The sequence below is a fragment of the Brasilonema sp. UFV-L1 genome (genome assembly GCF_012912105.1).
GTDB lineage: Bacteria > Cyanobacteriota > Cyanobacteriia > Cyanobacteriales > Nostocaceae > Brasilonema.
In genome coordinates this window covers 1-57671 of sequence record NZ_QMEA01000044.1, presented here as the reverse complement: position 1 = coordinate 57671, position 57671 = coordinate 1, and the positions used below count along the sequence as shown (strand labels likewise).

56 protein-coding genes (1 of these 56 running past the window's edge) are annotated in these 57671 nt (G+C 42.3%); 30 read left to right on the top strand and 26 right to left on the bottom strand.

Features of this window, described 5'->3' with window-relative positions:
* On the bottom strand, positions 1-208 hold the 5' portion of the coding sequence (locus tag DP117_RS14665; RefSeq protein WP_169219040.1) for a DUF3038 domain-containing protein. The gene continues 419 nt to the left of window position 1, outside the view; 208 of the gene's 627 nt are visible here — the first part of the coding sequence; it begins with the start codon at positions 206-208; the stop codon falls past the left edge of the window.
* 388 nt (positions 209-596) lie between these two features.
* Between DP117_RS14665 and DP117_RS14660 the strand changes: the two genes are divergently transcribed.
* The 3 genes from DP117_RS14660 (at position 597) to DP117_RS14650 (ending at position 2594) form a co-directional block, all read left to right on the top strand.
* A complete protein-coding gene (locus DP117_RS14660) occupies positions 597-1115 on the top strand; it encodes an adenine phosphoribosyltransferase (RefSeq protein WP_169219032.1) in 519 nt (172 codons plus the stop codon).
* Between the two features lie 66 nt (positions 1116-1181).
* Positions 1182-2228: an ABC transporter permease gene (locus DP117_RS14655; protein ID WP_169219031.1), complete on the top strand. Its 1047-nt coding sequence runs from the start codon at positions 1182-1184 to the stop codon at positions 2226-2228.
* Between the two features lie 84 nt (positions 2229-2312).
* Positions 2313-2594, top strand: coding sequence for a hypothetical protein (locus tag DP117_RS14650; RefSeq protein WP_169219039.1), 282 nt, complete (start codon positions 2313-2315; stop codon positions 2592-2594).
* A gap of 80 nt (positions 2595-2674) precedes the next feature.
* Here the strand turns inward: DP117_RS14650 and purF are convergent, their stop codons facing one another.
* The 3 genes from purF to apcD all read right to left on the bottom strand — a co-directional run bounded on the left by purF (position 2675) and on the right by apcD (position 8847).
* A complete protein-coding gene (purF, locus tag DP117_RS14645) occupies positions 2675-4174 on the bottom strand; it encodes an amidophosphoribosyltransferase (protein WP_169219030.1) in 1500 nt (499 codons plus the stop codon).
* A 167-nt stretch (positions 4175-4341) separates the two neighbouring features.
* A complete protein-coding gene (gene purL / locus DP117_RS14640) occupies positions 4342-6705 on the bottom strand; it encodes a phosphoribosylformylglycinamidine synthase subunit PurL (RefSeq protein WP_169219029.1) in 2364 nt (787 codons plus the stop codon).
* A 1656-nt stretch (positions 6706-8361) separates the two neighbouring features.
* The gene (gene apcD, locus DP117_RS14635; RefSeq protein ID WP_169219028.1) at positions 8362-8847 is read right to left on the bottom strand and encodes an allophycocyanin subunit alpha-B; all 486 of its coding nucleotides are present in this window, start codon (positions 8845-8847) and stop codon (positions 8362-8364) included.
* Between the two features lie 253 nt (positions 8848-9100).
* On the opposite strand from apcD, the gene rlmD reads away from it, so the two are divergent.
* Together rlmD and DP117_RS14625 are read left to right on the top strand one after the other, a co-directional pair.
* A complete protein-coding gene (gene rlmD / locus DP117_RS14630) occupies positions 9101-10486 on the top strand; it encodes a 23S rRNA (uracil(1939)-C(5))-methyltransferase RlmD (RefSeq protein WP_169219027.1) in 1386 nt (461 codons plus the stop codon).
* A gap of 405 nt (positions 10487-10891) precedes the next feature.
* Positions 10892-11347 carry an anti-sigma regulatory factor gene (locus DP117_RS14625; protein WP_169219026.1) on the top strand — a complete coding sequence of 152 codons (456 nt, stop codon included), beginning with the start codon at positions 10892-10894 and terminating at the stop codon, positions 11345-11347.
* Positions 11348-11508: 161 nt separating this feature from the next.
* Here DP117_RS14625 and DP117_RS14620 read toward each other — a convergent pair whose 3' ends face one another.
* Entirely contained in the window at positions 11509-11793 is a 285-nt protein-coding gene (locus tag DP117_RS14620; RefSeq protein ID WP_169219025.1) for a DUF6439 family protein, read from the bottom strand.
* 139 nt (positions 11794-11932) lie between these two features.
* Between DP117_RS14620 and DP117_RS14615 the strand changes: the two genes are divergently transcribed.
* Complete coding sequence (locus tag DP117_RS14615; protein ID WP_169219038.1) at positions 11933-12298, top strand: hypothetical protein; 366 nt, start codon at positions 11933-11935, stop codon at positions 12296-12298.
* Between the two features lies 1 nt (position 12299).
* Positions 12300-13691, top strand: coding sequence for an asparagine--tRNA ligase (gene asnS / locus DP117_RS14610; protein ID WP_169219024.1), 1392 nt, complete (start codon positions 12300-12302; stop codon positions 13689-13691).
* A 71-nt stretch (positions 13692-13762) separates the two neighbouring features.
* On the opposite strand, the gene DP117_RS14605 is transcribed toward asnS, so the two are convergent.
* The 3 genes from DP117_RS14605 to DP117_RS14595 all read right to left on the bottom strand — a co-directional run bounded on the left by DP117_RS14605 (position 13763) and on the right by DP117_RS14595 (position 16417).
* Positions 13763-14353, bottom strand: a complete 591-nt coding sequence (locus DP117_RS14605) for an HD domain-containing protein (protein WP_169219023.1) — start codon at positions 14351-14353, stop codon at positions 13763-13765.
* 200 nt (positions 14354-14553) lie between these two features.
* Entirely contained in the window at positions 14554-15057 is a 504-nt protein-coding gene (locus DP117_RS14600; RefSeq protein WP_169219022.1) for a GNAT family N-acetyltransferase, read from the bottom strand.
* Between the two features lie 31 nt (positions 15058-15088).
* Positions 15089-16417 (bottom strand): Na+/H+ antiporter NhaC family protein, encoded by a 1329-nt coding sequence (locus DP117_RS14595; protein WP_169219021.1) that lies wholly within the window; start codon positions 16415-16417, stop codon positions 15089-15091.
* A 173-nt stretch (positions 16418-16590) separates the two neighbouring features.
* On the opposite strand from DP117_RS14595, the gene DP117_RS14590 reads away from it, so the two are divergent.
* The gene (locus DP117_RS14590) at positions 16591-17460 is read left to right on the top strand and encodes a LysR family transcriptional regulator (protein ID WP_169219020.1); all 870 of its coding nucleotides are present in this window, start codon (positions 16591-16593) and stop codon (positions 17458-17460) included.
* 516 nt (positions 17461-17976) lie between these two features.
* The gene (locus tag DP117_RS14585; protein WP_169219019.1) at positions 17977-18285 is read left to right on the top strand and encodes an NIL domain-containing protein; all 309 of its coding nucleotides are present in this window, start codon (positions 17977-17979) and stop codon (positions 18283-18285) included.
* Positions 18286-18926: 641 nt separating this feature from the next.
* On the opposite strand, the gene DP117_RS14580 is transcribed toward DP117_RS14585, so the two are convergent.
* The gene (locus tag DP117_RS14580) at positions 18927-19574 is read right to left on the bottom strand and encodes a response regulator transcription factor (protein WP_169219018.1); all 648 of its coding nucleotides are present in this window, start codon (positions 19572-19574) and stop codon (positions 18927-18929) included.
* A gap of 355 nt (positions 19575-19929) precedes the next feature.
* Positions 19930-20409, bottom strand: coding sequence for a ferredoxin (locus tag DP117_RS14575; RefSeq protein ID WP_211176111.1), 480 nt, complete (start codon positions 20407-20409; stop codon positions 19930-19932).
* Positions 20410-20656: 247 nt separating this feature from the next.
* On the opposite strand from DP117_RS14575, the gene groES reads away from it, so the two are divergent.
* The 3 genes from groES to DP117_RS14560 all read left to right on the top strand — a co-directional run bounded on the left by groES (position 20657) and on the right by DP117_RS14560 (position 23814).
* Positions 20657-20968, top strand: coding sequence for a co-chaperone GroES (groES, locus tag DP117_RS14570; RefSeq protein WP_169219017.1), 312 nt, complete (start codon positions 20657-20659; stop codon positions 20966-20968).
* Positions 20969-21078: 110 nt separating this feature from the next.
* Entirely contained in the window at positions 21079-22719 is a 1641-nt protein-coding gene (gene groL / locus DP117_RS14565; RefSeq protein WP_169219016.1) for a chaperonin GroEL, read from the top strand.
* Positions 22720-22998: 279 nt separating this feature from the next.
* Positions 22999-23814 carry a carbonic anhydrase gene (locus DP117_RS14560; RefSeq protein ID WP_169219015.1) on the top strand — a complete coding sequence of 272 codons (816 nt, stop codon included), beginning with the start codon at positions 22999-23001 and terminating at the stop codon, positions 23812-23814.
* A 140-nt stretch (positions 23815-23954) separates the two neighbouring features.
* Here DP117_RS14560 and DP117_RS14555 read toward each other — a convergent pair whose 3' ends face one another.
* Entirely contained in the window at positions 23955-25283 is a 1329-nt protein-coding gene (locus DP117_RS14555; protein WP_169219014.1) for a hypothetical protein, read from the bottom strand.
* Positions 25284-25451: 168 nt separating this feature from the next.
* Between DP117_RS14555 and DP117_RS14550 the strand changes: the two genes are divergently transcribed.
* The 3 genes from DP117_RS14550 (at position 25452) to DP117_RS14540 (ending at position 28408) form a co-directional block, all read left to right on the top strand.
* Positions 25452-26771: a 3-isopropylmalate dehydratase large subunit gene (locus DP117_RS14550; RefSeq protein ID WP_169219013.1), complete on the top strand. Its 1320-nt coding sequence runs from the start codon at positions 25452-25454 to the stop codon at positions 26769-26771.
* A 415-nt stretch (positions 26772-27186) separates the two neighbouring features.
* Complete coding sequence (locus DP117_RS14545) at positions 27187-27672, top strand: gluconokinase (RefSeq protein WP_169219012.1); 486 nt, start codon at positions 27187-27189, stop codon at positions 27670-27672.
* A gap of 367 nt (positions 27673-28039) precedes the next feature.
* A complete protein-coding gene (locus DP117_RS14540) occupies positions 28040-28408 on the top strand; it encodes a hypothetical protein (protein WP_169219011.1) in 369 nt (122 codons plus the stop codon).
* Positions 28409-28680: 272 nt separating this feature from the next.
* On the opposite strand, the gene DP117_RS14535 is transcribed toward DP117_RS14540, so the two are convergent.
* The 4 genes from DP117_RS14535 to DP117_RS14520 all read right to left on the bottom strand — a co-directional run bounded on the left by DP117_RS14535 (position 28681) and on the right by DP117_RS14520 (position 33260).
* Positions 28681-30300, bottom strand: coding sequence for a gamma-glutamyltransferase family protein (locus tag DP117_RS14535; RefSeq protein WP_169219010.1), 1620 nt, complete (start codon positions 30298-30300; stop codon positions 28681-28683).
* 128 nt (positions 30301-30428) lie between these two features.
* Positions 30429-30797: a GFA family protein gene (locus DP117_RS14530; RefSeq protein ID WP_248277667.1), complete on the bottom strand. Its 369-nt coding sequence runs from the start codon at positions 30795-30797 to the stop codon at positions 30429-30431.
* Positions 30798-31282: 485 nt separating this feature from the next.
* Entirely contained in the window at positions 31283-32182 is a 900-nt protein-coding gene (locus DP117_RS14525; protein WP_169219008.1) for an AraC family transcriptional regulator, read from the bottom strand.
* Between the two features lie 100 nt (positions 32183-32282).
* Positions 32283-33260: a carbohydrate kinase gene (locus tag DP117_RS14520; RefSeq protein ID WP_169219007.1), complete on the bottom strand. Its 978-nt coding sequence runs from the start codon at positions 33258-33260 to the stop codon at positions 32283-32285.
* 446 nt (positions 33261-33706) lie between these two features.
* On the opposite strand from DP117_RS14520, the gene DP117_RS14515 reads away from it, so the two are divergent.
* The 3 genes from DP117_RS14515 (at position 33707) to DP117_RS14505 (ending at position 35397) form a co-directional block, all read left to right on the top strand.
* On the top strand, positions 33707-33976 hold the full coding sequence (locus DP117_RS14515) for a helix-turn-helix transcriptional regulator (protein ID WP_169219006.1): 270 nt from the start codon (positions 33707-33709) through the stop codon (positions 33974-33976).
* A 180-nt stretch (positions 33977-34156) separates the two neighbouring features.
* Positions 34157-34414 (top strand): hypothetical protein, encoded by a 258-nt coding sequence (locus DP117_RS14510; RefSeq protein ID WP_169219005.1) that lies wholly within the window; start codon positions 34157-34159, stop codon positions 34412-34414.
* A 320-nt stretch (positions 34415-34734) separates the two neighbouring features.
* Entirely contained in the window at positions 34735-35397 is a 663-nt protein-coding gene (locus tag DP117_RS14505) for a DUF6391 domain-containing protein (RefSeq protein WP_169219004.1), read from the top strand.
* 348 nt (positions 35398-35745) lie between these two features.
* Here DP117_RS14505 and DP117_RS14500 read toward each other — a convergent pair whose 3' ends face one another.
* On the bottom strand, positions 35746-35928 hold the full coding sequence (locus DP117_RS14500; RefSeq protein ID WP_169219003.1) for a hypothetical protein: 183 nt from the start codon (positions 35926-35928) through the stop codon (positions 35746-35748).
* Positions 35929-36458: 530 nt separating this feature from the next.
* Between DP117_RS14500 and thrC the strand changes: the two genes are divergently transcribed.
* Positions 36459-37550, top strand: a complete 1092-nt coding sequence (gene thrC / locus DP117_RS14495) for a threonine synthase (protein ID WP_169219002.1) — start codon at positions 36459-36461, stop codon at positions 37548-37550.
* Between the two features lie 118 nt (positions 37551-37668).
* On the opposite strand, the gene DP117_RS14490 is transcribed toward thrC, so the two are convergent.
* Positions 37669-38121: a hypothetical protein gene (locus DP117_RS14490; protein ID WP_169219001.1), complete on the bottom strand. Its 453-nt coding sequence runs from the start codon at positions 38119-38121 to the stop codon at positions 37669-37671.
* 486 nt (positions 38122-38607) lie between these two features.
* Between DP117_RS14490 and DP117_RS14485 the strand changes: the two genes are divergently transcribed.
* Both DP117_RS14485 and DP117_RS14480 read left to right on the top strand, forming a co-directional pair.
* A complete protein-coding gene (locus tag DP117_RS14485) occupies positions 38608-39135 on the top strand; it encodes a DUF4112 domain-containing protein (protein ID WP_169219000.1) in 528 nt (175 codons plus the stop codon).
* A 282-nt stretch (positions 39136-39417) separates the two neighbouring features.
* On the top strand, positions 39418-40353 hold the full coding sequence (locus DP117_RS14480) for an alpha/beta hydrolase (protein ID WP_169219037.1): 936 nt from the start codon (positions 39418-39420) through the stop codon (positions 40351-40353).
* Positions 40354-40475: 122 nt separating this feature from the next.
* On the opposite strand, the gene tnpA is transcribed toward DP117_RS14480, so the two are convergent.
* Complete coding sequence (tnpA, locus tag DP117_RS14475) at positions 40476-40877, bottom strand: IS200/IS605 family transposase (RefSeq protein WP_169219036.1); 402 nt, start codon at positions 40875-40877, stop codon at positions 40476-40478.
* Positions 40878-41086: 209 nt separating this feature from the next.
* On the opposite strand from tnpA, the gene DP117_RS14470 reads away from it, so the two are divergent.
* Both DP117_RS14470 and DP117_RS14465 read left to right on the top strand, forming a co-directional pair.
* Positions 41087-42445, top strand: a complete 1359-nt coding sequence (locus DP117_RS14470; protein ID WP_169218999.1) for an RNA-guided endonuclease TnpB family protein — start codon at positions 41087-41089, stop codon at positions 42443-42445.
* A gap of 503 nt (positions 42446-42948) precedes the next feature.
* Complete coding sequence (locus DP117_RS14465) at positions 42949-43344, top strand: hypothetical protein (RefSeq protein WP_169218998.1); 396 nt, start codon at positions 42949-42951, stop codon at positions 43342-43344.
* Between the two features lie 75 nt (positions 43345-43419).
* On the opposite strand, the gene DP117_RS14460 is transcribed toward DP117_RS14465, so the two are convergent.
* A complete protein-coding gene (locus DP117_RS14460; RefSeq protein ID WP_169218997.1) occupies positions 43420-43566 on the bottom strand; it encodes a hypothetical protein in 147 nt (48 codons plus the stop codon).
* Entirely contained in the window at positions 43559-43768 is a 210-nt protein-coding gene (locus DP117_RS14455) for an element excision factor XisI family protein (protein ID WP_169218996.1), read from the bottom strand. The genes DP117_RS14460 and DP117_RS14455 overlap by 8 nt, the downstream gene beginning before the upstream one ends.
* A 406-nt stretch (positions 43769-44174) precedes the next feature.
* Between DP117_RS14455 and DP117_RS14450 the strand changes: the two genes are divergently transcribed.
* On the top strand, positions 44175-44423 hold the full coding sequence (locus DP117_RS14450; RefSeq protein ID WP_169218995.1) for a hypothetical protein: 249 nt from the start codon (positions 44175-44177) through the stop codon (positions 44421-44423).
* Positions 44424-44654: 231 nt separating this feature from the next.
* Positions 44655-44822 carry a hypothetical protein gene (locus DP117_RS14445; RefSeq protein ID WP_169218994.1) on the top strand — a complete coding sequence of 56 codons (168 nt, stop codon included), beginning with the start codon at positions 44655-44657 and terminating at the stop codon, positions 44820-44822.
* 1033 nt (positions 44823-45855) lie between these two features.
* Here DP117_RS14445 and DP117_RS14440 read toward each other — a convergent pair.
* The 3 genes from DP117_RS14440 to DP117_RS14430 are packed head-to-tail and all read right to left on the bottom strand — an operon-like array spanning position 45856 to position 47999.
* Positions 45856-46626, bottom strand: coding sequence for an SDR family oxidoreductase (locus DP117_RS14440; RefSeq protein ID WP_169218993.1), 771 nt, complete (start codon positions 46624-46626; stop codon positions 45856-45858).
* 24 nt (positions 46627-46650) lie between these two features.
* On the bottom strand, positions 46651-47517 hold the full coding sequence (locus tag DP117_RS14435) for a polyphosphate kinase 2 family protein (protein WP_169218992.1): 867 nt from the start codon (positions 47515-47517) through the stop codon (positions 46651-46653).
* Entirely contained in the window at positions 47514-47999 is a 486-nt protein-coding gene (locus DP117_RS14430; RefSeq protein WP_169218991.1) for a hypothetical protein, read from the bottom strand. The genes DP117_RS14435 and DP117_RS14430 overlap by 4 nt, the downstream gene beginning before the upstream one ends.
* Before the next feature lie 292 nt (positions 48000-48291).
* On the opposite strand from DP117_RS14430, the gene DP117_RS14425 reads away from it, so the two are divergent.
* Entirely contained in the window at positions 48292-48696 is a 405-nt protein-coding gene (locus DP117_RS14425) for a fasciclin domain-containing protein (RefSeq protein ID WP_169218990.1), read from the top strand.
* 313 nt (positions 48697-49009) lie between these two features.
* Here DP117_RS14425 and DP117_RS14420 read toward each other — a convergent pair whose 3' ends face one another.
* Together DP117_RS14420 and sipA are read right to left on the bottom strand one after the other, a co-directional pair.
* Complete coding sequence (locus tag DP117_RS14420; protein WP_169218989.1) at positions 49010-49567, bottom strand: peroxiredoxin; 558 nt, start codon at positions 49565-49567, stop codon at positions 49010-49012.
* A 36-nt stretch (positions 49568-49603) separates the two neighbouring features.
* Positions 49604-49867: a regulatory protein SipA gene (sipA, locus tag DP117_RS14415; protein WP_169218988.1), complete on the bottom strand. Its 264-nt coding sequence runs from the start codon at positions 49865-49867 to the stop codon at positions 49604-49606.
* A gap of 380 nt (positions 49868-50247) precedes the next feature.
* Here sipA and DP117_RS36225 point away from each other — a divergent pair, with 380 nt between their 5' ends.
* The 3 genes from DP117_RS36225 (at position 50248) to DP117_RS14405 (ending at position 53120) form a co-directional block, all read left to right on the top strand.
* On the top strand, positions 50248-50958 hold the full coding sequence (locus DP117_RS36225; protein WP_248277664.1) for a tetratricopeptide repeat protein: 711 nt from the start codon (positions 50248-50250) through the stop codon (positions 50956-50958).
* On the top strand, positions 50951-52036 hold the full coding sequence (locus tag DP117_RS14410; RefSeq protein ID WP_348983000.1) for a CHAT domain-containing protein: 1086 nt from the start codon (positions 50951-50953) through the stop codon (positions 52034-52036). The genes DP117_RS36225 and DP117_RS14410 overlap by 8 nt, the downstream gene beginning before the upstream one ends.
* A gap of 295 nt (positions 52037-52331) precedes the next feature.
* Positions 52332-53120 carry a DUF928 domain-containing protein gene (locus DP117_RS14405; protein ID WP_169218987.1) on the top strand — a complete coding sequence of 263 codons (789 nt, stop codon included), beginning with the start codon at positions 52332-52334 and terminating at the stop codon, positions 53118-53120.
* Positions 53121-53149: 29 nt separating this feature from the next.
* Here the strand turns inward: DP117_RS14405 and DP117_RS14400 are convergent, their stop codons facing one another.
* Entirely contained in the window at positions 53150-56320 is a 3171-nt protein-coding gene (locus DP117_RS14400; RefSeq protein ID WP_169218986.1) for a filamentous hemagglutinin N-terminal domain-containing protein, read from the bottom strand.
* A 546-nt stretch (positions 56321-56866) separates the two neighbouring features.
* Between DP117_RS14400 and DP117_RS14395 the strand changes: the two genes are divergently transcribed.
* The gene (locus tag DP117_RS14395; protein ID WP_248277663.1) at positions 56867-57556 is read left to right on the top strand and encodes a CHAT domain-containing protein; all 690 of its coding nucleotides are present in this window, start codon (positions 56867-56869) and stop codon (positions 57554-57556) included.
* Positions 57557-57671: the final 115 nt, after the last annotated feature.

Here is a 57671-nt window from a genome sequence, read left to right as displayed (position 1 = left end):
AATCCAACTCTTCAGCAAATGTCAAAATTGCTGAAGAGCCATTGAGCTCTAACGCTTCAATTGCCAGTAAAATCAGATCTATTTGCAACCGAGCTCTACGGGGACATCCCTGTCCCTCAACCGCCGGTTCAGGTAAAGAATCCAGAATCATCGGCACAGACTGGGGGGTTGGACTGTTGATTGGCGTGATACTAGCAGAGACATTCATTATAGATACCATTAGCGGCTGCAACTTGCCTTAGTAAAACTAATTTAAAATAGACAACGAGTCAAAAAGTAAGACTGATAACATGATTGGCATGTCTGCCTGATATATACATTACTTACTCTTTTGACACAAAGGTTTCCGCACGACTTTTCATCAAAATTTCCAAAGCTTAAATTCTCTTGCCTGAATTGTTAACATCATGACATCCCTAGCTTGGTGTAGATTCTAATAATCGTCAATGGATAATGTTTATTGAGGTGTTATACCAAGCGTATGACATTTTAGTGTACGATTTTTCCGGTATGTGCCTCCTGTTTAACCGAGATTTTACAATCGGGTGATAGTGGTTGTCGCTTGTACTGCTGAACTAAAACTTTTTCTCTATTTTATGGATTTGAAGTCTCTTATTCGTGATATTCCAGATTTTCCTAAGCCAGGAATTCTATTTCGCGATATCACCACGCTGCTGCGCGATCCAGATGGACTGCGCTACGCGATTGACCTGTTTGCGCAAAAGGTAAAAGATACTGGACTAAGTCCAGAATACGTGGTGGGAATAGAATCACGGGGCTTTATTGTTGGCGCACCACTTGCTTATCAATTAGGGGCTGGTTTTGTTCCTGTCCGTAAACCTGGTAAGTTACCAGCAGCAGTTCACTCAATTGAGTACGCACTGGAGTACGGTACTGACTGCCTAGAAATCCACCAAGACGCTTTGCATCCGCTTAGCCGAGTTTTGATTGTAGACGATTTGATCGCAACCGGTGGAACTGCAGCAGCAACAGCAAAATTAGTCCAAAAGATTGGCTGCAAACTTGAGGGTTTTGGGTTTATCATCGAGCTACAGGATTTACATGGACGAAAACATCTGCCAGATGTGCCCATCGTTACGCTTGTAGAATACTAGTCAATGGTCCTTTGTCCACAGCAAATGACTCTTGACTAACAACTCTTGACTCATGACTCTTGATTAATGACTACTACACGAATTTCCTTGGATGCAGGTCGTGATTGGCTTTTGAAGTTAGTCACGAGCGAGAGTTTTATTTACGTCATGAAGCGGCTATTGCAGGCGCTATTGACTTTGTTTTTAGCGTCGGCTTTGTCGTTTTTCATTATTCAACTTGCTCCAGGGGATTATGTAGATACGCTACGGCAAAATCCAAAGATTTCCCCAGAAAGAATTGAGGAACTCAGACGACAATTTGGTCTGGATAAATCTTGGCCAGAGCAATTTGGACGTTGGCTCATGCGAATTGTCACACAAGGGGATTTTGGTACAAGCTTTGTTTACCAGCGGTCAGTGGCGTCACTGTTGTGGGAACGGGTACCTGCGACTTTGCTGTTGGCTGTATCTTCTTTGATTGTAACGTGGGCGATCGCCATCCCTTTGGGTATAGTCGCAGCTGTGAAGCAAAATCAGTGGGCAGACCGGATTTTGCAGGTGATTAGCTATGCTGGACAAGGGTTTCCCAGTTTCATCACGGCTTTATTGCTGCTGATTTTTGCCCAAAACGCTTCGCCCATTTTTCCAGTGGGTGATATGACCAGCATTAATCACACCGAACTCAACTGGTTTGGTAGATTTCTCGATATTAGCTGGCATATGATTTTACCAACCATTGCTTTAAGTATCACAAGCTTCGCTGGGTTACAGCGTATCACTCGTGGTGAGTTATTGGATGTGCTGCGTCAAGATTATATCCAAACAGCTCGTGCTAAAGGATTGTCAGAGAACCGCGTTATCTATGTTCATGCTCTGCGCAATGCAATAAATCCTTTGATTACTTTATTAGGTTTTGAGTTAGCAAGTTTATTAAGTGGCGCGTTTATTGCTGAATATTTCTTTAACTGGCCTGGTTTAGGAAGATTAACTTTACAAGCGGTGCAAGCTCAAGACTTATATTTGGTGATGGCAAGCTTGGTTATGAGCGCTGTGTTGCTTAGTGTTGGTAATTTAATAGCGGACTTGTTACTCAAGGCGACTGATCCTCGCATTCGCTTAGAAAATCTGAATTAACTTGTTTTAAATGCAAAGGATGGTACACTCATATCGACTATCCTTTGTCATTTGTCATTTGTACCAAACTAATGACTAATGGCTATGTTTTCCGAAGTTTATTATCTAGTACGGTCAAAAGCTGACGGCCGTTATCTTGCAGCTCTTGCTAACCCCAAAACTAATGGTTATCTGTTGTTGTTTCGCGAACATTTTGATGCTCTAAGCTATCTCAACACTCATGCTGCTGAGGTGGCAAACCGCTTTGCTGTAGAATCTGTTCCTGGTTCTCAAGTAGGAGGTTTGCTCAAACGCTGGGGTTTTAATGGCGTGGGTATTGTTTCTGAGCCATTATTACCAAAAATTGAATTTTTGCAGCATACTTAAGGATTAAAGATATAGACCTCATTGCTATTTTGTAACGAGGTCCATTCAATTCAAAAGTCAAAATCTAAAATTTAAAATTCCTAAACAGAGACTTTCTCCAACATCAACTTAGAACGCTTGACTTGTTCAGGAACAAGAACTGGATAATCTCCTGTGAAGCAAGCAGAACAGAAGCTTTCTGGATCTTCTCGTGTTGACTCTAGCATTCCTTCCCAACTGAGATAAGCGAGGCTATCTACTTCTAATTGCTTGGCAATATCTTCTACTGACGTAGTTGCAGCAATCAGTTGGTCTTGGGTATCGGTATCTATACCATAAAAGCAGGGATGAGTCACTGGTGGAGAGGAAATTCGCATATGCACTTCCACCGCACCGGCTTCACGCAAGGTTTTAACTAACTTGCGGCTTGTCGTTCCCCTCACAATCGAGTCATCCACAATGATGACTCGTTTACCAAATAACACATCTTTGAGAGGGTTAAGTTTCATGCGGATACCCGACTCTCTCATACTCTGTGTTGGTTGAATAAAAGTACGCCCTACGTAGCGATTCTTAATCAATCCTTCAGCATAGGGAATGCCAGAGGCTTGAGAATACCCGATAGCAGCAGGAATTCCAGAATCAGGGACACCAATCACCAAATCAGCATCAACAAGAGATTCTTTCGCGAGTCGCCGCCCTATACGCATCCGATAGCTGTACAGACTTTCGTTATGCATCACGCTGTCAGGACGGGCAAAGTAAATCATCTCAAAAATGCACAGCTTCCTCTGGGGTTTTTGACTCCATTGAAAGGAAGCTAAACCCTCTTCAGTAATCCAAACTAGCTCACCTGGTTCTACATCTCGTAGATATTCAGCACCAATGATGTCTAAACCACAAGTTTCAGAGGAGAGAACATAACGAACCGGATTCTCGCCCAAAGTGCCAATGACAAGCGGACGAATGCCATTAGGGTCACGAACACCCATAATACCCTTTGATGTACCAATGACTAAGCTAAAGGCTCCTTGGCAGCGGTGAAAAGCCTGAATACAGCCCTCTAGCCAATCTGCACCAGCGTTGATTTCTTCAGCAATGGCAAAAGCAATCATTTCTGAGTCAGTGGTGCTAACTAAGTTGCAGTTGTTTTTCAGCAATTCTTCTCGTAGCGGCACTGTATTGACTAAATTACCATTATGTGCTAATGCAACAGAACCCAAGCGGGTATCGACAACAGCAGGTTGAGCATTCACTTTGCGGCTAGAACCCGTGGTTGAATAACGAGTGTGACCAACAGCTACAGTTCCAGGCAAATTTTGCAAGATTGATTCATTAAAAACTTGGGACACCAACCCCATGTCTTTGTGTAAGTTGACTTGTGTACCTTCAAAAGTGGCAATACCAGCCGATTCTTGACCCCGGTGCTGGAGGGCATACAATCCAAAGTATGTCAGTTTAGCAACGTCTTCTCCTGGTGCGTAGATGCCAAAAACACCGCAAGCTTCTTCTGGCTTGTCTGGACGGTTTTCATGGTCATTGACTGAGTTTGGGGGCAATTGAGGATAGTCATCCAAAGAGTCGGCATGTTGGGAATTCATTATGGCTGTGCTCCTGATGAGGGTGTCAACTCACAAGAAATATGTCTAATGATAGTTGCAGAAATTTGAAAAATTAAAAATTTCTTAACCATCCATTAAAACAGTATCGCAATTATGCTTAGGAATGCCAGTATTCTGGGTGAGAGAGTTTTGTCTATGAGTTGTCTCTATGAATTGGGAGTTGTATGAGAGATGGTCAAACGCCTTTCAATCGCATTTAGGTAGCGATCGCTCATTTCTTCAATGCTAGCTTTGACTAAGGTTTGATTGTCAGTTGTTAAAACCCGCAAACCCATTTCGTAATTTCCAACCTGACCTAGTTTTTGCCAACAATCACCCAATTGTTCTGTTAAAAAAGCTTCCCAAGTTTTTTGTTGTTCTGTTGCAACAGAGACTACAATTCGTGCGCCACCTTCACCAAAAAGAACTTCATCCCAACGTTGGCTGTTGTGTGCTGGTTGTTCTAACAGGATGTCAGCACCAAGTTTACCGGCAATACAACATTCTGCCAGAGTAACAGCCACTCCACCTTCTGCACAATCATGAGCCGAACGTATCCAGCCCTGACAAATTCCTTCGCGACACACTTGTTGGACTTGGCGTTCTAATTCAAAATCAACTCGTGGTGGTTTTCCGGCAACAGTATTGTGGATAGTGGCTAAATATTCCGAACCCCCTAACGTAGAACAAGAAGAAAGTTTACCCAACAGGTAAATTATATCACCATTCGTTTGCCAAGCTTGACCACAAATCTTAGTTAACTCAGGAATCAAGCCAATCATACCCACAACAGGGGTAGGATAGATTGCTTGTGGATTGCCTTGAGAATCTAAAGTTTCGTTGTAGAGAGAGACATTTCCACCAGTCACCGGGGTTGCCATTTCTCGGCAACCTTCAGCTAAACCGCGACAAGCTTCTGCTAATTGCCAGTAACCAATAGGTTTTTCTGGACTGCCAAAATTGAGATTATCCGTAACTGCCAGAGGTTCTGCACCTACACAACTAAGATTACGTGCTGCTTCGACTACGACTGCTTTCGCTCCTTCATAGGGATCAAGATAAACATAACGAGGATTGCAATCAACAGTAGCCGCAACACCGCTTTGGATATTGTGAACTTTCTCCTTGTCCTCTTGTTGTGGACGCAAGCGAATCACAGAGGCATCTGCACCACCTGGTAGCATCACGGTGTTATTCTGCACTTGATGGTCATACTGACGATATACCCAACGTTTTGATGCAATCGTAGGAGTATTGAGTAAAGTCAACAAAATGTCATTCCAACTTTGCAAGCTTCCTTGAATTTCAATCCCAGCAGATGTACACACAGGTAGAGAATCAGGAGTCCATTCCCAAGCTTTTTGCACATATTCTGGTAGTTCCGTCAACAATTCCCGGTGATACAGTGGCGTATTTTCTGCCAGCGCCGTTGCTGGAATCTCTGCAGCAACTTCACCCTGGAATAAAATCCGCACGATGGGTTGATCAATGACACAACCTGCAACAACTGCATGCAGTCCCCAACGGTGAAAAATGTCAATTAACTCTTGTTCGCGTCCCTTATGTGCAACAAACAACATCCGTTCTTGAGATTCGGAAAGCAGATATTCATAAGGAACCATTCCTGCTTCCCGTACAGGAATTTTGTCTAAATCGAATTCAATACCCACACCGCCTTTTGCAGCCATTTCTGAGGTAGAACAGGTAATTCCAGCAGCGCCCATATCCTGTGCTGCGACAACTGCACCTGTCTTAAACGCCTCCAAGCAAGCTTCAATTAAGGACTTCTCCAAAAAGGGATCGCCCACTTGTACTGCAGGACGATCATCCATAGATTCATCACTTAGTTCTGCACTGGCAAAACTTGCGCCTCCCATACCATCACGTCCGGTAGTAGAACCAACGTAAAGCACAGGGTTACCGATGCCAGACGCACCAGATTTGACGATTTCTGAGGTTTCCATCAATCCCAGCGCCATCACATTCACCAAAGGGTTACCGGAGTAAGCGGGATCAAAGTAAACTTCACCACCGACAGTGGGAACACCTACACAATTGCCATAATGGGAAATACCAGCAACCACTCCACTAAAAAGTCTTTTGGTTTTCGCATCTTCTAAAGAACCAAAGCGCAGAGAGTTTAACACGGCTATAGGACGTGCGCCCATTGTAAAGATATCTCTTAAGATGCCTCCGACTCCTGTTGCAGCTCCTTGAAAAGGTTCAACTGCTGAGGGGTGATTGTGTGATTCAATCTTAAATGCAAGTCGCAGACCATTGTCCAAATCTACAACGCCAGCATTTTCACCAGGTCCAACAAGAATACGAGGTCCTGTAGTGGGAAATTGTTTGAGTAACGGACGAGAATTTTTGTAACAGCAGTGTTCTGACCACATCACCCCAAACATTCCCAGTTCTGCTTTATTGGGATGACGCCCCAGACGCTTCACGATTTCTTCATATTCTTCTAGCTTCAAACCTTCAGCAGCGATTTCTTCAGGAGAAAAAGGAGCAGAGGAAATGGCGGTCATGGTAATAATGCATCAAGGGGACAGAGCATTATTCTAAAGCTTTTTATCTGCTGTTGATGTATGACGACGATTTGGGAGAAGGTGGCGAATTGGATTAGCTACTATCTTTAGTCTATCACAGCTGATGGTGGAGGTTGCAGAGCAACTGTATAAATACGTAATTTTTTATCTAGAGTTTAAGTTTCTCAAAAACAAATAAGTGTTTTCACTATTTGAATAATCGAAATCCTTTCATAGGATAAATATTAACTAAGTCAAGTATGATTAATAAGTTTTGCTATATACAATACACCTATCTAAAGTGATGATGAAACAAGTCGTAAACTGTTAAAGTCATCTACTTTGTAGTGAGCTATTATACTTGCACTAGTTAAAAATTTTCTTTTTGTAGTGTCATCACTACTAGTCAACACAATTGTTCCACGTACCCGATTGATTGAATTTGTGGCTTAGTCTGCTCTTTTCACAAAAGGAATTTTACAAAGGTATTAGAGGAATCATTCTGTCTGAAGTTTCCTCTAAAATTTATTAAAAACGACGGAAAAGACTATTATTCCCAGGGAGAGATGAATTGTTACTCATGTAATAGTCATTAGTCATTACTCCTGTCACCCTCGTACGCCGCCCTTGCGTTCGTCTAGGGTAGATTCTACCTATTAATAAACTACCAAGCCTGCTCTCGGTGATCAGTAGCTCTCTCGCAAAGCGAAGGGGAAGTAAAGAAATGAGCCCGCGCCTTGCTTGTTATCTGTTGCGGAGGTTTTCTCCAAAGCGCGATCGCTTCTCAAAGAAGCGAGGCTCAGAACTATGCCCTACGGACACGCTGCTTTGAAAAGAAGGTTACCCCCGTTTTTGGCGACTGGTGTCGTGCTAAAACGGTCAAGGATAAAGATAGGTAATTTTGTTGTGTTTCGGGAGTAACGGCATTTACCAGCATTGTTCCACTTTGATAACTGGTCTGTTTATTTTTGCCTGATAACTAAACAAGATACTGGTAAATATAATTATCACGTTATTGCTTTCCAAAACTTAGTTTTCGGGTCGAATAACATAACCCAAGGATGTATCAAGAGCAAGTGTCCTTACTGACTACTGAGTAGATGAACTTATGCATTTTCCATAATATACGTAAAATACGTTAATGTTTACAGACACAAGACTAATATTTGTATTGTTGATGACATTTTGAAATTTGATAGTGTGGAGCTGGTTAACTCAATTGTAGAGATATGAAATTCTACTTGTTTGTGTGTCGATACAGTCTGGTAGAAATTATTTTGTGATGGAAATCACTGGTACTCATGATTAAGATCCTGTTTTTCATAGGAGTAAATTGAGAAGATATTCACAACTGAACTCTAGCCGAGTCATTAATAGGGAACACACTGAATGCCGACAGCCTTCACAGCAAGACTGCCGGCTTTTTGTATATCAGAGAAAATAGAAAAAGAAAAATAACGACAAATGACTCTTGAATCTCAAATAAAATTTCCCCACAACCAGCTAGTAACTTGACACAAATTTGCCGAAGCCACTATCCAGTGTGGGGAGGTTATGATCAGTATATAGATATTATTGACGTTGAGTGTTCTTTACCTGGGTTCTTTTTAGCAGTCTGCAAATCCAGTCAAAAAAATCTCACTTAACTACTTTGTATTAAGACATCGCTTGAATGATGTAATCAAAGTAGGGAGCTGCTTCGGCGGCGTCTTCTGCATTCAGTAAGTCAAGGGAGGCTTTTTTCAGACAGTTGATTGCTTCAACCATTCCAGGTACAGGAACGCCGAGCGAGTTGTACATTTCCCTGACGCCAATTAAACCAATTTTTTCTATTGGTTCTTTGTCACCAGCAAGTATACCGTAAGTAATTAGGCGCAGGTACCAACCATAATCACGGATACATAAAGCACGTTGACGTTCTCCGTACGCATTGCCTCCAGGTGATATAAAGTCGGGACGCTTCTGCCAAAGCTGTTTAGTAGCTTCTTGAACTATCTTTTTTTCCTTTTCGGCTAGGGTTGTGACAATCCGTATCCGTTGCTCGCCGGTTTGCAAATAGTCTTTGATATTTTTGAGTTCGCCACTGCTGGGATAACGCAGTTCGTCGTCGGCTTTGAGAATAACTTGGCTTACTACACTCATGATTATTGCAATGACATGAATTAATTATTATTTGTTAGTTTAACGAGTCTTGAGGACACAAGTGAAGAGAATTGAGGAGATCAGGGATGGAAGACAAGGCGAGGACACTTATAGTGCGGAGGTTCCCTTACTAGAGTCCTGAGTCTTCCGTACAGAACCCCAAAACTCTCGATGCGTACAACCGTCTGTTCCATCGACAAGGGAATAATGTGATTAGAGGACAAGAAGACAGCAAATTCTTGACTAATGACTAATGACTAAACAAAATTGGAAACAGGGTGAGTTAATTGAAGTTGAGATTCTGGATTTGAATGATGCAGGTGATGGTGTAGGCCGTTGGCAAGAAAGAGTGGTCTTTGTACCAGATACTGTTCCAGGCGATCGCGCTGTTGTCCGTCTAATGCACGTTAAACCGAACTACGCTCACGCTAAACTCAAACAACTTCTCAAACCATCGCCCCACCGCGTCCGAGCTAGCTGCATCGTGGCTGATAAATGTGGTGGTTGTCAATGGCAGCATATTGATTATGAGTACCAGTTAACAGCAAAGCGAAATCAAGTTATCCAAGCTTTGGAACGTATTGGCGGTTTCGTGCAACCACCAGTAGATCCAGTACTTTCGACTCCCGAATCTTTGGGCTATCGTAACAAAGCGACTTATCCTGTGGGATTATCTGACACTCTTGGAGTTCAAGCTGGTTACTACCAAAAAGGTAGCCACCAATTGATTAACTTGAATCAATGTCCCGTGCAAGATCCAAGATTAAATCCTCTGCTGTTGGAGGTTAAACAAGATATTCAAAAGCGGCGTTGGCAAGTTTACAACGAACAACGCCACACAGGTCTGATTCGTCATCTAAGTTTACGCATTGGTCGCCGTACAGGGGAGATATTACTAACTTTAGTCGTCAAGGACTGGAATTTACCAGGAATTCAAGACCAAGCGCAGGAGTGGTTAAAGCGCTATCCTCAGCTTGTGGGTGTTTGTTTAAACCGTAACCCAGACCGTACAAACGCCATTTTCGGACGAGACACTCGTTGTATTGCCGGGCTTGCTTACCTACGAGAAAAATTTGCTGGACTAGATTTTCAGGTACGACCAGATACATTTTTCCAAGTACATACGGAGACGGCAGAAGCATTATTGCAGGTCATTCAGTCAGAACTCAATTTACAAGGTTCGGAGGTGTTACTTGATACTTATTGTGGTATCGGAACGTTGACATTACCACTTGCCAAACAAGTTAACAAAGCAATGGGGTTAGAATTGCAACCCGAGGCAGTTGAACAAGCAATCTTAAATGCGAAGCACAACCAGATTTTTAATGTATCTTTTGAGACAGGCGCAGTAGAAAAATTACTTCCCGAGATTAAAGTTTCGCCAGACATTGTTTTGCTTGATCCCCCTCGTAAGGGATGCGATTGTACTGTGATTGAAACTTTGCTCAAATATAAACCCCCGCGTATTGTTTATGTCAGCTGTAAAGTTGCTACCCTTGCTCGTGACCTCAAATTACTTTGTCAAAACGGGGTATATAGTCTCACACGAGTACAACCTGCTGATTTCTTTCCACAAACTGCTCATGTGGAAGCTGCCGCATTTCTTGTCCTATCAAACTTTAATAAAGCTATTCATTGACAACTTAACTTCAAGAAAAATTTGTAGTCCAATGCATAGTAACAATGCTAGAATGGAACTAAGATAAATATATGATTCCTTTTGTGTAAAGAGATTGACGTTGCAAAAACTCTCCAAAAAAATATCAACTGAGTTGTCTAAAGTGCAAATCGGTATTTAAAAGGGTATGTTAATACTCTTTTGTCTGAAGCATATTTAGTTGCTTACTATTTAAAAAATTGCAGAAAAGCTATTTTTTCTGTAAGCGGCTTTGTGCCAGAAAGGAGAGTTAATGCTCCCTAGCATTTTCAAAATTTAGTTGTGAAGACGAAAGTTTGAAGGCAACACGACCACCTCAAATTCTATCAGGGTGCCTGTGAAGCAAACTGATGTCTAGCTAACTCTGAAAGCTACGGGGTTTCTATTGTGATTACTATTTCGCTTCGTCCTACAGGGCGTAACTGGGGCACAATCAGTTTTGCCTCAACTTTGTACCTCTGTCCGATACTAGATTTGCTATTGGCAGAAATTCCGGGCAAACTACAAGCAGAACTGCGGCTAGGGCTTCAAGAAGCTTTAGTAAATGCAGCTAAACATGGTAACAATCTAGATCCTGGTAAAAGGGTTGTGGTTCGTTTTTCTTTAATTGATAATCAGTATTGGTGGATTATATCAGATCAAGGTAGTGGCTTTGTACCATGCTCTACTAGCGATATAGATATCGATCCCACAGAATATTTACCACCTGATGAATCAGAAAATGGTCGTGGTATGTGTATTCTTCATCAAATTTTCGATCAAGTTCAGTGGAACAGTAAAGGCACAGAGTTAAGGCTGTGTAAACAAATAGAAAATCGAAACCGATTAGCCCTACGACGGTGACAAAAAAATGCACAGGAGGTTAGGGAAATATTCCCAACCCTCCGTTATAGGTACAATCTTTGGCTTTTGATAGGGTGAAAAGTGTGCGTTATCACTCTCTCAAGTCAGAGGCTGATGGAAAAGCAACAATGGAAAAAACTTCCTGGTTGTCTGTTTCTCCATTACTTTTTGTGCTCGCCGTGAGTCGGACAAGGTGGGGCGGAAATAGAGCGATCCAACCAACCAGTTGCTTGCTGGAGTCTGGGTAATGCTTCTTGTGGTTCATCTTTTAAGAGAAACACAAGAGCAGCAGCTGCTTGTTCACTCGCGCGAACATTGCGGTTAGACTTGAGACGATGCCAATCATTAGGAGAAATGCTCAGTTTCTCCATCAAAGCTTGGGCTAGTTCCAAGGTACTAAACTGATTCAGTTGACTAGCTTTATCCAGATGGGTTGATTTCGACATGATGTCAGTCATAAGTGCTGAGTAAGAGTCTTTTGAATGATCACAAGAAAATGTTTTGGTATCTTTACCATTGGCTACCAAAACGAAAGGTAAGATTATTGGCAGAATCGTGTCTTACCTTAAGTTTACTAATTTGTACATGAAGCCGCTTAAAAAAGCATCTGGGCCCCCATTTCATGAAGAAAATCAACATCAAGAATTTAAACAAGAACTCTTGAAAGTGGAGGATGCGCTTGCTACTTTGAAGGAACGCTACAATCAAGTACAAGCAGATAGAGCAAGTCAAAGAAAATTACAACAACGTCTTAAACAACTGCATCACAGTGAATTACCAAATGTGAAAGCCGAGTTAAAGCAAATTCAACAACAACTGGAACTGCTGGAACTCAACTTAGAAAGTCAGTTGTTTTCTTGGGGTAGTTTTAAAGAACCTTTTTGGCAAGCCGTCCGCTTTGGTGGATTGGGCGTTATCATAGGCTGGTTATTAAAGTCTGTTGCTGGATGATATGGTAAATCTAAGGATTGCAGAAACATTGCGAAGTGGTCAACCTGATGAGTTTTTAGTCGTTCAAGGCTGGGTTCGCACGAAACGAGAGTTAAAAGAATTTTCTTTTATAGAAGTTAATGATGGCTCATCCTTGGCTAGTTTGCAAGTGATACTCAATCAGGATTTGCTAAACTATGATGATATTTTAAAAAAGCTCAATACTGGTGCTTCTGTAGAAGTGGCTGGAGTACTGGTGGCTTCTGTTGGAAAAGGACAGCGGATTGAGTTGAAAGCAGACAAGGTAAAAGTTTTTGGCGAAGCTGATCCCGAAACATATCCGCTGCAAAAGAAACGCCATTCCTTTGAGTTTTTGCGAACTATTGGACATTTGCGATCGCGCACCAATTCCTTTGGTGCAGTTTTTCGAGTCAGAAACGCCTGCGCTACCGCCATTCATCAATTCTTCCAAGAACGCGGTTTTTTGTGGATACATACTCCCATCATCACCGCCAATGATTGCGAAGGTGCAGGTGAACTTTTTAGTGTAACTAGTTTGGATCTCAAAGATGTTCCCCGCACAGAAACCAAAGCTGTAGACTATAGTAAAGACTTTTTTAGTAAACCCACATATCTAACAGTCAGTGGTCAACTCGAAGCCGAAGTCATGGCGATGGCGTTTAGTAATGTCTACACTTTTGGTCCTACTTTCCGTGCAGAAAATTCTAACACTTCTCGCCACTTAGCAGAATTTTGGATGGTGGAACCAGAGATGGCTTTCTGTGACTTGAAGGGAGATATGGATTTAGCCGAGGCGTTTCTCAAACATATTTTCAAATATGTCATGGAAACTTGCCCAGAAGACATGGAATTTTTCAATCAGCGTATTGATAATACTGTATTGGCAACGGCAGACAACATTATTAATAATGAATTTGAGCGCATCACTTACACAGAAGCTGTCAAACTCCTAGAAAAAGCTGATGTTAAGTTTGAATATCCTGTCAACTGGGGTTTGGATTTACAATCTGAACACGAACGCTATCTTTGTGAACAACTTTTCAAGAAGCCCGTTATCGTTACCAATTATCCAGCGCACATCAAAGCTTTTTACATGCGTTTAGATGAAGACGAAAAAACCGTTTCTGCGATGGATATTCTTGCACCAAAAATTGGTGAGATTATTGGCGGTTCTCAAAGAGAAGAACGTTTAGATGTTCTCGAACGTCGTATACTTGCTCAAGGAATGAAACCAGAAGATTTGTGGTGGTATCTCGATTTGCGACGCTTTGGAACTGTTCCCCATGCTGGTTTTGGGTTGGGTTTTGAACGACTCGTGCAATTTATGACGGGGATGGGAAATATCAGAGATGTGATTCCGTTTCCACGTACACCGGAATGTGCGGAGTTTTAACTGTTTTTAAAAACCCGGTTTTTGAGAAAATCGGGTTTCTTTTTACTTGAGTATTAATAGTTGTATGAATTTTACTTCCTTAAGTTTTCTAGCGCTTTTGTGATAAATTTTAGTTTATCTGCCGACAAAGCCTGATTCGCAGACTCAAAAAATACTGATAAATTGGCGAGTTCAAGATGTTCGTATACGCTGGCTTGTAAAGCCAATTCTAATCGATCTACTTGGTGAACAAACTGGGATTCAGCAGATTCTCCCTTGTCATATTCTTCCCATAAAGCAATCCATTCTGAACCATTAGGAAGTTTACTCAGTACTTGAAAAATAGATTGCTTTTCTAGCTGATATTTATGGCTTCGTTCTATGATATCTTGTGGAGTAAAATCCCCAGCATATATTTCTCCCAAATCATGTATTAAAGCCATACGAATGACTTTAGCTTTATCTAACTCAATATGATATTCATCAGCCAAAAATAAAGCTAAGAGTGCAACACAAAATGAATGTTCAGCAACACTTTCACAATACTTTTGTTCTATACCATGCCTTAGCCAACCCTGACGATAGAGATGTTTCAGATGATTGAATTCAAAATAAGCTTCGATAATAGGTAAGGTTTCTTTGCCGTTTAAAAGAGTAAGAGGTAAAGGTGCTTTTGTATGCATAATTCTAAATTGACTCTTGGAATCACAAAGAACAAATTATGGCTGTGAGTTACAAGATATATTGATCACGTTTGCTGCTAATATTTTTATTTTAGACCTTATGGGCTTAAGCTTTCAGCCGGAATTTTAGTTCATACGAAAGTACAAGATGTGAATCAAGGTACTTCTACAGATATACATGGCGAGCGATAGCTAGCCCCTTAGGGGGCGCTGCGCAAACGCTGCTGCTTTCGGCAGATCGCCTCCTTATCCAAACGACATAATCTGACTCGTTGGATAATTTGTGCGCCCATTTTCTCGTAAAACTGTATTGCGGGAGCATTATGAGTAGCAACTATCCAATCTATTCTTCCACCTCCTATTTTCTGAGTCATTTCACATAAATGTTTTATCAACGCTTCACCAATTCCATGCTTTCGATATTCAGCTTTGATATATAAATCATCTAGCCAGATTCCAGGTTGAGCAAGAAAGGTTGAGTAAATCTGGTGATATGTGGCAAATCCAATTGGATTTTTATCAATCTCAGCCAACAAAACAAAAGCAAGTGGATTTTCACAAAATAAAGTATCTTCTAGTTTCTTCGGTGTCGCCTCTACAAAGTCAAGACAACCATCAAACTCAGCTTTCAGCTTAATGAGTTCCATTATAGTAGAAACATCACTTACGTTAGCGTCTCGAATTAAAAACTGTTGGTTGTGCATAATATCAATTCTTAATCCAAAAGTAAAGTTTTTAAAAATCATCTTGCATTTTGGATTCTGTTAACTTAAATTGAATCCAATTAAAAACTGGAATTAGATATAAATAAGCGGCATAAGGAATAAATCCCGAATCAGTCATCAATAAAGTTGCAGGTACTAATCCAGCAATATTCCAAGGAATGAGAGGTGAGAGTACAACAGCTGTATTTTCGATATCAGTTGCTAATTCATAATTGTCTAAGCGCTCTTGCTTATACTTTTCTTTTACAAGCTGGTGAGTCATGAGAATTGCTAGCGTTTGAGTGCAACCAAAAGCGGCTGATGCTAACCCAACTGTAGTGGTTCCGAAAAATAAACGACTCCTAGAAGAAGCTCTTTTGAGAAGATTCTCCACACTTGCGAATGTCTTTGTTCCGACGATTATTCCTGATAGAGAAGTCGAGAAAATGACGACTAGTGAAACTCTAAGCATCGAAAAGATACCTCCTCCTGTCAGAACTTCACTCAAGTTCATTCTTGGTTCTAAGTTGAAACCAAGCCAAGCAAAATTTACCATTTTCAACCAAGAATATCCTTGGAAACATATCCCTACAAAGAATCCAATTACAAGACTAGCTAGTAATGTTAATTTCACTTCTACTTTGAAAATACAAAGTACTATAACAGCAAAAGCTGGAAGTAACACAAGTGGGTTAATATGAAATAATTTAGGTATTTCGGAAATTAAATCACTATTTATAATTTCAACAGGATTGCTGATTGAAAAGATGAAATAAATCAAGCTAGAAGCTATTAAAGGCAACCAAGCAGTTGATATCATAGCTCTTAGGTTTTGATGTAGCTTAGTATTGGTAATACTAGCAACAAGATACGCACTAGAAGACATAGGAGAACACCTATCTCCAAAATAGGCTCCCGCAATAATTGCCCCGGCAGCTAAATGAGGATTAATATTTCCCTCTCTTGCCATAATCATCAGGGAAACTCCTACAGTACTGACTGTACCAAAGGAAGTTCCTAAGAGTATAGAAATCAAACAGGAGAGGACAAAGGCTGAAAGTATAAAATATTGAGGATTTATTAATTGTGTTCCATAGTAAACCAAAGCCGGAATTGTTCCTGCTGCCATCCACACGGCTGTCACTGCTCCAATTAATAAGAGGATTTTGATGACTGGAAAAGCTTTTTTAGTACTAGCAAAAGCCATTTTAATTAAAGATTTGACTGGAAAGCCTTGGTAAGAAAATGTCACAAGGAGTATAACCAGAGAAAGGAAAAGTGGATAGGCAACAAAGTAACCTTTGATAACACTACACAGCAAGATAACAAAGCAAAAAACTAGAGGCAAGAATGAGTTCATCTTCTTGATAATTCAATTCTCTTTTCTCCAACAGTAAACAGTTTAGTCATTACAAAATTACAAAACAAAGTATTTCTTAGATACCTTATATCGATAAAATCGATGGATGAAGGGTAAAGACTTTTGCATTTATCAAAATATGGCTTTACTTGATTAATGAAGTCAAAGACAGTATGTTAAAAATCTCTCAGTTGCTGGCTTTTGTGACTGTTGCCGACTATGGTAACTTCAGTTCAGCGGCTCTACATTTGGGGCTATCTCAATCAACTGTTAGTCATGCGATCGCCACACTTGAAGAAGAACTCGGAGTCATTCTCTTGTTTCGGGGTAGACATGGTGCAATTTTGACGCCAACTGGAGAGCAAGTAATTCAGGAGGCGCGTCAAGTTTTGCATTTATTAGAGGTGATTCAGGAAAAAGCTAACCTGGAAAAAGGATTACAGGCTGGACAGGTTCGGGTTGCTTGTGTTCGCAGCATCGCAACTCATGTCTTACCAGAGGTTATTGCTCGTTTTCGCAAGAAGTTCCCAAAGATTAGCGTTGTCATGACCGAATATGACCGATATGCAGAGGTAGAACAAGCACTGCGAGAAAGTCAAGCGGACGTTGGCTTCACGTTGTTACCGACGACAAAAGAGTTTGACACATGGGAGTTATTCCGAGATGAGTTTGTTGCACTGCTACCGCCCAAGTCAATCGCTGCTGGTGAGTCACTCAGTTGGGAACAGTTGGCAGAGTTTCCGATGATTATGAATCTCCGCAGTCCTCAACACAACAAGACAGTCCACGCTCATTTTTTACAATTTGGTCAAACTCTCAAGGTGGACTACGAGGTGAGGGAAGATTCGACAGTTCTCAGTATGGTCAAGCAAGGATTAGGGGCAACTGTCATGGCTAAATTAGCAGCCCAACCCATACCATATACCATAGAAATGAGGAGTTTGCCAGTACCTCTAGAGAGAATTATTGGAGTTGCTATTCTTGCAGATGCTTTATTGCCGAGAGCCGTTTTTGCTTTTCTGGATATTCTCAAAGTTGGATAACAACTTAATATCTTGCACCAGGGTTAAACTAGGGGGTTTCTTGAGAATGAGGACACAAGCCTTACCTTAATTTTCCGCCTCAGTTACCCGGTTTTTAGATTTTGTTGAAAATGATGCATTCCGGTCAGATAATACCAATTTGAAAAAAGAATGTGACAGATACACACTCCCAAACCCTTGTTATGCCTAGCTTTCTTCATTTTGCGAAAAGTTTGCGCGTCCGGGTTTCCCGGCGCAAAACTTTTCAAGACGAATTTTGAATGTGTTAGTAGCGTGCCGTAGGCAGCGAATTTTGAATTGGTATAACCCGCTGCATCTTTAAATTTTTTGTGTCACAAATCCTAAATTTCTAGTTGGTGAAAGACTGATCAACAAAACATTAAGATTCGTAAATAATTCGGGGGAGGTCATGACACTACACCCCTTTAATAAAAAGTCGTGTCAAGATTTTTGTTGCGGGAGAAAAATTCGTTGTAACATAAAACCCGCACCAGAAAATTGCAAAGGAAAGCTATTATGGCCATTCCAAATCAGCAGGGTAAATCTACTATCGATTTTCGAGACAACCGACGCACGACAACTCGCATTACAGTTCGTATTCCTAAGGAGTTGCATAAACAGCCAGTTATTTCACGATTAATATCCTACTGCGGCATTACAGTCAATATTGCAGCAGCTCAACTGAATGGTTATGCGTTGCAACCAGGTAAGTTTGATTTAGAGCTACGAGGAACGGTTTTTCAGATTGCTAGTGCCTTAACCTATCTCAATGAACTGAATTTAGAAATTTTGCACCGATTTGTTTTTGAAGAAGACGGTTGGTAAGTCTTGAGAATGAGTCATTAATGCTGAGTGAGGTAGCGACTTAGCACTCGGCAACGTTGTTGTGGGTGAATTTTTCGCATACGCACTCGCTGCAAAGTCATACCTGTGCTCTTGCGCGTCAGCTCCTCTATAGGAGACACGCGTTCGCCTTTGTGCGTGTATTTTGTGCTTACACCAGTGAAGAAGGTGCGGGAAACCCGCCTATGTCCTATGCCTACGGCACAGCTGCCTTCACAGCACAGCCTTTTGTAAGAGGAGACACGAACACGCTACTTTGCGATTCGCCACTCCTCTGTTTGCATAGCATGCCCGGAGGGCATAGGAGGCACAGGACTGGACTCACCAGTCGCCACCCTGAAGAGGAAGGCGAAGAGCGTGTCTACAAGTCGGGAAACCATACATGGCTGTCGCTTACGCAGCTTGATACGTCAGTTACACTCAACGGGGAAACCTCTAACCCAACGCTAGTCGCCACCCTTACGGGAAGCTGTCATGCGTCTACAACAGAGAAAACTTCCGCAGGCAAAAAGTCCCTGTATGGGAACTCTGAAACTCCCCGTTGTTTGTGTATCTCCGTACGTCTAGCAGCACTGGAGACGTATGGAGATCACAAGTGTTTGTGGCGTCTACTGTACGCTTACTTACGCCATTTGATTTTCAATTGCCCACCGCGCTAGTTCAGTGCGATTGTGGAGATTGGTTTTGCCCAACATATTGGACACATGGCTTTCTACCGTGCGTTGGCTGACATTTAATTCTTCAGCAATTTCGCGGTTAGCTAAGCCCCTAGCCACAAATTGGACAACTTTGAGTTCTGTTGGGGTTAACTGCACATCGAAGGGAACTTGGATGCGAGAGCCGTTTTCCCCTCCTTTTGCTTGGTGTTCTTTCCAGCGAATGGTTTGCTTCAGAGAAGATTCTACTTGTGCTACCAATTCTTCTGGCTCAAAAGGCTTAACCATATAGACATCAGCACCTTTATTCAGACCTTTAACTCGGTCTGCGCTTTGTCCCTTAGCTGAAAGGAATAGGACGGGAATCCAGCTAGTACGTTCATTTTGCCGGACTTGTTCTACAAAAGTATATCCGTCCATTTCCGGCATCATCACATCGCAAATGATCATGTCTGGAATCTCCTGCTCTAATACTTCCAGTGCTTCTCGACCATTTTCGGCGGTGCTGACATCATAACCCCGGAATTCCAAATAATCCTTCACCAGCAAGATGAGGTTAGGGTCATCATCAATAAGTAGAAGTCGTTTGTGATCTTTCATGCTGGGTTCTTTCATAGCAGTGGCACTTATCGCGCTTGATCCATCAAGGTCTTAAATCAATATCCTCTCTGGTGGATTAAGGAGGTGTCGTGCTTTTTCCTACTTAACTTGCCTTTGCTTTATGAACTCCTAAAAGTCGATATTACTTCCAAGAAATTCTATACAAACGACAAAAGTCCAGTAAGGATACTTAGAGCAGTAGTATTGATAATGCGTTATTATATATCGCTTTGAAAGCTGCGGGTTAAAAAACACTGATTAAATAATAATTATTCAGGTTAACAAGTAAGTGTTGGACTCAAGATGCTCCCAAATTACAATTAACCCACACTTTCATTTGTTTACTGCTGTGCCATATCCTTGTTGGATGTTAAGCTTCTATAAGTTGTTCACGACAACAACCAGGAACTTTCTGGCAAAAAAGGATGGGAAAACACAATGCATATTTTTCTACCACCTTGTTGCCTATCAAGTGTTCTTGTATAATCCGCTCAATGGCTTCCGGGGTTGTTGGGCGATACCGCACAGCATCCGGGTAATCCTTTATTATCAGTCTAGAGCAACAAACTGGCAAGCCGTTGACTTTATTTCCAAATGTGCAACTAGAATTGTTTTCTCGCTCTTGGTGAAGATTTAGCTGTTTGAGTCGCTTTTTCAAATCTTCCCAAAATGAGAAACGAGTTTGTTCACGTAAGCAGTTAGAAACTGTCTGGACAGCATAGATAAAAATGTCCCTCTGAGTTTTTGACAGTTCTAAAGCTTCTATAGAAATACTTAGGGCTTTGTTCGCTGGTGGTTTTGTGGTTTTTAGTAGCTGAAGGTAGGACTGGATCACTGTAGTGTTACTCAATTGGCGGCTCCCTGATTACTGTTCTATATCAATTTCCCAGCTTTGCAAACAAAAGTTGCCCATATCTCCATATTCGTCATTTACGGAGTAAAACCTGAAAGCTCGGAAAAATAGAGTATATGTACTTACGTGGGTTTATGCAAGTAAAGTTCGGGAACCCGTACAAAAGAAAATGTTGCCATTGCACTCTGCCTTTAGGTAAATTAGCACTCAGGAGTTGAGAGTGCTAACAAGGTGAAAATTTGGTATGGCAGCTGTATCTTTAAGCGTTTCTACAGTTAAACCTCTAGGCGATCGCGTATTCGTCAAAGTGAGCGCCTCAGAAGAAAAGACCGCAGGTGGTCTGTATTTGCCCGACACAGCAAAAGAAAAGCCCCAAGTCGGCGAAGTTGTTGCTGTTGGTGAAGGCAAAATCAAGGATGACGGTGCTCGTCAGGCGTTGGACGTGAAGGTTGGAGACAAAGTTCTTTACTCCAAATACGCTGGTACCGACATCAAGCTTGGAACTGATGAATACGTACTGCTCTCCGAAAAAGACATTTTAGCAATCGTTTCATAGTCATTTAGTCGTTTGTCATTTGTCATGAATTGTTGGCAAAGGACAAGAGACAAACACCATTCTTTGTAGTTTTCTGCTAGTAGTTTTCTGCTAAACATTCTTTGACAATTATGGCGAAGCGCATCATTTACAACGAAAACGCACGTCGTGCCCTAGAAAGAGGCATGGATATCTTGGCTGAGGCAGTAGCTGTTACCCTCGGTCCCAAAGGTCGTAACGTAGTCCTAGAGAAGAAGTTTGGCGCACCACAAATCGTTAACGATGGTGTGACCATTGCGAAAGAAATTGAATTGGAAGACCACGTAGAAAACACTGGCGTTGCTCTGATTCGTCAAGCGGCTTCCAAAACCAACGACGCTGCTGGTGATGGCACCACAACTGCGACCGTTTTGGCTCATGCAATGGTGAAAGAAGGCTTACGCAACGTTGCAGCTGGTGCAAATGCTATTTCGCTAAAGCGTGGTATTGACAAAGCAACCAACTTCCTAGTTGAAAAAATCAAAGAACACGCTCGTCCTGTAGAAGATTCCAAAGCAATTGCTCAGGTTGGTGCAATCTCTGCTGGTAACGACGAAGAAGTCGGTCAGATGATTGCCGAAGCAATGGATAAGGTGGGTAAAGAAGGCGTGATTTCCTTGGAAGAAGGAAAGTCCATGACCACCGAATTGGAAATCACCGAAGGGATGCGCTTTGACAAAGGTTACATCTCCCCCTACTTCGCAACCGATCCTGAGCGGATGGAAGCAGTTTTCGATGAGCCTTTCATCTTGCTGACCGATAAGAAAATCGCTCTGGTTCAAGATTTAGTACCAGTACTTGAGCAAGTTGCTCGCTCTGGTCGTCCTTTGATCATTATCGCCGAAGATATCGAGAAAGAAGCTTTGGCGACCTTGGTTGTGAACCGCCTGCGTGGTGTGCTAAACGTGGCTGCTGTTAAGGCTCCTGGTTTTGGCGATCGCCGCAAAGCAATGCTAGAAGACATTGCTATCCTCACTGGTGGTCAACTGATTACCGAAGATGCTGGTTTGAAGCTGGAAAACACCAAGCTAGAAGCATTGGGTAAAGCTCGTCGCATCACGATCACCAAAGACAACACCACCATTGTTGCTGAAGGTAACGAAGCTGCAGTCAAAGCTCGTATTGAGCAAATTCGCCGTCAAATCGAAGAAACCGAATCTTCTTACGACAAAGAAAAGCTGCAAGAGCGTTTGGCTAAGCTAGCTGGTGGCGTCGCCGTTGTGAAGGTGGGCGCTGCTACCGAAACCGAAATGAAAGACAAGAAGCTGCGCCTAGAAGACGCCATCAACGCTACCAAAGCTGCTGTAGAAGAAGGTATCGTTCCTGGTGGTGGTACAACACTAGCTCACCTGTCTCCTGCACTCGAAGAATGGGCAAACAGCAACCTCAAGGGTGAAGAGTTGACTGGTGCGTTGATTGTCTCTCGCGCTTTGGCTGCTCCTCTCAAGAGAATTGCTGAAAACGCTGGTCAAAACGGTGCTGTCATCGCCGAACGCGTCAAGGAGAAAGAATTCAACATTGGTTACGATGCTGCCAAGAACGAGTTCGTCGATCTCTTTGATGCTGGGATCGTTGATCCCGCCAAGGTAACTCGTTCTGCTCTGCAAAACGCTGCATCTATCGCTGGTATGGTCTTGACCACCGAATGTATTGTAGTTGATAAGCCTGAGCCAAAAGATAACGCTCCTGCTGGTGCTGGCGCTGGTATGGGCGGCGGCGACTTCGATTACTAAGATTCTTGTAAGGTGGGCAGAGCACCATTGCTCACCTCTGATCAAACAGCTGCTTCTATTGTAGAAGCGGCTGTTTTTTTTCTTTTCTTAAAAAAACTCTGATCCCACAGTAACCAATACGGTTCGGTGAAGGTAATTCGCGTGGGTAGAAACCCAGTTTCGCAAAAGTTACCGGGTTTGCGGTCCGGGTACTTATCCGAACCGTATTGCACAGTAACCATCCTTTAGGAAAATTTAGTGGGAAAATTTAAGTATTGCCTTTTTTGTTTGGGTAGCCTGATGAAAAAATTAATTAGAGGTTTGCGCGAATTCAAAGCGAGCTATTTTTGCACGCATCAAGAACTGTTTGAACAACTTTCTCATGGTCAAAAGCCCAGAGTGCTGTTTATTACCTGTTCCGATTCGCGTATCGATCCAAACCTGATTACACAAGCTCAGTTGGGTGAATTGTTTGTCATCCGCAATGCTGGTAACATTATTCCACCATTTGGCGCAACCAATGGCGGTGAAGGTGCCACAATTGAATATGCTGTTCAAGCATTAGATATTCAACAAATTATTGTCTGTGGTCACTCGCATTGCGGTGCAATGAAAGGACTCATGAAGTTAGACAGCTTGCAAAAGGAAATGCCGCTTGTGCATGACTGGCTTAAGTATGCACAAGCAACCCGACAGCTGGTTCTAGACCACTATAGCCACTACTCAGGGGAAGAACTGTTAGACATTGTGATTGCCGAAAATGTACTCACCCAAATTGAGAATTTGCGGACATATCCGGTGATTCGCTCTAAACTCTACCAAGGACAACTCAATATTTATGCTTGGATTTATCAAATTGAGACAGGAGAAGTTTTAGCATACGATCCACAAACGCACGCCTATGTCTTGCCTCAAACCCAGCTTGCACCATCGGAGATAGATGACATACTACTAAATTCGCCTACAACTTCCAATGGGGATCGTTCTGGCAACACTCAACCTGAAGTGGTTGAAATATCAGAAGAAGTCGTTCTTACATATCAAGGGTTTCCAATAAGCCGGCTTTCTCAAGAGCAGATGCAGCGAATTTATCGAGGTTCTGGGGCAAAAAAGTAAAAGTGTAGAGTGTGGAGTGTGAACGGTAAACTCAAACAAAGATGTAAGTATTTCCAACTCAGATGGTAGGCGACTTTCTCACTGGCTAAATCGCCTATCACACCGTCATGGGCAGCAATTAATAACCAGTTCTTAGCTCACTATTGAAAGCCCTTGGCTGGCTGCTTTTGACTCTTCCCTTTGGGCTTAGATTTACTAACTTCCACTAAAGCTTCTTGAAATAAATTATGTAGGTGTATTGGTACGCTAGCAATTTCTGGTAACTCTGGCTCTATGGATTTGTTATGTTCTTGCAGCAGAGTATCTAAATCATTTTGAAGCTGAAAATTTGGTCTTTCGAGAAACGTTTGCAGGACTTTTTCCAACTGTGTTGAATACTGTTGCGCTAAGCGATGCCAAATGAAAGCGTTAATACTTTTGTCTTCTAAATAAAAACGAATGACTTTTTCGGCACCTTCTACACTTTGCCAATCATCTGCTTCTAAAATTGCCTTGATTTTAAAGTAAGTTGGAATAAACATCTGTCCCCATCGGGGATGAGATATAGCTGTGACCTGTTCAGCTTTTCTAAGTTCAGCAGGCAAATCAACTTTTGGCATCACCATTTTACTGGTACCACTTTTGTTATTAAACATTTGTGAAACTGCTTGAGAGTCAGCGCCCAATTCTTCTGCAACTGCTTTGATTTCTTCGTCTCCAAGACCAGCTTCTTGTGCCACTTCTCCAAGTGATTTTGAAGGATCAATCCCTGCTTCTTCCAGGCGTTTTTTTGTTAAGATTTCTTGGAATTCAGCAATCTTTTTGTTGAGTTGGTATCCTGGCATTGTGACTTCATCAGTACCAAAAAATTCTACAAACTGCTGATGATAAATTCCTACGGATTGCCAAGCTTCCTCTAACAAGTCGGGAGCATCTCCATAAAGATGGTCTTTGTGATTATCTTTAAAATTACCAATAGCGACTGCTAGTTTTGGCTTGCCTAATTTACCCATCTGTGTATAAGGACCGGAGAAAGTCCAGTAGCTGTCAGTCACAGGAGAAATCCGAGTGAGTAAAATTTCTCCTTCTTTCAGGCGAGACATTTCCTTTAGTTTTTGGGCGTTGTTTGGCTTGACAATGTAGTATTTGTCTGTCAGCCAGTTTCTTAATTCAAAGCCATCAGGTAGGATTTTTGTAATAGCAAATAAGCCAATAAAAGTGTGCTCCCAACTTTTGATGAGTTCGCGATCGCTCTCGGACAACTCTTGGTGGCTTTGGATAAACAAATCTAACGGTGAGGAGTCACCAACTTGCCCTTCTGTAATGAATGAGTCAATAATCAGTTCTTGTTGGAAATTATCACCGCTTCCACGACGAGACTTGAGCGCAGCATAGCTTTCCAATGCTTGTGCAAGTTCGCCTTCAGCATCATAGACAAAATCAGTGAGGTCTTGTTTGAGTTGGTGCGATCGCTCTAATATGGCATCCACAAGTTAATTTCTCGGATTCAACAGTTGTAGGTTAGAGGTTTAGAGAGAATTTTGACATCTGGCTATTGCAGGATATATTCGGTCATTTACTTATCAAAGTTTGATTGACAGACTACCAGCCATGTAGCATATAATTTGTACCCTTGCACAAAAAAGAACGCGATCGCTATGGGCATGACCCTCGTAGAAAAAATTTTGGCGAAAGCTTCCGGTCGGTCAGTCGTCGAACCGGGGGAAAATATCTGGGTTAATGTTGATATTTTAATGACACACGATGTTTGTGGACCTGGAACCATTGGCGTTTTCAAACGCGAATTTGGTGCTGACGCCAAAGTCTGGGACTCCGAGAAAATCGTATTAATTCCCGATCATTATATTTTCACTGCTGACGAACGTGCTAACCGTAACGTTGATATTTTGCGTGATTTTGCTCGAGAACAAGGTATAAAATACTTTTACGATATTATTGATCGTGCCAACTTTAAAGCCAACCCAGATTACAAAGGCGTTTGCCACGTCGCCCTAGCCCAAGAAGGTCACACCCGCCCAGGCGAGGTCTTATTCGGTACGGATTCCCACACCTGTAACGCTGGGGCTTTCGGTCAATTTGCCACAGGTATTGGCAACACAGACGCTGGCTTCATTATGGGAACTGGTAAGCTACTCATCAAAGTTCCCGCCACCATGCGTTTTGTGTTGAATGGTGAAATGCCTCCTTACTTATTGGCGAAAGACCTGATTTTACAAATTATTGGGGATATTAGCGTCGCTGGCGCAACCTATCGGACGATGGAATTTACAGGGGAAGCCGTCGAACGAATGACGATGGAAGAACGGATGACTCTGTGCAATATGGTTATTGAAGCTGGCGGCAAGAATGGCACTATTGCCCCTGATGAAACCACATTTGAGTATGTAAGGGCTCGTACCAACAAACCTTTTGAGGCAGTATACACAGATTCAGATGCCAAGTTCTACAGTCAGCATCACTACGATGTTTCCAAACTAGAACCAGTTGTTGCCAAACCTCATTCCCCTGATAACCGCGCCTTAGCACGAGAATGCAGCGATGTCAAGATTAACCGAGTTTATATCGGTTCCTGCACAGGAGGAAAAACAGAGGACTTTTTCCATGCAGCACAAGTTCTTAAAGGTCATAAGGTAAAGGTTCCTACTTACATAGTCCCTGCTACCCAAAAAGTTTACGAAGACCTGTTTAAAATCAAGTACCAAGAGCAAACCCTCTCGGAAATTTTCCTAGATGCTGGTTGCATTGAACCTGCTGCGCCTTCGTGTGCTGCTTGTTTGGGTGGTCCCAAAGACACCTTTGGGCGGATGAATGAACCAGAAATTTGTGTTTCCACCACTAACCGCAATTTCCCTGGACGAATGGGGCATAAAGAAGCAGGAATTTATCTCGCTTCTCCCTTTACCGCTGCAGCTTCCGCACTCACTGGGTATGTGACAGATCCACGTGAGTTTATCTAAGAGGACAAGGGGACAGTAGGACAATACGGTTGCTGATTAAGATAATTTGCAAGAACCATAACCTCTGTAGAGACGTTGCATGTGAGTCCAGCGCTGCGGGAGGGGAGCCAGTGCGTTGCCAAGAGTTGTTTGAGCGGAGGTTTCCTCCGATCAAAGCTATGCCCTACGGGCACGCTGCGCTATCGGGGGGTTCCCCCCGTTGTAGCACCTGGCGTTTTCCCTCCGCAGGCGACTGGCGTTAGCGTTTGCGTAGCGCCCCCTTAGGGGCTAGCGGAACCGTTCGGCCTCAAGCCGTGCCCGAAGGGCTCAGGTTCTCCCCGGAGGGCAACGTCTCTACACGTGTGAAATCTCCAAAAAAAATCCTTAACTCTTTGACTCCCGTCACCTCCCAATCCACTTAATTCATTCCACTGAGATGATTATTCTCGTAATGGGTGTTTCTGGTTCTGGTAAGTCCACCATCGGACAACTGTTGGCGGACTCCTTACACTGGGAATTTAGTGATGCTGATACTTTTCATTCGCCAGAGAACATTGAGAAAATGCGACATGGCATTCCCCTAAATGATTTAGATAGGATGCCTTGGCTGCTGGCGTTGCAACAGGCGATACAACAGCGGTTGCAAGAGAATAAAAATATGGTGCTGGCGTGTTCTGCACTAAAAACCAGTTATCGCGAGGTTTTGGTTTTGGATGAGGAACAACTCAAGCTGGTTTACCTCAAGGGATCTTTTGAATTAATTCAAAAGCGGCTACAACAGCGTCCGAGTCACTTTATGAGCGAAAAACTCCTTAAAAGTCAGTTTGATGCTCTTGAAGAGCCATCTGGTGCAATTACAGTGGATGTTTCAGATCCACCAGAGGTGGTTGTGCAGGAGATTAGAGTGAGTTTGGGGATTTAGGTGAGTTCATGGGAGAAGTTAAGCCCAGATCATGGCAAGACAGAGATTGGTGGTGATAACTGCTTAAGACATAACTGTTGTATTCCTCTTCTCTACCTGTTCAAAACCCAAAACCTGTGCTAACGCTCGCAAATTCAACCTCTTAAGTCATTCAATTTTAAGGCGATATTAAGGTGTTTTTTAACGTTTTATTACACATTGACTAAATAACTGCATAAGTTACTGTTACTTGCACCTATTTATGAGTGTGGCTATTTAAAGTTATCACTTTTGTTAGCTACTTAAACTTCTTCGAAACAGATTTTACACGAAAATTCTGTTAACTTAGAAAGATTTAGTTGTTGAACATTAGAATAGGAAAAGCAAAATGTTAGATCCATTTGGTACCTTTGAACAAGGTTTTCACTTATCTCACAAAGCACTTGATTATTTAAAAGAATGGAATACTGAAGCTGAAATTGCTTCTAATATTTCTCAGACAGCCCAACAAGTTGTTGAAATATTAGTCAATGTACCTGGTATGACAATGGCTCATAGTAGAGATTTTCAAAGAGCGACACCCCTTTTTACACTAAAAGATCAAACTGTGGTTAAAATTTTCATAAATCCAACACAAGTAAAACATATATTTTTAGCAGACCACAACAACAAAATGGTATTTGGAGGTTATGTAGGTTGGATTCACACAGAAGGATTAAATGAAGCTATAGATAATATAAAGAAAGAATTTAGTTAGGAGATTATCAGATGCCTCAGAGGATGTCTGAAAAGTGATGAGAATGACGCGTAATTAAGCAAGTCGCTCTGATATCTCAAGAGTAATAACAAGTGGTGATTCTAGACATTATCTTCCCCATCTATAACTAAAAGTTGGTTGCGGCTCATCCCAGTCGTCTGGATCACCTATTAATATCTTTTTTTCTATAACAGTTCAAGTGCCGCGAGCGTGCGATAATCTCGCCATTCACTGTTAACTAAAATGGGACACTCAAGAGAAAGCTTATCCACTCACCAAGCGATCGCCATTCCATCAGCACGAGACTCACTAGCAGCAATGAAAACGCGATCTGCGCTTTGCGCAGCAGCGAAGCTATCGCGTCGAAAAACAACTTGACCGCGACCAAAAAACCCATCTGAATACCGCACATCATGACCCCGTTGCTGCAACCCTGCAACAATATCAGACGATACACTAGCCTCTACAAGCACCGTAGAACCATCAACCAACTGCCAACGAGGAGCATCCAAAGCGGCTTGAGGATTCATATTATAATTAGCCAAATTCACGACTACTTGCAAATGACCTTGAGGCTGCATCGGTCCACCCATCACACCAAATGCTCCCAAAGGTTGATTGTCAACAGTGATAAAACCAGGAATGATTGTATGCAAAGGACGCTTAAGGGGTGCTAGTTGGTTACAGTGTTCCGATGCCAAACTGAACCCACAGGCTCTATTGTGCAAAGCAATTCCAGTTCCAGACGGAAGAATCCCACTCCCAAATCCTTTGTAATTGGATTGGATAAAAGATACCATTAAGTCGCCATCAGCTGCTGCCAGATAAACAGTTCCACTTTTAGGTAATCCGGGTAAAGCTGTTGATATGGCTTTTTCGCCAATCAAAGCCCGACGCTTTGAGGCATAATCTGAGGAGAGAAGTTGTTCTGGAGTAACTTTAAGAAAATTCGGGTCTGCAACGTGTTTATATAGGTCGGCAAATGCCAGTTTCATCGCCTCAATTTGCAAATGATAACTTTCTGGTGATTCGCGCTTAAGCTCAGATAAATCAAAGCCTGAGAGAATGTTTAAGGCGATTAAAGTTGCGATACCTTGAGTATTGGGTGGTAGTTCCCAGACAGTCATGCCGCGATAGTTTGTTGAGATTGGCGTTACCCAATGTGATTCATGTTTCGCTAAGTCACTGGCACTGATATATCCGCCTGTATCAGCGGCAAAGTTAACTATTAATTCTGCGAGTTTGCCTCGGTAAAAACTTTCACCTCCAGTAGCAGCAATTTCTTGGAGGGTGTTCACTGCAGCGGGGAATTGCCAAATTTCTCCAGCCGCTGGTGCGCGATTATGGGGAAAGAATACTTGTTGGAAGGGGATAAATTCAGCACCTGTTAAGGGTAAGTAAATACTGGAAGCTGCTTTCCAAGCCAGCGATGTGACTGGCGATACGGGAAAACCTTCCTTGGCATAGCGAATTGCTGGTGTAAATAGTTGCTCAAATGGTAAGCTTCCCCAACGTGACCACAATGTTCGCCATGCAGAAACGGCTCCTGGTATAGTAACTGCACGCCAATCAGTTGCGGGTACGGTGCTGAGTCCTTGAAATAAATCTAGGGTCAATTTTTGTGGGCTGTAGCCAGAACCATTGAGCGCGTGTAATTGTCCGTCCCAAACAAAGGCGAAAGCATCGGAACCTATACCGTTGGAGGTTGGTTCAACGACGGTGAGTGCGATCGCCATTGCGACAGCTGCATCAACTGCATTTCCGCCAGCACATAACATTTCCATCCCCGCCATTGCAGCTAATGGTTGACTAGTTGCAACTGCACCACGAGTACCCATAACCACTCTTCGGGTACTCGTGTAGGGGTATTCGGTAAGGTTGGATAATGACATCAAAAGCAGGGGAATATCCTATTATTTGTATATTTTAGCGGTGAAGATTTTCTTCCCGCCTTACTGCTATACTGATATCCCAGCAACCTGTACTACTGCCTAAACTTGATGCGAAGCAACAAAAGCTTCTACTTCATGTGTGGTGGGGTGAGACTCTGCTGCATCAGTGGCATCTTGGCTAACTTAGGCAGATCCGGGTTCATGTGATCCCACGGTTGGGCACTGCCTGCGTAAATATCCATCGTAGGTCGGAACCAGCTTGGATCATCCAGACTCCCTGCCATGATGCCCATAAGTCCAGGGATTGGGGGCTTGCTAAATAATCGGGAACCGCAGTTCGGGCAAAAGCCTCGACCAACAAGGCTTCCGCTATCACCAATCACGTCATAGTATTTCACATCTCCGGTGATGGTAACTGCACACTGCGGCACGAGAAGCGCGGAGGCATAGGCACTTCCTGTCGCCCGTTGACAATCGCGACAGTGACAATTGCCCATCGTAAGGGGTTCGGCTGAACATTCGTAGCGGACAGATCCACACAGACAACCGCCAGTAAATTTTGTCGCCATAAGAATATCTTTCCTTGGAAGCTTTTTAGTTTTGTTACTTCTAGGACGCGGGTGCAGCTGGCATGATTATTTAATATCAAGTTCGGATGAACACTTATAAAAAACGAAGAACCTCACCCCCGTAAAGCTACGCTAGTGGGAATGGCCACGAAGCGCCCCGTTCGGGGGCGCACTCAAAGGACGCGCTTCACATCCCCTCTCCTTAATAAGGAGAGGGGCGGTTTTGGCGTAAGCCAAAGCCGGGGTGAGGTTGGTGCGGGATTTATAAGCAATTAAGCAAACTTGATATAACTCGTAGTTTGTAAGCGTGTCCACCAAGCAAGATATGACACTTGCGGCGCGTCCTGATTTCCAAAGTAGCGATCGCACTCTTATTTGGTCTTACAAGTTTTTGCTTTTTTTACACGTTTGTGCTATTTCTCTCGAACTACCTTAGGCGTGACTCCCAGCAGGCGCTTAAAATGACTGGTTAAATGCCCTTGATTTGCAAAGCCGACTTTATAAGTGATATCCGCGATTGACAAGTCTCCTTTGAGGAGGAGTTCACGAGCACGCTCGACCCGGCACTTTATGACAAACTGATGGGGTGAGTATCCGGTTGATTGTTTGAATAATCGAGAGAAGTGGGACAAACTCATCTGAACCAAGTCAGCCAATTCAGTCAAGCCAATATTACACTCAAGGTTGGCATGGATATAATCAATGACCTGTTGTAATTTGTACTTAGGCAAGCCACTTGTTGTGATTTGCTCCTTTTGTTTGCCTTGGGCGTAATGGTGGAAAAGATGGGTGGCAAGAAACGTCGCGGCAGATTCTGCATATAAGCGGCTAGAATGCCGATTCTGTTCTAGTTCAGCTTTTAGCGCCAGCCCAATTTGATAAATGAGCGGATCAAACGTCGGAAATTGAGGATGCAGTTCCAGACTACTCAAGTCAATCGATTCACAGAGAATGCGCTCAAGAAAGCCGAAATTCAAACCTAAAGTAATGCCTTTGCTTTTGTGGTTGTCTGATTGCCAATAAGTTGTGCCGCGTGGAATGATGAGACTATGACCTGTGACAAGAGAGCTTTTTTGCAACCGTCCATTGATTCGTGCTTCAACAACGTATCCAGACGGCATTTCTGTATAAATATGAATCGCATTCTCTGGAAAGACTACCTCATCTGGCAATGCACTTGCGCTTCTGCTTTGAGTGAACTGGAAGCGGATGCCGTTCCAAAACGAATTGTCGTTGGAGAGTAAAGATTGACGATTAAAGCTTTTTAAGATTGCCTTTTCTACAGCGCAGCATTCATGCTCTGTTTTTGACATGACTCTTACTTTTTTGGATCGGCTTTGCTGGGCAAAAGGCGGTGAATATTTTCTTCCCGCCTTGTTGTTGTACTGTTATTCCAGTTAGCTGTGCTACCCCCTAAAGTTGATGCGAATTAAGAAAAGCTTCTACTTCTTCTGCAGTGGGTTGAGATGCGATCGCCCCTGCTTTCATTGTCGTTAATGCCCCAGCTGCACTTGCATATGTCATGATTTTCCTCGCTGTCTCTGAGTCGTTTAAGCTTTGGATTCCATGAGTAAGCAACTGGTGGATGAAGCCAGCGACAAAGCTATCCCCTGCACCTGTTGTATCAACAACGGGGACGGAAAAAGCAGGCAATTTGCCTTCGTTTTCGCCAAGGCAATAGGCACAACCGTTTTCTCCATCTGTCACCAGTACACCTTCAATAGAATCAAGACGGTAAGTAATTGCCCCAGGATCTGTGGTATCAAATAACCATTCCGCTTCTTCTTTTGAAAGTTTGATAAAGTCTATATGCTTAAATAATTCTTGAATTGTTTGTGGAGCAATGTCAGGATTTGTCCAAAATACTGGACGCCAGTTGACATCAAGCAAAATTTTGACATCGTATTGCTCTGCTAGCTCAAGGGCACGGTGAACTGCTTGCCCACTTTCAGGATACGCGAGTTCCAGAGTCCCTAAAACCAGAAAATCTGCGGCTTCAAATAACTCTTTCGGTAATTGATTGGCTTTGAGGCGCGTATCAGCAAATTCTGTGGTTTCATGGTCTTTAAAGCCTGCAAAAGTGCGATCGCCTTCAAGGGAACGCACAACGTTCACTTGTCGTGTTGGTGCTGTAGAATGACGCTGTACTCCAGTTGTATCTACACCTATTTTGTTTAACAGTTCTACCAGTTCATGACCTGGTCCATCTTCACCTACACAACCAATAAATGCCACTGGTGTCCCCAGCTTCACCAAAGCACAAGCGACGTTAGCTGGTGCTCCTCCGGGGTAAGCAGTCCATGACTCAACTTCTTCTAACTTTCGCCCCAGTTGATTGGCTAAACAGTCAAATAAAACTTCACCCAGGCACAAAACACGGGGATTGCTCATTGAATTTCAGATTTTGGATTTTGGATTAGAAATTGCCAGTATAAAATCTATAATAATTTCTGCCACTCTGTCGGCAGTTGTTCATACAACGAAATAGCTATTTTTATGAATTAATCTAGCTATGAATGATGATGATGACTGCCCATTTGCCGACAAGAAGATTTCTTCTTCCACTTTTTTAAAGTAAAAATTAAAACATATAATTGACCTAGTTATTACTGAGTGAGAATCAGTGTGAAGTGTCATGGTGTAGAAAAGCTACGATAGCGTCCTTGTCATTCTCAGTTTTTTAGCTTGATTTTTGTTTTTTCCTCCTATTCTCTAAACCCTAACTCTCAAAGAAAAACAGTATTTGTGCTTACACTGGAAACACCTACCCCCGAAAGAATCTTCTAGAATGGGAAAGAGCGATTGAGTACATATACTAAGGAGGATAAAGTAACTCTATGGCTGGTGGCGAGTCTCAGACCCCCGTTAGTCTGTCAGACCGAGAACTGCAAATTATCGACTTAGTGGCCGCTGGCTTAACTAACCAAGAGATTGCAGCTAAGCTGGAAATAAGCAAGCGTACAGTTGATAATCATATCAGCAATATTCTTACCAAGACCAATACCGATAATCGGGTGGCTCTTGTCCGCTGGGCTTTGCACTGGGGCAAAGTCTGCTTGAATGATGTTAATTGCTGTGCTTTGCCTCTGCCTGACAAAAACGAGTAGATGAATTGCTAGTAAACTGATAAGCTCATTTTGACTGGTTACTTATTGTTCTCCTCACAACTAGCGCGTATAGGTACAAACCTCTCAAAATCAAGCACCACAGAGTACTGGACTATCATAAAATGACTTGAAATTGCATGAGCGTGCTCGGAAGCGCCTTCTAGCTTATTTTATGGTCAAGTGCGCCTACTTTCAAAGAAAGCGATCCACAAGGCGATGGCGATCGCAAAAGAGCAAGAGACTGATGGCAGCGTATTGCCATCTGTGATGAATGGAACAAACCAGTCAAATTCTCTTCCCTTTTGCCCTCAATTTTTGCTGCCCTCTGCCTTATTTCTTCAGAGGCGCTTCCGACGCCTCACACAGATTTGTGCTGCCAAACCCAGAATTGGTAAAACAAGCGAGCAAGGAAAGTCCCTGCGAATCATGGCAATTTAGAGCATGATCGGTCCAGGAGTTATGTTGTCTTTTATAGTGTGGGTAGTTGATCTGTATACATAAGGACACAAAAAGTGCGGCAGAAAGTGCAACGCCTGCTCTTTTTTTGGGTTTCTTCACACACCAGCTCAGAAACCAAACTTTCTTGGCTTTGTAAGATGGAAGAACCTTGCCGCAGCTATGTGTCCTGATGAAAATTTTGCCTTCAGTGAATGAAAATAGATCCGGTAGTCAACAAAATTTAGCAACTATCTTCAGGCTGAAACGCTACATTTAAAAGAAGTCTCTATTGCTCCATTAGTTTAGGGAGCAGTGTTGCAATGAATACTTTCGCTTCTGCTAAAGGTAGCTCGTCTTTCTTTAACTTTTTGAATTCTGATTTTACAAGACCTCAACCCACACAAGATGCTGATTTACTCAAGCATCTGTCGTTTCTCCCTGGATTGAAAGAAATTTTAATGCTGCGACAGGTTCACGCTCTGGAACACGCCACAGTTTGGATTTTGAGTGCATCAAAAAACGTCCAAGCTTCCACAGGAAAACCAACAAGATCAAGCAACTTTCAAGTTGACAACGAACTCTTAGGCGGTTTGTCTACAGAGCAAGGCTTTTACCTCTATGGTGAAGTCAATGTCAGCGATTTGCGACGTGCTGTTACACTTGCCCTACATCGCCTCAAAAACGGAGAATGGGATTTGGCTGTACATCCTCGTTGTGGAACAAATGCATCAGTCGCAATGCTGCTCACAGCTGGGCTAGCAGTGGGGGTGCATCTACTGTTACCACGAGGACCAATTGAGCAACTGATAGGTATGGGAATGGCTACGACAACAGCAGCTGAACTAGCTCCTGAGATTGGTGCTTTAGTACAGCGCTATCTCACAACTTCTATTCCCTTCAACCTCAAAATTGAAAATATCACGCACACACGAGACCTTTGGGGACGACAGGCTTATTTTGTCCAAGTCGAATGGCGGGAGTAAGACGATGGGGAGATCAGGGGGACAAGGAAGTCAAGGGAGTGGACAAACAGTCATTTTATAACCATGAAGATGTGGCAATATTTAAACTGGGCGTTTGAGGCGGCTATGACAACTTTTGAACTCTTTAACAAAGTTCCTTATAGAGGAAAAACATTCATTAGCCGAGTCTCCAGCTTGGTGGAGTCTCTCATGGCGGCATAGTCAAGCCAACCTGATGGCGCTCTTTATAAGTATTTGCCAGCGACTGCAAGCTACGAATTCAAAAAAAGATTGCTACATAGAAGAGCTTGCTCATCATCCTACTATTTTGGCTATAGGCGATTAAGAACCGTTACCGAGCAAACAAACTTATTCCTCCTTATCCATGACTGGTCTTTGTGTTTTCATATTCTGTAACTGCTGTAGCAAGCAATCAACCTCTGCCTGTAAATGCATAAATTTAGTTAACTGCTCAGCCTGGTAATAGCACTTGTTCAGCTTGGTTGCCCAGATACTCTGGGTTTCGTTTTTGGATACGCTAGATGTAGACATTGGTGTATCTATCCAGAACTCAACTCACACCATTAGAGATATTATAATAGGCGAGTTTTAAGAATCATTAAATAATTGTATATTTTTCTCCCGCCAATTTAACATATCTCAGAGACTTTTTGAAAAGTGCTAATATCTTATGCTGTTAACACAGCTCCATTCTCACGAGAAACCCTCCGGACATGTTTCCGGCAAGGGCAACGCTCGTTAGCAAAGCTTCTTTGAGTGCGAGTGCGTGCTCATAAGTCCTGTGGACAAACTGTGCGTAACAGTACGCTAGGCGCAATTCGCACTAAGTTTACAGGGAGTTTCTTGGTGCCCCCGCGCATTCAAATAAGATAATTTTGACTTCTCAAACATCTTTAATAGTGCTTATCTCTCAGGAGACTGCGTATACTACAGTTTTGTTCCAAAAGACTCACTCTTCAACATAGCTACCTTTTTTCAACCCCCTTGCACTTGCATAGCATATAAGGTGCAAAATAGTACCAGATGCTGTTTTCAACTGGAGCTAAGAGCTTTTAAATACCGTGACTTTAAGTCTGTCTGCTGCTAAATCTCATCGCCAACCCTGGCTTGGACTTATAGAACAATATCGCGAGTACTTGCCTGTTAACGAAAAAACACCAGTTGTCACTCTCTTAGAGGGCAATACACCGTTAATACCCGTTCCTTCGATTGCTGAACGTGTTGGTAGACAAGTGCGTGTCTTCGTCAAATACGATGGTCTTAACCCCACTGGTAGCTTTAAAGACCGAGGAATGACATTGGCAATTTCTAAGGCAAAGGAAGCTGGAGCAGAGGCAGTTATCTGTGCTAGTACAGGTAACACCTCAGCAGCAGCAGCAGCTTATGCTCGGCGTGGAGGAATGCGTGCCTTTGTCTTAATTCCCGATGGCTATGTAGCGTTAGGCAAGTTGGCACAGGCGTTGCTGTATGGGGCAGAAGTCCTGGCAATTAAAGGAAATTTTGACCAAGCACTGGAAATTGTCCGCGAAATGGCCGAAAGTTATCCAGTCACTTTGGTAAACTCAGTTAATCCTTACCGCTTAGAAGGTCAAAAAACAGGAGCATTTGAAATTGTTGATGTTTTGGGTAATGCTCCAGACTGGCTGTGTATTCCAGTAGGGAATGCGGGAAATATCACAGCATATTGGATGGGCTTTTGTCAATATCATCAAGCCCAAAAGTGCGATCGCCTACCTAAGATGATGGGATTCCAAGCAGCAGGTGCAGCTCCCCTTGTAACTGGACAACCAGTGACACATCCAGAAACCATAGCCACAGCCATTCGTATTGGTAACCCCGCCAGCTGGGAAAAAGCAGTTGCAGTCCAACAAGCAAGCATGGGCAATTTCCACGCCGTCACCGATGCGGAAATTCTTGATGCCTATCGCCTTTTAGCATCCGAAGAAGGGATTTTCTGCGAACCTGCTAGCGCTGCTTCTGTTGCTGGTTTGTTACAGGTGAAAGACGAAGTTCCTACAGGTGCGACAGTCGTTTGTATCCTTACTGGTAATGGTCTCAAAGATCCAGATACAGCTATCAAACATAGTGATAGTAAATTTAAACAAGGCATTGAACCAAAACTTTTGGCAGTAGCAGAGGCGATGGGGTTTTAGGACAAGGGGACAGATCAATTCAAAATTCAAAATGTGCTGCGCACCGCTGCGCTAACAAAATTCAAAATTCAAAATTTTGAATTTCTTCCCCTTTGCCCCTGTGCTACCCCTCTCTCCCTCACTCCTTCACTCTCTTCTCCTTTGTTAAGCCATCTATCGCATCACCTAAAGCAGTGGTTAGGCTTTTGCGTGTTTGGGTGTGGTTTTCTTGTTCTGTTTTCAAAGCTTGTAGCAGGCGATCGCGTTCTTTGGTAACCGTAATCAGTTTTGCTTGCAATTCCTCGACTGATTTTAGTTGTTCGACTTCTTGCTCAATCGCTGTCGCCACCGTAGGATCATCAAGTCTTGCTTCCTCAATACCTTGAATTTGCTGTATTTGTGCTTTTAAAGACGCGATTGTCTGCTGTGCCATTTGAGCATCTGTACGGCGTTGTTCTGCTTCAATGTTGTAGAGTTTGCGCCATTTTTCGGCACTTTGCCATCCGGCGTCGTGTTCGGCTTGAAGTTCCGCAATCTGCTGTTTGAGTGCTTTGATTTCTGCTAACCACTGCGATGTTAATTCTTGAGTCATAAAAGTTATTGGTAGGTGTGGAAACTCTCTGCTTTTAAGCCAGGGAGAAAACCTGAGACGGGTACTCAGCGCGCCCGTCATATGTTTGTTGTCTTGGCTTGGGCTGCTAAACGCACAGTTTCGATCGCCGCTTCATAGTAGAAATGTGATAAAAATATATAAATGATAAAAAGTAAGAATTGCTGCACTCAGGAGTCAGAAGTCAGAATTTGTAAGGAGTCCAGTATAATTGGTATGTTCATTCATCAAATGTTCTCCTGATTCTTTAACTATTCTGACTCCTGGATTCTGACCGGAGGCGGAGCGGCTCCGGCTCCGCTCCTGAATTCTTACGATAAAAATATATAAACGCTGACACTATTTCTGACTCACAAAATTTGAAGACATAACATAATTTATATCAAATGATAAACTCGGACTATTCTGTGTCCCAACTAGAGAGGTAGAATATTTAACGGTTTAACACAATCAAATACAAACGCCGTAATGTCTGAATTTCCTCGTAATTATCCTACTATTGAAGCAGATCTCCAAACGCCGACTTTAAGAAGGCTACGTCAGTTAAGCCAGGTGCTTGATAGAGCCATTACCGTTCCAGGAACACGGCTGAGTGTTGGTTTAGATCCAGTTTTGGGATTAATACCTGTTGGTGGTGATTTTTTGGGAGTTATGCTTTCAGCGTACATTGTCCTTGAAGCTGCGCGTCTGGGAGCACCTGCGGCGACTTTAAGTAGAATGGTGCTGAATATCATCATTGATGGCTTAATAGGCGCAATACCGATAGCAGGAGACTTCTTTGATCTTGGCTGGAAAGCTAACGAGTATAATATCAAGCTACTGGAAAATCATCTGAGGTTTCCCACCCAAAGCAAAAGTGCAGACAAGTGGTTTATCATTGCGGTTTTTATTGTATTGTTCATAGTTGCCATTGGACTAGTCACATTGAGCGTGATACTCGTAAGACTGCTTGGAGCACTCTTTGGAACGCTTCAGGGATTGTTCACTGGCGGTTAAAACAGTACACAGTAAACAGTGACCAGTGAAGGAGTCAGGAGTCAGGAGGAGCCAGCGCCGTGGGCGGGTTTCCCGACTTGAGGCGTCTGGCATTCAGGAGTCGTGACGTCAGTCGTCAGAAGTCGGAATTCTTTATTTCTTCCTTGGTGAATACTGAATTCAGAATTGCTGAATTCTTCTTCAAACTGGTAACTGGTAACTGATAACTGGTAACTGATAACTGATAACTGATAACTGCTAACTGCTAACTGCTAAGTGGTTGAATAGGTGACGACAAAATTAATGAAAGACTGGTGGCAAGAAACTTTCCCGAAAGGTCGGCAAAATCTTATAATTACTGATGCGAATGGGTATCCTGTCAAAATCGCTTACGGTGAAAAAGGAACAGGTAAACCTTTATTTTTCTTACATGGTGTTGGTAGTTGGAGCTACAATTGGCGTCATAGCGTCCAGCCACTCTCTGAGCATTTTCGAGTCATTTGTTTTGACGCCAAAGGTTATGGGTTTTCTGAAAAACCCGTGTCTCGTCGAGAACAGAGTGGTCATCAAATTACTGAGTTTGAAAGAATAATTCTTTCCTTGTGCGATGAACCCGTTGTTATTGTGGCAGAATCTTTAGGTGCATTAATTGCCCTTGGTCTTGCTCAAGCAAATCCCCAGTTAATTGGACGGCTTGTGGTACTCAATGTACCTATTTTCCCGCAACGTTTACCTCATTGGGGAATGTGGCTACTTTCTCAAATACCTTTAGAAATCATACAAGCAATTGACTCCTCTCGTCTAGCGCATCTATTTGCACCATTGGTAAGAGAAATTATGGCAATAGAAAGGCGTGGAGTTTTGTACGACCCATCAATACTAACGCAGGAAGATATTTACTGGATAACTTACCCTTACATTGAAATTCCAGGGACTCTTGCGAAGGTAGCTGAAGAGTTACAAATAGCAGCGCGAGAAATTGAACACCTGCAAACCAATAAACCAAGTTTAATTAGTAAGCTTCAGCATAATCTTAGTGCGATTAAGTGTCCGATCCTGATTTTATGGGGTGAACAAGATAGTTGGTTTCCTGCTAGCGATGGGGAAAAATTGCGTCAGCGCCTCCCTCATGCAAAATTACAAATTCTACCCAACTGCTGTCATGATGCATCGACTGGTGCTTCGGAAGCAGTGAATGCAGCAATTCTTCATTTCTTGCAGGAAACCAATTTCTGTTAAACTGTCGCATAGCAAACCTAGCTTGCTCAATAGCCGTTTTTATAAGGGGTAGGTTGAAAACTCCGTGGCTTTAGCCCGGAGATGAAAACCACGACGTAGGCTTGAGCCTACCGTCATGTTAATTATTCTCGCTGCTGTGCAATATAGTTTTTAACCGCTTCAGTAGAAATATTACCAGCAGTACTAACAAAATAACTCGGAGTCCATAAAGTAGGGAGCTTAAGGAGTTCTGGAAACTCTTTTCTTAAATAAGATGATGCCCTGCCTTTAATCAATCTGATAATCCTACTAGGCTCATCACTTGGTTTTGCATTTACAAATAAATGCACATGGTCAGGCATAATTTCCATAGCTAAAATTTTCCATCTATTTTCGTGACAGACTTCACAAATAATTTGTTGAAGTCGTTCCGCTATTGCTCCAATTAATACCTTTTTTCTACGTTTTGGTATCCATACAAAATGATAGTTAAGAAGAGATACAGCATTGCTTTCATGCCTGTACTCGTCTGGCTCAAACTTCACGGAGCCTGATCCTGAAAAATTGGGCAGCCCTGTATTTTGTTGATCTGTCGGCGTAGTCGGGTACTCGTTCTTTGAGGGCTGCCCAATTTTTTGCGGCAAATTCGACGCCATATCTTTACAATTTCTTCTTGCTGACTTGTCTAAGGTTAGTGTATCTTAGATGTATGTGATAGACAACAAGGAGGTGATACTACTTGCTAACAAACTATGTGTACAAGCTACGTCCCAACATTGCTCAACAATTAAAAATGAGTAATTGGGTTGATATGTTACGTAGTCATTATAATTGGTGCTTGAATGACCGCTTAACTCAATATGCTCAACAATATATTCAAGGTGATTACTGCGATATTAGAACTAAAGCGGAAGCTTGCCCTATCACATGTTTTGTTAGCAAGAATGGTGCGACTGGGGAGGCTTGGAAAGATTCTCAACAGAAAAATCCTAGACGTAGTGCTGGTGATATTCAAATAACAGCTTTACCAGAATTGAAAAAGGCTCGACCCTGGTATGCTGAGATTGATTCAACAGTATTACAGCAAAACGTCAAAAGATTAGATATAGCTTACAAAAACTTTTTTGTTCGCGCAGCGTGCCCGAAAAGCATAGGAAGAGGGTTTCCGAAATTTAAAAACCGTAGCAACTTCACATCTTTCACCTATGTAATGGGTGTGAAAGTTCAAGGAGATAAAATATATCTGCCTAAATTGGGATGGATGAGATTTTTTAACTCTAGACCAATTCCCACTGGATTTACTATCAAGGCATGCACTCTCAGGAAGCGTCAAGATGGATGGTATGTTTCAATTAGAATTGAGGATAAAACAGTACCAGATTACGTTGTTAAACCTTTAACTGAGGTCAAGAAAATAATTGGTTGCGATTTCGGAATTACAAAATTAGTTCATCTTTCTGATAACTACCAAATTGAGAATCCGAAATTTTTAACCAACAAAAAAACTAAACGAATTCTAAAAGTTAGACAGCGTAGAGTTAATCAGAAAGTTAAAAGTAGTGCAAACCGTAAAAAAGCAACTATTAAAGTAGGTAAATTACACAAAATAATTGCTGATAAACGTCAAGCCTATCAATGGTATGTAGCCAATAAAATTGTTTCTAAAAATGTTGATGCTATTGCAGTTGAAGATTTAAATGTCTCTGCAATGAAACGACGTTGCAAGCCGAAAGTAGATGAACAGACAGGTAGATTTTTAAAAAACGGACAATCAAGAAAGAAAGGGTTAAATCGTTCAATCTCTGATGCTAGTTGGAGTGATTTGATTTTAAAGATTGAGTATCTGGCTGCAAAGTCAGGAAAAGTTGTGATTAAAGTCAATCCCAAGCATACCAGTCAAAAGTGTCAAAATTGCGGGCATATTGATAAATCAAACCGTGATCGCGAAAAATTCATCTGTATAAGTTGCGGTTGGATGCATCATGCTGATATTAATGCCGCTAAAAACATCAGAGATAAAGCATTTTCAATAGTACGGGAGGACTTCTCGGAACTTAAACGCCCGAAACAACGCTGCGGAGATATCACGGCGCTCTATGAGCAAACACCGTGAGCCTGGGAACCTGAGAAATCAGGATATTAAGATCGCAATATCTTAAGAATCCCCTGGTTTTTAGCGGGAATGAGCGTAGCGATATTCACGCAACCAGGGGAGTGTCAAAAGTAAAGTTCAAGTTGTAGTTAATACAATTTAAATTGTAATGATGAATCCTGAAGCTGTGGTTAGAAACGCTAATAGTACTATAATTAACCTTGAAGCGGTCGTTCATGCAGCTTAAGTATTACTTATAAATACTTTGGAGAATATAAGTAAACTTGAAGCTGTGGTTAACGCAGCTTCTTCTGTAGTTATGAATGCTCAAGCTGTAGTTAATGCAGTTTTATCTGTGGTTATGAATACTCAAGGTGTGATTAAGATTAGACGCTTCAAAGAAATTACGAAAATTTACCAGTAATTACCTTATAACAAGTACAATAATTTGTGGATTTTGCTGAACCAGAATATAGTTGCAGTAAGACATAGTAACTTTAGAAATCTTGCAGAAAAGTAAATTTATGTCTCTAAGAAAACGTAAATCCCGCGTTCTAGAAAATGCTGAGTTAAGATGCGCTGGACTCAAGGCAATTGATCTAAATCTGGATCTTGGGGATGCTTGCAACTTGAAAAACCTGACACAACTCATTGAGGAGTTACGCAATAAGATAGATGCTCATAACACTGCTATCACCGCGATTGACTCTTCCAAAACAGAGATTGAATTGTTAGAACAAACTTTGGGCAATCTCTCAGAGAAAATGCTGATTGGGGTTGCTTTTAAATACGGCAAAGACAGTCGGGAATATGAGATGGCAGGTGGAGTTCGCAAAAGTGAACGTATCCGTAAAAGCCGAGTCACTCGCATGAAAACTGTTGCACAGAACGCATCCAGCCAGAATACTCAATCCGCGTAGATGCGTAGGTTGGGCAACGACAACAGGGCGATCGCCTTCCGCAAGTGCGTGTCTTCTAGACTCAGCGGGCGCACTCTACAAAACACGACCTTGCGATCTTGCCCAAATTAATTGTTCTTCGTCAGGAAAGCTCAATCGGTTTACACCCAAAGTCGTAATCACATCTACACTCCGATTTTTCAAAGCTAGCACTAATGCAGTATCACCAGAATCCTCATCCATATACAAACGAATGATAGTGGTTGCGAACCGTATCAAAAATGAGTTGTTGTTCGATTTCATCTTTTGATGAATCTAGCTGGGCATATTCTGTAATGACTTGTTGGACATAGTTTTGATATTGCTCCTGAATCGGAACTGTACCGACGCTGTAGCATTGCTGAACTGTAGGTACCAATAAGGGCAGGAAAAATAATGCCGCCATTTTGTCCACAGGTGTGGAAGGCGTTTTTTACTGCTGCAATATTCACAAGGAATTCGCATTAGTGACAAGTGAAAATTGTGACGCATTTGTCAATATACCTCGTGAATGAAAAAAATGCCAAAAACCCTGCTAGAAAACATTATTTTTGGGAAGCACGATGCAGAAGCTAGCGATCGCGTAATATTTGTACTTATGATTTACCTTTGTGCCCTAACCATGACGCTGCTGAGAGCGAAAAGCTAGACTCTCATATGGATTCAAATAACCACAATTTTATGGAACCTAACTATTTTCTTGGATTAATGACAAAATTAACTAAATCAAGCTATCGTAAAGACTAATGACAAAAAACGAAACTTCTTATGAAGAAATTGTATTTGTCAGAACCATATAGATTTTTCCAGGTATGATGTTAATTCGTGACGTTGTTCAAGAAGCAATAACAACTGGATATCTCAGCGTTGCAGCGGAAGAACAATTGCGAAATCTTCTGAAGACTAAGTATGGGTCGGAAGATTTGCATGCTTTCATGACGTTGCAGGAGGCTGCTAGTTCAGGGAAGATTCGACAGGAGTCTCGTGAGTTAAGGCTGTGCAACAAGCAGCAGGTGCAACAACTCGTTATCGTTGGCTGTGAGCAAACAATTGCGAAATAGTAACGGTTGTGTTAGTATAAAACAAATCAAGTATTAGATCGATAGACAGGCTCTGTGCGCAGGTGAGAGAGTCTGTTTTTGTCGTTTTTTCTTTTTCCGGAAATGACTCCTCACAGAGTGAGGATCTAAATAGAGATTTGAGCATACAGATGAAGGTACAAGCAATGATTGCAGATTTATCGATGCCTCAAGAATCGCAAATCCCGAAACGACAATATAAAAGACAATACCATGACGATCCTAGAAATCAACTCCAACAAACAAGACAGCAAATCCACTAAGAAAAAACAAAAGTCTTTTCGCAACACGAATATTGGTACTCCTTTGACGCCATTACGCCCACGTCAGATGAAACAGCAGGACCATGAATTACTCAGCGATTGGGATCATGCAAGTTGATTAGACTTCGTACACTCATTCAAAAAATCGTGAAGTCTGTTGGAAAGAAGATGCTTTCCAACAGACTTCACGTGAATGTCATGAGTCGCGAAACGCAGTACAGCGGAACGCGATCGCTATAGCCTGTCCCAAAGACATGGAATCTCACTCCTATGTTCTCACTCGGTAAACATGACAATTCAAGCATTTTTGCAACAGGAATCAGCAATCTTTCAGTTTTGAAGAAAACCGTCAAATCCTTTCCCTTGGTCACTTCCTCCCTCTGCACAGTACATTTATAGGCGTAACAACTTAAAAGAGTACTGAAAAGAGTTAAGTACTCCAGCTGTTTTTATTAAGAATTTTGTGAAGATACGAAGAAACAAAAACATTTCTAAAATATTTCTAAATTGATATGTTTGTGGAGGTTATCGCTTACAGATTATGTATATTTTTTACGAAAATGAGAAAATTTTCTGTACACCTCACAAGTTTCTCACAATTGTCATTTATTCTTAAAGCATGAAAAGTTTTGGTTCTTAATTGAGAGCTAACACATTTAGTATAAAAATCTTAAAAAACCATGAATAACTGTCCTTGCTGTTCTCGTCCACTGTTACGTCACATACGTAATCAAGAAATTTACTGGTTCTGCCGCAGTTGCTGGCAGGTCATGCCAGTGTTTAGTGAAATAAAGTGTGCTTCCTTACCAGAGGTTTATATTAGAGAATTTCCTAGTACGCTTGAGAGAAGAGAAAAAAGTAATGTTCTTTGCCTAAATAAACGGGAAGCTAGAACTGGGTGGGTCGGAACAGACAATTTATCAGAGGTTATATGAACTATAGGTTTTTATGAATTTTTAGATTCTTTTTTTTTGTTTAGATAACAAGTTTTTTAATTGTTCCTTGCGTGACCCCTCGAATTCATTCGAGGGTTTTTATGTTTAAGGTTTGTAAACTAGTTTTGGATGTTTGTGAATAAAAGTGTACTATCTACGTTATTTCTTCTGGAATGAACAACTCAAGTCACTCATGCATTGAGCTGAACTTTGTGATCAATTCGCTAATATACCACCATCCACAACCAATGATTGACCTGTAATGTAAGCAGCTGCTTCAGAACACAAGAATAGCACTGCACCAGCAATTTCTTCTGAATTGCCCATACGTCCCATTGGAACCGAATTAGCTAATTGCTCAGAGGCTGTTGTGGCATCTCCTAGACTTTCTGCATAACGCGATATGATGTCAGTGGCGATTATACCAGGGTTGATTGCATTTATGCGAATACCTTGCTGAGCGTAATCAAGAGCGGCAGATTTTGTTAAGCCCATGACAGCGTGTTTACTCGCAGTATAAATACTGATACCTGAACGACCGACGAGTCCACCGACTGATGAATTATTAACAATAACACCTCCTCCTTGTCTAAGCATTTCAATGATTTCATACTTCATTGAGAGGAAAACACCACGTACATTGATTGCCATCTGCTTATCAAAATTTTCAACTGATTGTTCATGAAGTGGGATAGGTGGCAAGTCAATCCCCGCATTGTTGAAGGCACAATCGAGTTTTCCATAAGTTGAAATTGTCTTCAAAATTGTTGCTTTTACATCTTCTTCCAGTGAAACATCTGCTCGAAAAAAAATGGCTTCACCACCTAATTCTTTGATTTCCTCAACCACAGCTTTTCCTTGTTGTTCACGACGACCGGTCAAGACTACCTTTGCTCCTTCTTTTGCAAAGGCAATAGCTGTAGATCGACCAATACCTGAAGTACCACCTGTTATAAGTGAAACTTTGCCGTCAAATTGACCTGCCATAATTTTCTTAAGCTACAAATAAGTTTATTCTTCATTTTCTAGCATTTGCTTCGCTTGCAAAAGATACTGTTTATGCTCCTCACTAACTATTGGGTATTGTAGATTGAGTTCTTTTAATTTATTGCAAATGATGTTCGCAACAGTCAGGCGTGTAAACCATTTATGGTCAGCAGGAATAATGTACCAAGGTGCCCAAGAAGTGCTGGTGTGATTGAAAAGGTCTTCATAAGCGTTCATATAATCATCCCAAAAAGCTCGTTCTTGGGCATCACTGATGGAAAACTTCCAATGTTTCTCTGGTAATTCAATACGTTCCAAAAAGCGTTTTTTTTGTTCTGATTTGGAAACATTCAGAAAAAACTTAAGGATAATAATCCCATTATTTACCAGATATTTTTCAAAATTGTTAATTTCTTCAAAGCGTTGCTTCCAGATTTGATTACCCTCTGGAATGTGGGGAAGTTGTTCCTTTTTGAGAACTCCTGGATGAACACGAACCACAAGCACTTCTTCATAATATGAACGATTAAAAATTCCAATCCGACCTCGTTCAGGCAGGGCTTTTGCGCTTCGCCAAAGGTAATCATGGTCTAATTCTTCAGCACTTGGTGCCTTGAAACTGAATACCTGACATCCTTGTGGGTTGACACCTGACATCACATGTTTGATGGTACTATCTTTACCAGCAGCATCCATTGCTTGAAAGATAATCAGTAAGGCATAAGTGTTTTGAGCGTAAAGAACATTTTGGTATTTTTCAAGCTGTTGAATATCAGTTTGTAATTTGCCTTGTGCTTCAGTCTTGTTCTGAAAATGACCTGTATACTTAGGGTCATAATCTTTCAAGGAAATTTTAGAACCAGGTGTAACAATAAAACGAGTGTAGTTCATAATTTATCTGAATTTTGCTGATGTTGGGCAGTACGCATTGCTTCTCGTCCAAGAACAAACATTCCCGTCACGCCCAAACAAACAAACCAAACATACTGATACCAATATTTGCCAATCTGTTGAACTGTACTGAGTTCTGGATGCAATGTATTTAGGTACAGCAACAGAACAACTATCATCAAAGCCCCAAACCCTACAAAGCTTAAACCAACCTGAATACGTGCAGGTTGCAGTTCCCAGTCGCTAATCTTGTCTAAATCAATTTCTGCTAAATCCTGCAAAGAGTCCTCTGCTAAAGACGAAGCTGCTTCCACTCGTCTAGCTACCTTTGGTGACAAAATCGGCACAATTACTCCTACTGCAGGACGACGCAACAATGCTTCAGTATCTCGCAGCAATTCCAGAGGCTTACGAGGAACTGGCGGCTGAGCAAATTCTACCTTTGGTGCAGCAGTTCGGGTGGTTTGGGGTTCAAAGTCCATAGTCGTTTTTCAAGCAACTAGAAGCCATTTCGGCAAATAAAAACATTGCCTTGTTAACTTCATTCTACAAAGCGTTACAAGAATCAAGGACTAAAGTCTGTACCACAAACAAGTTTTCTTGTAGATAATTTTCCAAACATGATACGATTACTGACTACCCTTATTCATCCAGACTCTAGCCCCTCACCGGTTTTCTATATCTATAGATAGATTTTGTAAAGTTTTGTGTAGATAAGTTTTGTAAAAGACTTTATACTCATTTACGGAAACCACACAAAACTAGGTAAAGTACATGGCTGACATTGTTGATACCGCCGTTAATGCAGGTTCTTTCAGCACCCTAGTTGCTGCAGTCCAGGCTGCCGGTTTGGTAGATACGCTCAAAGGTGCTGGTCCATTTACCGTCTTTGCGCCCACTGATGAAGCGTTTGCTAAGCTTCCAGCAGGCACAGTAGACGCATTGCTTCAGGACATTCCACAACTGACGAAAATCCTGACTTACCATGTCGTTTCAGGCAAGGTAAAAGCGGCCGATGTGGTTAACCTGGATTCAGCGCCCACGGTTGAAGGTTCATCTGTAAAAATTGACGCTTCCAATGGCGGCGTCAAGGTAAATGATGCCACAGTTGTAACACCAGATGTTGAAGCTGATAATGGTGTTATCCACGTCATTGACACTGTGTTGATTCCTGCGTAAGCAAATTCATAAATAACGAATACTATCTGCGGTGCAGCGATTTCTAATAGTCACTGCACCCTTCGGGTATGACCTGAGCCCTTCGGGCACGGCTTGAGGCCGAACGGTCACGCTGCGCTAACGCCAGATGCCTGCGGAGGGAAAACGCCACATGCTTCAAGCCGGGAAACCCGTCCAACGCAGTGGCTCCCCTCCCGCAGCACTGGTCTCACCGTTACTGTCTGGATGTATTCTTTTTTGACCCCAGGTAGAACCTGGGAATGAGTTCATCACCAGCAGTTAAGAAAAGCTGACAGCTGGCAAATACCTACTATCAAGCAGCAGCTTTTTGCAATTCATCAAGTCGCGCCAGAACTTCTTTACTGTGGATAGCTGGATTGACTTTGACAAAAGTCTCACGCAGAATACCTTGTGGGTCAATGATAAAGCTGTGACGTACAGATACAAAGCCCAACCAAGAACCATATGCCTTGCTCACCGCCCCAGTGGTATCAGCTAACAGAGGGAATTTTAGTCCTTCTGAATCACAAAATTCTGCATGGGAATCAACATCGTCAGCGCTGACACCAATGATTTGAGCTTTTTTTTCGATGTATTTTGGTAAATCTTGCTGAAAGCGACGAGCTTCAATGGTACAACCGGAAGTAAAGTCTTTGGGGTAAAAGTAGAGAACTACCCACTGACCGCGTAAGTCAGAAAGCGATATTTTACCATTACCAGTGTTTGTTGGCAAAGTAAAGTCTGGTGCAGGTTGATTTATTGCGGGAAGTTTACCACCAAGTGCATGAGCAGTTGGGACAAAATTGAACCAACTGACGACAGCCAAACATGCAGCAAATAATATGCTTAAAAAAGTGCGACGAGAAATCATTATGTATGCAGACCAGAAAGACAACTTAAAATAAGTTTACAATTTCTCGTTGCTATTCTCAGATTCTTGAGCATCTAAAGCTGTTTCCACGCTTTCAATATATTGACTGTCAAGGAGAAAAGCTCCTCTTGTAAAGCGAATACCCCAGTATCCACCAGGACGACGGTCTAGAACTATACCTTCTTCACCAATGTAAATCACATCGGGAGGGCGGAGCATGGGCATGGGTTCAGCAGTTTTCACGTAGGGGGGTAGTGCTACGACGCGGACTTTACTACCAATGGCAAATTCTTTGGACATGTTGAGTGAGTTTTGAGTGTTACAACGAGATATTTTTTGGGAATTGTTTCTTGAGCTAATCGAGTTTAGCCAGACCCAATCCATAATTCGATAATCTCAGAAAAGTGATGTCATCTCTACGCCCTTTCTCCCAGACTTAGAGTACCTCTGCAACCTACTTGTTGAGATTGATGCAAGATGTCAGCGCAATAGCAATGATTTGGCAATTGAGCTATTGTTACCTATAATTAGCACTGCTGAGATATACTGCAAAGTGTACTTTTTTAGTTGGCTTTTTATAGCTTTTTTATTTGCACGGCTTCAAAATAGTTGTCCAAGCATTACTAAAAATAAAAGCGAAGTCATTTTAGTGTCTAAATGTGCCAAGGAGATAATTGGTCTTGCAGATTCTACAGGCACAGTTGAAAAGGTTTATCAAGTATCTCCGCATCAGGCAATGGGAGAGCAGGAGAGTAAAGCAACGGCATTTATACCATCACCTAACTCACGGTAATTTTGGAATAGTACAATTTAGTAAATTCTTTGCCTTAGGAATCTGCATTTTGGGATTAACGGTGGATCTGGGTTTTGGACGCTTAGCCGCAATAGAACAAATACCTCAAGTCACTGCTGTTACCTCAAATTCATCAGTTGTCCAGTCGCTGACGAATGAACCGTCCCAGTTAGTACAACTAGGTAAAGAAAGCTACAAAGCTGGACAGTTTGCTAATGCAATTACCGTCTGGCAGAAAGTATTACATTTATTTACCCAAAGAGGCGATCGCCTCCGTCAGGCAGTTGTGCTGAGTAATGTAGCACTAGCATACCAGCAGTTAGGACAGTGGACTCAAGCAAATCAGGCGATCGCTCAGAGTATAACTTTGCTGAAGGAAGCAAAGGGGAAAGATGGAGAAAGTTCTATTCAAAATCTCCTGGCTGATGCCTTAAATATTCAGGGGAGTTTGCAACTGGCTCAAGGACAGGCTGAACAAGCATTCGACACCTGGCTTCAAGCAACTGATATTTATCAACAAGCCAAGGATAAAAAAGGAGTCAAAGGCTCTACAACAGGTAAGTCAGGCAAATTTGGCAAAAGCCCTGAACGTGATTGAGTCCTTACAAATCGCAGAATTAGATAATTACTTTCGTGAAGCTTGCTTAACAAAGCTGCCGGTTCAAGTTGATAAAATTGACCCGCAGGCAGCAGTTATCTATCCAATAATTCTACGTGATCGCCTAGAAGTCATCCTCTCGCTACCAAATCAACCGCTGCGTCACTACACGACAACTATTCCCCAGGAGCAAGTTGAACAAATTGTTGAGCAAATGCAAGCTTCTCTCTCACGGACATCTTTGACAGAAGAACGTTTGCCAGTTGCCCAAAAAGTTTACGATTTGATAGTCCGACCTGCGGAAGCTGATTTGCAAGCTAGTAAAATAAAAACCTTAGCATTTATTCTCGACGGCTCGCTGAAAAATCTGCCAATGGTCGCACTGCACGACGGTCAACGATATTTGCTAGAAAAATATAGTATTGCCCTCACCCCCGGACTACAACTTTTAGCACCACAACCTTTGCAACGTCAGCAAATCAAAGTTCTGGTTGCTGGAGTGAGTCAGTCAACTCAAGGCTTTGCTGCTCTACCTGGTGTCGAGTCAGAAGTGAGCGAAATCAAGTCAGAAATTCCAGCACAGGTTTTACTGAATCAAACATTTACCAGCGCCGCTATTCAAAAACAAATCCGTGCTAACCCGTTCCAAGTTGTGCATTTAGCAACCCACGGTCAATTTAGTTCCAACGCTGCTGACACATACATTCTCACTTGGGATGGTCGGTTAGACGTGAAACAGTTGGGAGAAATACTCAGAACTAGAGAACAAAGTACACCAACTCCAATTGAGTTGCTGGTTTTCAGTGCCTGTCAAACTGCTGAGGGTGATAAACGTGCAGCGCTAGGGCTAGCAGGTGTAGCAGTGCGTTCTGGTGCGCGTAGTACCTTGGGGACTCTGTGGTCTGTAGAAGATAAATCTACTGCCGATTTTATGGCAGAATTTTACCGTCAATTAGCAAACTCCCAGACAACGAAAGCAGAAGCCCTGCGACAAGCACAACTAAAGCTCTTGAAAGAGCCTGGATACAAGCATCCCTTCTATTGGGCAGGTTTTGTACTTGTAGGTAATTGGCTTTAACAGTTATCAGTTATCAGTTATCAGTTATCAGCAACGCACCATTTATTTCGGTGCGTTACGGCAAAAATATTTATTTTTACTATCCTTAGTCAGTTTGTGCCGTAACACACCCTACTTTTGGCTTGACTTGTAGGTAATTGGCTCTAAAGTCAAGAAGAACTTTTGACTCTTGACTATTTATGAAAATCTATATTCTCACTAAACACAATTTAGAAAAACTATGCTACGAGTCAAAGTAACTGGACTTTTTTTATAAGACCAGTCAACAACTTCCTTTTCTAAGGAGAGTTTCATTATGACTAGGGCACAGTTATACCAGGGATTAGCACTCATTTTTACAATACCATTGGCTGTCTCTTTAAGCGTATTTATTGACGTACAAGGGGCTAATCCACAACAAACTACTGCATTTCCAGGCAAAAAGCGCAGAGTCACATTTGACCCTCCTCCCGACCAAGCTGCACCGAAAGTGACCATAGGTGGAGGTAGGCGCGACAATGACAAATGCCCGCAGGATAGAAAAACTGCCAGCCAAACCTTAGACAGAAAAACAACTGAGCAGCCTTTGACTCTCCTGGTACCAACTTCCTCAAAATTGGGGTTAACGGTGTCCCCTCACCCAACTTTTCTGGCGTATGTGCCTCAAAGTTCTGCATCGTCAGTGGTGTTTACTTTAGAAAATCAACAAGGAGAGGGCATCTATAAGACAAAGCAGGGCTTAAAGGGAACTCCAGGCATTGTCAGCTTCAAATTGCCAACCACTGCACGACCACTGGCAATTAATCAGGATTACAAATGGGTGGTATCAATGGTTTGTCAGCCAGCAGGACCAAGAGACCCGTTTGCTGAGGGAGTTGTCCGGCGAGTCCAACCAAACCCAGCACTGGCGAGTCAATTAAACAAAGCACAACCTATAGACCGAGTTGCGTTGTATGCCAAAGCTGGGATATGGCAAGAAGCAGCAGCGGATTTGGCTTCTTTACGCCAATCGCAGCCGCAGAATGCAGAATTGACAACAGTTTGGAAAGATTTATTGCAGTCAGCGGGTTTAGATGCGGTATCTTCTGCTCCTATAAAAAACTAAGCAAAGAGAGTCTGTAGAGTACATTATCATCAATTGTTAGAAGCAGAGCATGAAACTCCATTGAACATGGGATCATGAGGGGTCGCATTGGGTGCTTGCGCAACTAGAATGACATCACCATTTTTATCAACAACCCAACCCTGTGCTTCTACAATTTCTTGTGGATGAGAAGACGGTGAAATTCGGGTACGTTCTGAAACTTGAGTATATTGACTCGCAGCCTCATTACGATTTCTGCTATCAGGTAACTCAAGTAGCTCAACCAGTGGTTCCTCGCTTGGAAATATCTCGTTGAGGCTGGCGGGTAATCCACCTCGTCCAGTAACAGTGAAGCTACTGCTAGTATTACTCCTGGTTCCTGCACAAACATTTTGGTTAATTAATCTGGCTACATCTAGCACTTCTTCTGGCAAAGAAAATGTTTCTTTGCTGAGATCTCTATCAGGGTTGCTAATAGCAATCTCACCACTTAAAGTAGGACTTTGTTGAGAAAAAGCTGTGATATCACTGGTTATGAGATTTTGCGGATTTAGTTGAACGGGATCGTTTCCTAAGCGATTCACCAATTCGTCTCGACTACGCTGTTGAATACCAAAAATACCTTTAGCGTTGATTTGAATTTTCCCACCTGCGCCTGCAAAGGCATTAGCGAATATATCGTTATTTTCATTTTTGACGCTAACAATAAAGCCATTAGGACTATTAATTGTGATATTCCCGCCATTACCTCGCTGCTGTGCAGTACCCGCAGTAGCAGAGATGTTACTACCACGGCGTAGCAGCAATAAATCACCAACGTTTAGTATGAGATCGCCACCATTTCCAGAGCGAGTACTTCCACTGATGAAACTCTGTTTATCAAGGCGAATTTTATCTGCCGTAATATTCAAAATACCAGCATTCCCAGTACCAGTACTTTCAACTCGCAAGCTGCCATTATTCTCAAGAATTAGGCTATTTGCTTTTATAGTTAAGTTTCCTGCACTTCCCGTCGCCTCTGTACCACTATTTATAACCGCATCATTTACCAATAAGGAGCCTGCATTAACTGTGATTTCTCCGCCATTACCTGTGCTACTTTCCTTTGTATTGCTACCAAGTCCTGCAGAGTTTTGGACCTGCAAAGACTGTGCTGTGATGCTGATTTTCCCAGCGTTTCCTGCATTTGAAGAGCTAGTGTTTATACCTGCGTAATTTTGAATCGTTAAGGAGCCTGTATCAACCTTAATTTCTCCGCCATTACCTTTACTACTTTGTCCCGTCGTCTTACTATCGATTCCCGTAAATTCTTGAACAAGCAAAGAATTTGCAGTAATGCTGATTTTCCCAGCGTTACCATCACCTTTAGAGTTTGTATTTATATTAGACTCATTTTGAACTGTCAAAGAGTTCGCCTTAAGATCTATGTCTCCGGCGTTACCTGTGCTGTCTTCTTGTGCAACACTCTCGATCACCGCATTTTCTTCCAGTAGTAAAGAATTTGTGTTAACGCTGATTTTCCCTGCGTTCCCTGCATTTGAAGAGTTAGTGTTTATATTTGCGTCCCTTTGAATCGTTAAGGAGCCTGTATCAACCTTAATTTCTCCGCCATTACCTTTACTACTTTGCCCCGTGGTACTACTACTGATTCCCACAGAGTCCTGAACTAGCAAATTCTTTGCTAGTATGCTGATTTTTCCAGCGTTCCCTGTGCCTGAAGTATTGCTACTGATACCAGATTTTTTACGGATTACAAAAGAATCTTTGACATTAATGTTGATTTCTCCAGCATTACCTGATGATTTCGTGTTGGTATCAAACCCCGTATTTTCAATTAAGAAAGAATTTGCAGTGATGTTAATTTTTCCACCATCACCTGCGTTGTAGGCTTGACTCCCGAACCCTCCTCCATTACTCAGTACGAACTCGCCGTCTATAGTAATATTGATTTCCCCAGCATTACCTTTTCCTTGAGAGAAAGTACTAAAACCAGATTGTTGTTCAATCCGTAGAGACTTAGCTTCAACGTTTATACGTCCGGCATTCCCTTCACTATAAGTATTACTGCCTAGCCCACTGTCATTTCTGACAACAATAGAATCTGCTTTGAGGGTAATTTCTCCAGCGTTTCCTATTCCTTCTGTATGATTGCCTGCACCACCGTTATTTTCTAGAAAAATAGATTTCTTGGCAATCAGCGTAATTGGTCCAGCATCACCGGAACTGAAGGTGTTAGTGCTCAGATCTGACTCATTGACCGTTATGTTGTTGTCACTGAGAACGCTGATTTCACCGCCATTACGGTCAGCATAGGTATCTGATAGAATAATAGATTCTCCAGTGAAATTGATGTCTTTACCAGCGATCGCAATGGAACCACCACCATTTCCTGTGGTATCGACGAAGGGTTTTTTGGAAAACCGGATATCTTCAAAATTAGTAATGCCTTGATAACTCAGCTTCCAACCTTTTGGTACTGGAACAAGACTTACAGTCTCATTGCTGCCAACACTGCCGATTTCAATACGTCCCTGTGGTGACTTGAGAATACCACCTTCAAGAGACACCTTACCTCCCACCAGTGCTAATGTTTTACCCTCTTGAACCTCCAATCCTGGAACACTGCTTGTAACACGAGGACGCAGTTCTGCTTTGATATTGTTATATTCAATGTCGTGCCCCAATCCATTAACCTTGATTTCCCCTGGATTATTGCTCATACCCAATCCTATAGGCGCAGTTATCGTTAACAAGGGTGCTGACTGAGGATTAGTAGCACTAAACTCATAACCATCTTTAAACTTTAAGCTACTAGCGGTACTGGCAACAAACGAACCACCAATATCCAACCTTGCATTCTGCCCGAATACAATGCCATTGGGATTCATTAGAAACAGGTTAGCTGTGCCGTTGGCTTTAATTAACCCATCAATATTAGATATCGACCCGCCTGTCACTCGGGTTAAGATATTTTGAATATTTTGAGAATTGTTAAAAAAAGCTGTAGAACCAGTGGGGACAGAAAAATCCTTAAAACTATGGAACAGATTACTACCTGCCGAGGTTCCCCCAGTGATATTAAAGATATTGCCTTCTAAGTTGACGTTGGAATTATTTGGAAGTGTGCCATCTGGTGTAATTTGAGCTTGAGCGCTATTTGCGCTTAAGACCATTGTGCTACCAATGACAATCCCTAATGCTTGCAACCAGTTTTTACGCATAGACACCCCAAGCATAACGCTCACCTAGTAAAAGGAAATTAAGCAAAAAGTCTTCATTAGGTATATCGATGCCATTCAAATCAACTTATGCACTTTGCTCCAACTTTCTTAACTTAGGGCTTACGCATTTTAACGAAAAACTGTCATTCTGAGTGTAGCGAAGCGCGAAACGTAAGCGCAAAGCGCACACTTCGTGAACGCGCAGCGTGTCCGGTTCGCGTAGCGTGTCCGTAAGGACTCAGGGACTCAGAACTTTCTTGATACTTCGCTACACTCCGTTTCGCTCAGTATGACATTCTCGACTTTGCGTAAGTCCTGTTAGCTCTTGGAATTATCCACTGTACAAATTAACCATAGTATGTATAACTAAATTTGTTTTTTTCAGCCACTGTTGCATAATCCTACAAAAGCTTACAGTATCAGCTGTATTAGGTACAGTAATAGTTAAAAGAAAAAAGATAAAATATTTTTTCTACACAGCTTGTAATTATCACAGCTTAAATGCAAATTTCTTCCAGCCTGCCCTGTTAAGCCCCATTAAGTCAAATGGATAACACTCAACCCCGAAAAATCTTACTGTTGTCAGCAAATCCTAGAGGCACAAGTCAGCTTCGTTTGGATGAGGAGATGCGCGAAATCAAAGAGGGGTTGAGACGAGCAAAAAAGCGTGACTTCTATTTAATAGAGACAGCAGAAGCAGTACGCTATAGGGATATCCACAGAGCTATTCTCGACTATGAACCACATATTATTCACTTTTGCGGGCATGGCACTGGAGAAGAAGGCTTAGCTTTTGAAGATGAGATGGGTCAAGTTAAGTTAGTTGATGCTGAGGCTTTAGCGGGATTGTTTCAACTTTTTGCTGATCAAGTAGAGTGTGTTGTCCTCAATGCTTGCTACTCAAAGTATCAGGCACAGGAGATTGCCCAACATATTAATTATGTGGTAGGCATGAGTCAGGCAATTCAAGATAAAGCTGCAGTTGAATTTGCTGTGGGTTTCTATGATGCATTGGGAGCAGGTAGAAATTATGAGTTTGCCTATAAGCTGGGCTGTAATGTAATTTTGATGGCAGGAATAGCACAAAATCTCACACCTCAACTCCTGAAGAAAGATTCCCCAGCCGAAGAATCTCCATGCCAAGGCGATCCTGTTAACACTCCTGCCGTAGAGAATGTTTTGGTTGAGGTGCCAGAGGCGACACCAGCGATAACACCAGAATCTGATCCCATCTAAGAGGACACGGGGACAAGGGGAAAAGAGGACACGGAGACACGGGGACGCGGGGACGCAGGGACAAGGGGAAAAGAGGACACGGGGACATGGGGACACGGGGACAAGGGGAAAAGGG

What these genes read in the sequence shown, in the direction of transcription:
- DP117_RS14650 (WP_169219039.1), top strand. Translation starts at nt 2,313, where the DNA reads ATGTTTTCCGAAGTTTATTATCTAGTACGGTCAAAAGCTGACGGCCGT.
- rlmD (WP_169219027.1), top strand. Translation starts at nt 9,101, where the DNA reads ATGACTAAACAAAATTGGAAACAGGGTGAGTTAATTGAAGTTGAGATT.
- DP117_RS14395 (WP_248277663.1), top strand. Translation starts at nt 56,867, where the DNA reads ATGGATAACACTCAACCCCGAAAAATCTTACTGTTGTCAGCAAATCCT.
- DP117_RS14430 (WP_169218991.1), bottom strand. Translation starts at nt 47,999, where the DNA reads ATGGACTTTGAACCCCAAACCACCCGAACTGCTGCACCAAAGGTAGAA.
- DP117_RS14590 (WP_169219020.1), top strand. Translation starts at nt 16,591, where the DNA reads ATGTTAAAAATCTCTCAGTTGCTGGCTTTTGTGACTGTTGCCGACTAT.
- DP117_RS14490 (WP_169219001.1), bottom strand. Translation starts at nt 38,121, where the DNA reads ATGACTCAAGAATTAACATCGCAGTGGTTAGCAGAAATCAAAGCACTC.
- DP117_RS14485 (WP_169219000.1), top strand. Translation starts at nt 38,608, where the DNA reads ATGTCTGAATTTCCTCGTAATTATCCTACTATTGAAGCAGATCTCCAA.
- DP117_RS14400 (WP_169218986.1), bottom strand. Translation starts at nt 56,320, where the DNA reads ATGCGTAAAAACTGGTTGCAAGCATTAGGGATTGTCATTGGTAGCACA.
- DP117_RS14455 (WP_169218996.1), bottom strand. Translation starts at nt 43,768, where the DNA reads ATGGCGGCATTATTTTTCCTGCCCTTATTGGTACCTACAGTTCAGCAA.
- sipA (WP_169218988.1), bottom strand. Translation starts at nt 49,867, where the DNA reads ATGTCCAAAGAATTTGCCATTGGTAGTAAAGTCCGCGTCGTAGCACTA.
- DP117_RS14505 (WP_169219004.1), top strand. Translation starts at nt 34,735, where the DNA reads ATGAATACTTTCGCTTCTGCTAAAGGTAGCTCGTCTTTCTTTAACTTT.
- DP117_RS14540 (WP_169219011.1), top strand. Translation starts at nt 28,040, where the DNA reads ATGTTAGATCCATTTGGTACCTTTGAACAAGGTTTTCACTTATCTCAC.
- DP117_RS14525 (WP_169219008.1), bottom strand. Translation starts at nt 32,182, where the DNA reads ATGTCAAAAACAGAGCATGAATGCTGCGCTGTAGAAAAGGCAATCTTA.
- DP117_RS14515 (WP_169219006.1), top strand. Translation starts at nt 33,707, where the DNA reads ATGGCTGGTGGCGAGTCTCAGACCCCCGTTAGTCTGTCAGACCGAGAA.
- DP117_RS14445 (WP_169218994.1), top strand. Translation starts at nt 44,655, where the DNA reads ATGACGATCCTAGAAATCAACTCCAACAAACAAGACAGCAAATCCACT.
- DP117_RS14600 (WP_169219022.1), bottom strand. Translation starts at nt 15,057, where the DNA reads ATGCACAACCAACAGTTTTTAATTCGAGACGCTAACGTAAGTGATGTT.
- DP117_RS14660 (WP_169219032.1), top strand. Translation starts at nt 597, where the DNA reads ATGGATTTGAAGTCTCTTATTCGTGATATTCCAGATTTTCCTAAGCCA.
- DP117_RS14585 (WP_169219019.1), top strand. Translation starts at nt 17,977, where the DNA reads ATGGCCATTCCAAATCAGCAGGGTAAATCTACTATCGATTTTCGAGAC.
- apcD (WP_169219028.1), bottom strand. Translation starts at nt 8,847, where the DNA reads ATGAGTGTAGTAAGCCAAGTTATTCTCAAAGCCGACGACGAACTGCGT.
- DP117_RS14450 (WP_169218995.1), top strand. Translation starts at nt 44,175, where the DNA reads ATGATGTTAATTCGTGACGTTGTTCAAGAAGCAATAACAACTGGATAT.
- asnS (WP_169219024.1), top strand. Translation starts at nt 12,300, where the DNA reads ATGGTAAATCTAAGGATTGCAGAAACATTGCGAAGTGGTCAACCTGAT.
- DP117_RS14545 (WP_169219012.1), top strand. Translation starts at nt 27,187, where the DNA reads ATGATTATTCTCGTAATGGGTGTTTCTGGTTCTGGTAAGTCCACCATC.
- DP117_RS14420 (WP_169218989.1), bottom strand. Translation starts at nt 49,567, where the DNA reads ATGATTTCTCGTCGCACTTTTTTAAGCATATTATTTGCTGCATGTTTG.
- DP117_RS14530 (WP_248277667.1), bottom strand. Translation starts at nt 30,797, where the DNA reads ATGGGCAATTGTCACTGTCGCGATTGTCAACGGGCGACAGGAAGTGCC.
- DP117_RS14500 (WP_169219003.1), bottom strand. Translation starts at nt 35,928, where the DNA reads ATGTCTACATCTAGCGTATCCAAAAACGAAACCCAGAGTATCTGGGCA.
- DP117_RS14520 (WP_169219007.1), bottom strand. Translation starts at nt 33,260, where the DNA reads ATGAGCAATCCCCGTGTTTTGTGCCTGGGTGAAGTTTTATTTGACTGT.
- purL (WP_169219029.1), bottom strand. Translation starts at nt 6,705, where the DNA reads ATGACCGCCATTTCCTCTGCTCCTTTTTCTCCTGAAGAAATCGCTGCT.
- DP117_RS14405 (WP_169218987.1), top strand. Translation starts at nt 52,332, where the DNA reads ATGACTAGGGCACAGTTATACCAGGGATTAGCACTCATTTTTACAATA.
- DP117_RS14435 (WP_169218992.1), bottom strand. Translation starts at nt 47,517, where the DNA reads ATGAACTACACTCGTTTTATTGTTACACCTGGTTCTAAAATTTCCTTG.
- DP117_RS14465 (WP_169218998.1), top strand. Translation starts at nt 42,949, where the DNA reads ATGTCTCTAAGAAAACGTAAATCCCGCGTTCTAGAAAATGCTGAGTTA.
- DP117_RS14595 (WP_169219021.1), bottom strand. Translation starts at nt 16,417, where the DNA reads ATGAACTCATTCTTGCCTCTAGTTTTTTGCTTTGTTATCTTGCTGTGT.
- DP117_RS14605 (WP_169219023.1), bottom strand. Translation starts at nt 14,353, where the DNA reads ATGCATACAAAAGCACCTTTACCTCTTACTCTTTTAAACGGCAAAGAA.
- groL (WP_169219016.1), top strand. Translation starts at nt 21,079, where the DNA reads ATGGCGAAGCGCATCATTTACAACGAAAACGCACGTCGTGCCCTAGAA.
- DP117_RS14620 (WP_169219025.1), bottom strand. Translation starts at nt 11,793, where the DNA reads ATGTCGAAATCAACCCATCTGGATAAAGCTAGTCAACTGAATCAGTTT.
- groES (WP_169219017.1), top strand. Translation starts at nt 20,657, where the DNA reads ATGGCAGCTGTATCTTTAAGCGTTTCTACAGTTAAACCTCTAGGCGAT.
- DP117_RS14550 (WP_169219013.1), top strand. Translation starts at nt 25,452, where the DNA reads ATGGGCATGACCCTCGTAGAAAAAATTTTGGCGAAAGCTTCCGGTCGG.
- DP117_RS14480 (WP_169219037.1), top strand. Translation starts at nt 39,418, where the DNA reads ATGAAAGACTGGTGGCAAGAAACTTTCCCGAAAGGTCGGCAAAATCTT.
- DP117_RS14560 (WP_169219015.1), top strand. Translation starts at nt 22,999, where the DNA reads ATGAAAAAATTAATTAGAGGTTTGCGCGAATTCAAAGCGAGCTATTTT.
- purF (WP_169219030.1), bottom strand. Translation starts at nt 4,174, where the DNA reads ATGAATTCCCAACATGCCGACTCTTTGGATGACTATCCTCAATTGCCC.
- DP117_RS14615 (WP_169219038.1), top strand. Translation starts at nt 11,933, where the DNA reads ATGAAGCCGCTTAAAAAAGCATCTGGGCCCCCATTTCATGAAGAAAAT.
- DP117_RS14535 (WP_169219010.1), bottom strand. Translation starts at nt 30,300, where the DNA reads ATGTCATTATCCAACCTTACCGAATACCCCTACACGAGTACCCGAAGA.
- DP117_RS14425 (WP_169218990.1), top strand. Translation starts at nt 48,292, where the DNA reads ATGGCTGACATTGTTGATACCGCCGTTAATGCAGGTTCTTTCAGCACC.
- DP117_RS14580 (WP_169219018.1), bottom strand. Translation starts at nt 19,574, where the DNA reads ATGAAAGAACCCAGCATGAAAGATCACAAACGACTTCTACTTATTGAT.
- DP117_RS14655 (WP_169219031.1), top strand. Translation starts at nt 1,182, where the DNA reads ATGACTACTACACGAATTTCCTTGGATGCAGGTCGTGATTGGCTTTTG.
- DP117_RS14460 (WP_169218997.1), bottom strand. Translation starts at nt 43,566, where the DNA reads ATGGATGAGGATTCTGGTGATACTGCATTAGTGCTAGCTTTGAAAAAT.
- DP117_RS14440 (WP_169218993.1), bottom strand. Translation starts at nt 46,626, where the DNA reads ATGGCAGGTCAATTTGACGGCAAAGTTTCACTTATAACAGGTGGTACT.